The organism is uncultured Pseudomonas sp., from assembly GCF_913777995.1.
In the GTDB taxonomy this organism is placed as follows: Bacteria; Pseudomonadota; Gammaproteobacteria; order Pseudomonadales; family Pseudomonadaceae; genus Aquipseudomonas.
Genome location: NZ_CAJYVE010000008.1, coordinates 55256 through 102725, shown reverse-complemented (window position 1 = coordinate 102725; position 47470 = coordinate 55256). Strand labels below are relative to the sequence as shown.

46 protein-coding genes (1 of these 46 only partly in view) are annotated in these 47470 nt (G+C 65.9%); 24 read left to right on the top strand and 22 right to left on the bottom strand.

Translation table 11 applies throughout. The features are described 5' to 3' along the window. The first annotated feature begins 365 nt into the window (after positions 1-365). The 3 genes from QZ497_RS02395 (at position 366) to QZ497_RS02385 (ending at position 2774) form a co-directional block, all read left to right on the top strand. Positions 366-1028 carry a TetR/AcrR family transcriptional regulator gene (locus tag QZ497_RS02395; RefSeq protein WP_295470716.1) on the top strand — a complete coding sequence of 221 codons (663 nt, stop codon included), beginning with the start codon at positions 366-368 and terminating at the stop codon, positions 1026-1028. A gap of 33 nt (positions 1029-1061) precedes the next feature. Further along, a complete protein-coding gene (locus tag QZ497_RS02390) occupies positions 1062-1658 on the top strand; it encodes a YigZ family protein (protein ID WP_295470714.1) in 597 nt (198 codons plus the stop codon). 429 nt (positions 1659-2087) lie between these two features. After that, the gene (locus tag QZ497_RS02385; protein ID WP_295470713.1) at positions 2088-2774 is read left to right on the top strand and encodes an SDR family oxidoreductase; all 687 of its coding nucleotides are present in this window, start codon (positions 2088-2090) and stop codon (positions 2772-2774) included. 33 nt (positions 2775-2807) lie between these two features. Here the strand turns inward: QZ497_RS02385 and QZ497_RS02380 are convergent, their stop codons facing one another. After that, positions 2808-3899: a calcium:proton antiporter gene (locus tag QZ497_RS02380; protein WP_295470711.1), complete on the bottom strand. Its 1092-nt coding sequence runs from the start codon at positions 3897-3899 to the stop codon at positions 2808-2810. 166 nt (positions 3900-4065) lie between these two features. Here QZ497_RS02380 and QZ497_RS02375 point away from each other — a divergent pair, with 166 nt between their 5' ends. Then, on the top strand, positions 4066-5019 hold the full coding sequence (locus QZ497_RS02375) for an adenosine deaminase (protein WP_295470709.1): 954 nt from the start codon (positions 4066-4068) through the stop codon (positions 5017-5019). Between the two features lie 21 nt (positions 5020-5040). Here the strand turns inward: QZ497_RS02375 and QZ497_RS02370 are convergent, their stop codons facing one another. Together QZ497_RS02370 and QZ497_RS02365 are read right to left on the bottom strand one after the other, a co-directional pair. Then, positions 5041-5733 carry a winged helix-turn-helix domain-containing protein gene (locus QZ497_RS02370; protein ID WP_295470708.1) on the bottom strand — a complete coding sequence of 231 codons (693 nt, stop codon included), beginning with the start codon at positions 5731-5733 and terminating at the stop codon, positions 5041-5043. A gap of 220 nt (positions 5734-5953) precedes the next feature. Beyond that, positions 5954-6889 (bottom strand): LysR family transcriptional regulator, encoded by a 936-nt coding sequence (locus tag QZ497_RS02365; RefSeq protein ID WP_295470718.1) that lies wholly within the window; start codon positions 6887-6889, stop codon positions 5954-5956. Between the two features lie 112 nt (positions 6890-7001). Between QZ497_RS02365 and QZ497_RS02360 the strand changes: the two genes are divergently transcribed. Then, positions 7002-8012: a zinc-binding alcohol dehydrogenase family protein gene (locus QZ497_RS02360; RefSeq protein WP_295470706.1), complete on the top strand. Its 1011-nt coding sequence runs from the start codon at positions 7002-7004 to the stop codon at positions 8010-8012. A gap of 183 nt (positions 8013-8195) precedes the next feature. Here the strand turns inward: QZ497_RS02360 and QZ497_RS02355 are convergent, their stop codons facing one another. Together QZ497_RS02355 and QZ497_RS02350 are read right to left on the bottom strand one after the other, a co-directional pair. Further along, positions 8196-9380 carry a multidrug effflux MFS transporter gene (locus QZ497_RS02355; protein ID WP_295470705.1) on the bottom strand — a complete coding sequence of 395 codons (1185 nt, stop codon included), beginning with the start codon at positions 9378-9380 and terminating at the stop codon, positions 8196-8198. Between the two features lie 73 nt (positions 9381-9453). Further along, complete coding sequence (locus QZ497_RS02350; protein WP_295470703.1) at positions 9454-9654, bottom strand: heavy-metal-associated domain-containing protein; 201 nt, start codon at positions 9652-9654, stop codon at positions 9454-9456. 146 nt (positions 9655-9800) lie between these two features. On the opposite strand from QZ497_RS02350, the gene QZ497_RS02345 reads away from it, so the two are divergent. The 3 genes from QZ497_RS02345 to cueR all read left to right on the top strand — a co-directional run bounded on the left by QZ497_RS02345 (position 9801) and on the right by cueR (position 12832). Further along, a complete protein-coding gene (locus QZ497_RS02345; RefSeq protein WP_295470702.1) occupies positions 9801-10178 on the top strand; it encodes a hypothetical protein in 378 nt (125 codons plus the stop codon). A gap of 69 nt (positions 10179-10247) precedes the next feature. Further along, positions 10248-12437 (top strand): cation-translocating P-type ATPase, encoded by a 2190-nt coding sequence (locus QZ497_RS02340; protein ID WP_295470700.1) that lies wholly within the window; start codon positions 10248-10250, stop codon positions 12435-12437. Further along, positions 12434-12832 (top strand): Cu(I)-responsive transcriptional regulator, encoded by a 399-nt coding sequence (gene cueR / locus QZ497_RS02335; protein ID WP_295470699.1) that lies wholly within the window; start codon positions 12434-12436, stop codon positions 12830-12832. Before QZ497_RS02340 ends, cueR begins: the two co-directional genes overlap by 4 nt. A 42-nt stretch (positions 12833-12874) precedes the next feature. On the opposite strand, the gene QZ497_RS02330 is transcribed toward cueR, so the two are convergent. From QZ497_RS02330 to QZ497_RS02315, 4 genes are all read right to left on the bottom strand, one after another. Further along, entirely contained in the window at positions 12875-13771 is an 897-nt protein-coding gene (locus QZ497_RS02330; RefSeq protein ID WP_295470698.1) for a PA4780 family RIO1-like protein kinase, read from the bottom strand. Positions 13772-13931: 160 nt separating this feature from the next. Beyond that, positions 13932-15368: a DUF726 domain-containing protein gene (locus tag QZ497_RS02325; RefSeq protein WP_295470696.1), complete on the bottom strand. Its 1437-nt coding sequence runs from the start codon at positions 15366-15368 to the stop codon at positions 13932-13934. A gap of 48 nt (positions 15369-15416) precedes the next feature. Next, entirely contained in the window at positions 15417-15695 is a 279-nt protein-coding gene (locus QZ497_RS02320; protein WP_295470695.1) for a hypothetical protein, read from the bottom strand. A 70-nt stretch (positions 15696-15765) separates the two neighbouring features. Next, positions 15766-17043: an acetyl-CoA C-acetyltransferase gene (locus QZ497_RS02315; RefSeq protein ID WP_295470693.1), complete on the bottom strand. Its 1278-nt coding sequence runs from the start codon at positions 17041-17043 to the stop codon at positions 15766-15768. 136 nt (positions 17044-17179) lie between these two features. Between QZ497_RS02315 and QZ497_RS02310 the strand changes: the two genes are divergently transcribed. The 7 genes from QZ497_RS02310 (at position 17180) to QZ497_RS02280 (ending at position 22537) form a co-directional block, all read left to right on the top strand. Further along, the gene (locus QZ497_RS02310) at positions 17180-18535 is read left to right on the top strand and encodes a 3-oxoacyl-ACP reductase (RefSeq protein ID WP_295470692.1); all 1356 of its coding nucleotides are present in this window, start codon (positions 17180-17182) and stop codon (positions 18533-18535) included. A gap of 34 nt (positions 18536-18569) precedes the next feature. Further along, the gene (locus tag QZ497_RS02305) at positions 18570-19424 is read left to right on the top strand and encodes a MaoC/PaaZ C-terminal domain-containing protein (RefSeq protein WP_295470690.1); all 855 of its coding nucleotides are present in this window, start codon (positions 18570-18572) and stop codon (positions 19422-19424) included. A gap of 56 nt (positions 19425-19480) precedes the next feature. Further along, positions 19481-19786, top strand: a complete 306-nt coding sequence (locus tag QZ497_RS02300) for a MazG-like family protein (protein WP_295470688.1) — start codon at positions 19481-19483, stop codon at positions 19784-19786. Beyond that, positions 19783-20550, top strand: a complete 768-nt coding sequence (locus QZ497_RS02295; RefSeq protein ID WP_295470687.1) for a methyltransferase domain-containing protein — start codon at positions 19783-19785, stop codon at positions 20548-20550. The genes QZ497_RS02300 and QZ497_RS02295 overlap by 4 nt, the downstream gene beginning before the upstream one ends. A gap of 18 nt (positions 20551-20568) precedes the next feature. Then, on the top strand, positions 20569-21180 hold the full coding sequence (locus tag QZ497_RS02290) for a DUF4136 domain-containing protein (RefSeq protein WP_295470685.1): 612 nt from the start codon (positions 20569-20571) through the stop codon (positions 21178-21180). Positions 21181-21220: 40 nt separating this feature from the next. Further along, positions 21221-21778 carry a DUF4136 domain-containing protein gene (locus QZ497_RS02285; RefSeq protein ID WP_295470684.1) on the top strand — a complete coding sequence of 186 codons (558 nt, stop codon included), beginning with the start codon at positions 21221-21223 and terminating at the stop codon, positions 21776-21778. A gap of 198 nt (positions 21779-21976) precedes the next feature. Further along, positions 21977-22537, top strand: coding sequence for a TadG family pilus assembly protein (locus tag QZ497_RS02280; RefSeq protein WP_295470683.1), 561 nt, complete (start codon positions 21977-21979; stop codon positions 22535-22537). Here the strand turns inward: QZ497_RS02280 and pbpC are convergent. After that, positions 22534-24882, bottom strand: coding sequence for a peptidoglycan glycosyltransferase PbpC (gene pbpC / locus QZ497_RS02275; RefSeq protein ID WP_295470682.1), 2349 nt, complete (start codon positions 24880-24882; stop codon positions 22534-22536). The genes QZ497_RS02280 and pbpC overlap by 4 nt on opposite strands. 84 nt (positions 24883-24966) lie before the next feature. Between pbpC and QZ497_RS02270 the strand changes: the two genes are divergently transcribed. Then, complete coding sequence (locus QZ497_RS02270; protein WP_295470681.1) at positions 24967-25260, top strand: hypothetical protein; 294 nt, start codon at positions 24967-24969, stop codon at positions 25258-25260. 75 nt (positions 25261-25335) lie between these two features. Here QZ497_RS02270 and QZ497_RS02265 read toward each other — a convergent pair whose 3' ends face one another. Beyond that, a complete protein-coding gene (locus QZ497_RS02265; protein WP_295470680.1) occupies positions 25336-30294 on the bottom strand; it encodes an alpha-2-macroglobulin in 4959 nt (1652 codons plus the stop codon). 169 nt (positions 30295-30463) lie between these two features. On the opposite strand from QZ497_RS02265, the gene QZ497_RS02260 reads away from it, so the two are divergent. Continuing rightward, the gene (locus tag QZ497_RS02260; RefSeq protein ID WP_295470678.1) at positions 30464-31804 is read left to right on the top strand and encodes an MATE family efflux transporter; all 1341 of its coding nucleotides are present in this window, start codon (positions 30464-30466) and stop codon (positions 31802-31804) included. Here QZ497_RS02260 and QZ497_RS02255 read toward each other — a convergent pair. Continuing rightward, entirely contained in the window at positions 31706-33115 is a 1410-nt protein-coding gene (locus QZ497_RS02255; protein ID WP_295470676.1) for a type VI secretion system Vgr family protein, read from the bottom strand. The genes QZ497_RS02260 and QZ497_RS02255 overlap by 99 nt on opposite strands. Positions 33116-33296: 181 nt before the next feature. On the opposite strand from QZ497_RS02255, the gene metC reads away from it, so the two are divergent. The 4 genes from metC to dxs all read left to right on the top strand — a co-directional run bounded on the left by metC (position 33297) and on the right by dxs (position 37711). Continuing rightward, positions 33297-34472, top strand: a complete 1176-nt coding sequence (metC, locus tag QZ497_RS02250) for a cystathionine beta-lyase (protein WP_295470675.1) — start codon at positions 33297-33299, stop codon at positions 34470-34472. A 72-nt stretch (positions 34473-34544) separates the two neighbouring features. Continuing rightward, positions 34545-34787 carry an exodeoxyribonuclease VII small subunit gene (locus QZ497_RS02245; RefSeq protein ID WP_295470673.1) on the top strand — a complete coding sequence of 81 codons (243 nt, stop codon included), beginning with the start codon at positions 34545-34547 and terminating at the stop codon, positions 34785-34787. Further along, on the top strand, positions 34784-35671 hold the full coding sequence (gene ispA / locus QZ497_RS02240; RefSeq protein WP_295470672.1) for a (2E,6E)-farnesyl diphosphate synthase: 888 nt from the start codon (positions 34784-34786) through the stop codon (positions 35669-35671). Before QZ497_RS02245 ends, ispA begins: the two co-directional genes overlap by 4 nt. A gap of 144 nt (positions 35672-35815) precedes the next feature. Next, positions 35816-37711, top strand: a complete 1896-nt coding sequence (gene dxs / locus QZ497_RS02235; RefSeq protein ID WP_295470670.1) for a 1-deoxy-D-xylulose-5-phosphate synthase — start codon at positions 35816-35818, stop codon at positions 37709-37711. A 279-nt stretch (positions 37712-37990) separates the two neighbouring features. On the opposite strand, the gene QZ497_RS02230 is transcribed toward dxs, so the two are convergent. From QZ497_RS02230 to nrdR, 10 genes are all read right to left on the bottom strand, one after another. Then, positions 37991-38419: an MFS transporter gene (locus QZ497_RS02230; RefSeq protein ID WP_295470668.1), complete on the bottom strand. Its 429-nt coding sequence runs from the start codon at positions 38417-38419 to the stop codon at positions 37991-37993. Next, positions 38416-39033: a GTP cyclohydrolase II gene (gene ribA, locus QZ497_RS02225; protein ID WP_295470666.1), complete on the bottom strand. Its 618-nt coding sequence runs from the start codon at positions 39031-39033 to the stop codon at positions 38416-38418. The genes QZ497_RS02230 and ribA overlap by 4 nt, the downstream gene beginning before the upstream one ends. 131 nt (positions 39034-39164) lie before the next feature. Then, positions 39165-39674 carry a phosphatidylglycerophosphatase A gene (locus QZ497_RS02220; RefSeq protein ID WP_295470665.1) on the bottom strand — a complete coding sequence of 170 codons (510 nt, stop codon included), beginning with the start codon at positions 39672-39674 and terminating at the stop codon, positions 39165-39167. Continuing rightward, positions 39671-40636, bottom strand: coding sequence for a thiamine-phosphate kinase (thiL, locus tag QZ497_RS02215; RefSeq protein ID WP_295470664.1), 966 nt, complete (start codon positions 40634-40636; stop codon positions 39671-39673). Before thiL ends, QZ497_RS02220 begins: the two co-directional genes overlap by 4 nt. A gap of 90 nt (positions 40637-40726) precedes the next feature. Then, complete coding sequence (gene nusB, locus QZ497_RS02210) at positions 40727-41224, bottom strand: transcription antitermination factor NusB (protein WP_295470663.1); 498 nt, start codon at positions 41222-41224, stop codon at positions 40727-40729. After that, the gene (ribE, locus tag QZ497_RS02205; protein WP_295470662.1) at positions 41221-41697 is read right to left on the bottom strand and encodes a 6,7-dimethyl-8-ribityllumazine synthase; all 477 of its coding nucleotides are present in this window, start codon (positions 41695-41697) and stop codon (positions 41221-41223) included. The genes nusB and ribE overlap by 4 nt, the downstream gene beginning before the upstream one ends. Positions 41698-41824: 127 nt before the next feature. Further along, positions 41825-42916, bottom strand: a complete 1092-nt coding sequence (ribBA, locus tag QZ497_RS02200; protein ID WP_295470661.1) for a bifunctional 3,4-dihydroxy-2-butanone-4-phosphate synthase/GTP cyclohydrolase II — start codon at positions 42914-42916, stop codon at positions 41825-41827. Between the two features lie 16 nt (positions 42917-42932). Then, positions 42933-43595, bottom strand: a complete 663-nt coding sequence (locus QZ497_RS02195; RefSeq protein ID WP_295470660.1) for a riboflavin synthase — start codon at positions 43593-43595, stop codon at positions 42933-42935. 51 nt (positions 43596-43646) lie between these two features. Next, positions 43647-44783, bottom strand: a complete 1137-nt coding sequence (ribD, locus tag QZ497_RS02190) for a bifunctional diaminohydroxyphosphoribosylaminopyrimidine deaminase/5-amino-6-(5-phosphoribosylamino)uracil reductase RibD (RefSeq protein WP_295470659.1) — start codon at positions 44781-44783, stop codon at positions 43647-43649. Then, on the bottom strand, positions 44780-45244 hold the full coding sequence (nrdR, locus tag QZ497_RS02185; RefSeq protein ID WP_295470658.1) for a transcriptional regulator NrdR: 465 nt from the start codon (positions 45242-45244) through the stop codon (positions 44780-44782). The genes ribD and nrdR overlap by 4 nt, the downstream gene beginning before the upstream one ends. Before the next feature lie 169 nt (positions 45245-45413). Between nrdR and QZ497_RS02180 the strand changes: the two genes are divergently transcribed. The 3 genes from QZ497_RS02180 to trxA form a co-directional block, all read left to right on the top strand. Beyond that, on the top strand, positions 45414-45857 hold the full coding sequence (locus QZ497_RS02180; RefSeq protein WP_295470657.1) for a YbaY family lipoprotein: 444 nt from the start codon (positions 45414-45416) through the stop codon (positions 45855-45857). Next, positions 45854-46504, top strand: coding sequence for a methyltransferase (locus tag QZ497_RS02175; RefSeq protein WP_295470656.1), 651 nt, complete (start codon positions 45854-45856; stop codon positions 46502-46504). Before QZ497_RS02180 ends, QZ497_RS02175 begins: the two co-directional genes overlap by 4 nt. Positions 46505-46615: 111 nt before the next feature. Then, positions 46616-47470, top strand: partial view of a thioredoxin gene (gene trxA / locus QZ497_RS02170; protein WP_295470655.1) — the 5' portion only. 21 nt of this gene lie beyond the right edge of the window; only the first 855 of its 876 coding nucleotides appear in the window; its start codon is at positions 46616-46618; the stop codon falls past the right edge of the window.

The following is a 47470-nucleotide window of genomic DNA, read 5'->3' as shown; positions in this document are numbered from 1 at the left end:
CCGCCGGAATCCGAAGATTCGCACCACTTCTTTCGCCTCACCTTAACTCGTTGATTCTCAAGGAGTTTTCGGTGCATTCCGCGTTGGAAGTGGTGCGCATTATAAGGACATCTGAAAGGCCGTCAACTGTTAATTTCAAAAAACTGAAATTAATGGCCTCGCCAGGGAATACACCGTGCTTTCTATATAGAGAAGGCGCGTTAGTACGCACTACCGCGCTTCATAAGCCGAAACAGGGAAGCCGCAGGCGCATCTCAGGATTGTCCGACAATAACTCCCTTTTTTCCTTGTGGGAAAAGCCCAGTTGAGTTATCTGTGCAGTGCACACCTTCATATAAGTAGAACAGAACCGCGGAGTCGCCCACATGCCCCCTGACGCCGTCGTGTACCGCAGTGCCCCAGTCAAACCCGCCAGCCGGATTCGCCGGAAGAACCAGCAGATCATCCTGAAAGCCGCAGAAGACGAATTTGCCCGACACGGCTACAAGGGCACCAGCATGAACGCCATTGCGCAGCGGGCCGGCCTGCCCAAGGCCAACCTGCACTACTACTTCAGTAACAAGCAGAGCCTGTATATCGCCCTGCTGGGCAGCATCATCGACCAGTGGGAAGACGCCTTCAGCCAATTGCAGGTCGACGACGACCCTGCCAGCGCACTGGCCGCCTACATACGCACCAAGATGGCCTTCTCGCGCAGCCACCCCCAGGCCTCGCGGATATTCGCCATGGAGATCATCAGCGGTGGGGAATACATGAGCCAGCATTTCAACCAGGACTACCGCCAATGGTTCCAGGGCCGTACGGCGGTGTTCCAGGCCTGGGTCGATGCCGGCAAGATGGACCCGATCGACCCGGCTCACCTGATCTTCATGCTGTGGAGCAGCACCCAGCATTACGCCGACTTCGCCAGCCACATCTGCCAGCTCACCGGACGCAGCCAGTTGAGCCGCCAGGACATGGAGCTGGCCGGCGACAATCTGGTCAGCATCATCCTCAAGGGTTGCGGGTTGAGGCCGCCGGGTCTGTAATAGGCGCCTTACGTTATCCGCCGGACACCGTGCATGCCTTCTACCCTCACCGGCTTCTGTGAATTTCGCGAAGAAATTCGCAAAAGCCGCTTCATCACCCTGGCAGGTCCCATCGCCAGCCCGGCCGATGCGCAAGCCTTCATCGAACAGCACAGCGACCTGAACGCCACACATAACTGCTGGGCATGGAAGCTGGGCAGCCAGTATCGCAGCAACGACGACGGCGAACCCGGCGGCACCGCAGGTCGGCCGATCCTCGCGGCCATCGAAGCCCAGGATTTCGATCAGGTGGTGGTACTGGTGATCCGCTGGTACGGCGGCATCCAGCTGGGCACCGGTGGGCTGGCCCGCGCCTATGGCGGTGGTGCCAATAAATGCCTGCAGCAGGCCCCGCGCCTGCCACTGGTGAACCGCCAGCCCTTCAGGCTGGAGTGCAGCTTCAGTGAACTGGCTCTGGTCAAGCTGCGAATCTCAGAAGCACAGGGCCTGGTCGAACATGAAGACTTCACCGCCAATGGCGTGCAGATGTCCATTGCCGTGGTGCCTGAGCAAGTCGAGGCACTGCAGCGTCAGCTGGCCGACCTCAGTCGCGGTCGCATCATTCTGGAAGAGGCGACGCAGCAGGCGTGACCCTGCAGTTGCTCACATCTATTGTGGGCCGGGTTGTGGATAAGCTGAGCACACCGGGCTGCAAGCCTTGCCTGCCGGGCTCTGCGCGCCAGTGATCATGTTTTGACCAACCGCCTGGCAAAGACAGAAAAACAGGCTGAAAACAAGCGCTTGGGCAATCACGACGAGGCACTGGAGAGAGAGCCAGTGCCATTCGCCCTACGCCAGCGGTTGCTCACAATATTTGTGGAGCAGCCTGTGGATAACAGGTGAACGCCTTGCGCCACCCCGCATAACTGCCGCCTTCCCCGACGATTGATCATTTACTGACCAGCGCAATCGGACTGCACTCCTGGGACGCCCCGTGTTCAGAACAAAGTATCCACAGACCCAAGCCTGGAGTAGGCTGCGGGCCCTGATGTCATCGCCACCCAAGAAAAGGAGTTTTCCATGTCTGCCGAAAAAACCGCGCTGATCATCGGCGCTTCTCGCGGGCTCGGCCTGGGATTGGTCCAGCGCCTGACTGAACAGCACTGGAAAGTCACCGCCACGGTTCGCGATCCGCTCAAGGCCGACGCTTTGAAGGCGATCGAAGGCGTGCGTATCGAAACCCTGGATATCGACGACAATGCCTCGCTGCAGGTGTTGGTCCAGAAGCTCAAAGGCGAAACCTTCGACGTGCTGTTCGTCAATGCCGGCGTCATCGGCCCGCAGCACCAGAGCGCCGCCCAGTCCACCGCCGCCGAGCTGGGCCAGTTGTTCCTCACCAATGCCGTCGCGCCGATTCGCCTGGCTGAACACCTGGTGCACCAGGTTCGCCCCGGCACCGGTGTGATCGCCTTCATGAGTTCCGTATTGGGCAGCGTGGCCTGCCCCGACGGCGACACGCTGGCCCTGTACAAGGCCAGCAAGGCTGCCCTGAACTCGATGACCAACACCTTCGTCGGCCAGCTGCCCGAGCCACGCCCGACCGTTCTGTCGCTGCACCCGGGCTGGGTGAAGACCGACATGGGTGGCGAAAATGCCGAGATCGACGTACTGACTAGCACCACCGGGTTGTTCGAGCAGTTGCAAGCCTACGCCGGCAAGGGCGGCCATCACTTCATCGACTACAAAGGCGCGTCCATTCCTTGGTAACCCTCACGTAGCGGCGCGCTCTCAAGGCCGCCGCTACAGCCCCATGCACGACAGCATGATGAAGGTGGCAAACAGCACGAAATGCGTCATACCCTCGATGGCGTTGGTCTGTCCGTCGTTGAGGTTGATCGCACACACCAGCAGGGTGATGAACACCATCACCGTCTGCACCGGAGTCATGGCCATCTGGAACGGTTGACCGCTGTACAGCGCCATGGCTTCCATCACCGGCACCGTGAGAATCACCGTAGACAGCGACGCCCCCAGAGCGATGTTGACCACCGCCTGCATGCGATTGGCCAGCGCCGCGCGCAAGGCGGTGAGGATCTCCGGCGAAGCCGAGATGGCCGCCACCAGAATCGCGGTCATCACCGGCGGCGCACCACTGCCCTCCAGCCCCAGGTCCAGGCTCTTGGACATCACCTCGGCCAATGCCCCGATGACCACCACGCCCAGCACCAGAATGCCGATGGACATCCCCAGGCTGCCGGACTCGTGACTGGCCTCCGGGCCGTGCCGTTGCTTCTTCTTTTCCGGGTAGTTGTAACTGAAGAAATAGCTGTGCGGCCCCACCTGCATGCGCAGGAACAGGGTGTAGAGCACCACCATCGCGCCGATGGTGAACGCCGAATAGAGTTTCCAGTCACCCTCGGGGATGAACTCGGGTACAACCATCGACACGCCCATGGCGGTGAGGATCATCACGCTGTAGGTGCGTGCGGAACTGTCGTTGTAGACCTGCTCGCCATGCTTGAGTCCGCCCATCAGCGCGGCCAGGCCGAGAATGCCGTTGATGTCGAGCATCACCGCGGCATAGATGGTGTCGCGTACCAGGGTCGGCGATGGCTCGTTGCTCATCATGATCGCCAGGATGACCACCTCCACCAGCACTGCCGACAGGGTAAGGATCATCGTTCCGTAAGGGTCGCCGACCTTCTCGGCCAGCACCTCGGCATGATGCGCCACGCGCAGCGACGCGCAGACGATGAATGCCACCAGGGCCAGGCCGGCGATCAGCGCCACCGTGCGGCCATGGCCAAGCAACTGATGCTCCAGCGGATAAGCGGCAATCGCCGCGAGAATCGCCAGAAGCAGAAATTTTTCCTGTTTGATGACCGAGCCCATGTGCCTGTCCATTGCCGTGATGCGGAAAGATTGCAGTGTTGAGAGCCCGGCATGTGTCAAAAGGTTTCAAGATGTCGACATATGCGGACCGTCCGTGCTGCGGCGGTCCCGCGCAGCGGGCCGGCCCTGTAGAATGCCCGGCCATTGCACCTGATGAGAGATGACCATGTACGACTGGCTGAACGCCCTGCCCAAGGCAGAATTGCACCTGCACCTGGAGGGCTCGCTGGAGCCAGAACTGCTCTTCGCCCTCGCCGACCGCAACGGCATCGCCCTGCCCTGGCAGGACGTCGAGGCCCTGCGCCAGGCCTACGCCTTCAACAACCTGCAGGAATTCCTCGACCTCTACTACCAGGGCGCCGACGTGCTGCGCACCGAGCAGGACTTCTACGACCTTACCTGGGCCTACCTGCAACGCTGCAAGGCGCAGAACGTAATCCACACCGAACCCTTCTTCGATCCGCAGACCCACACCGACCGCGGCATCCCCTTCGAAGTGGTGCTGGCCGGTATTACCCAGGCCCTCAAGGATGGTCGTCAGCAACTGGGCGTCAGCAGCGGCCTGATCCTCAGCTTCCTGCGCCACCTGAGTGAAGAGCAGGCGCAGCAGACCCTCGACCAGGCGCTGCCGTTCCGTGATGCCTTCGTCGCCGTGGGCCTGGACAGCTCGGAAATGGGCCACCCGCCGAGCAAGTTCCAGCGCGTTTTCGAGCGTGCCCGTGCCGAAGGCTTCCTGACCGTGGCACACGCCGGTGAAGAAGGCCCGCCCGAGTACATCTGGGAAGCCCTCGACCTGCTGAAGATCGAACGCATCGACCATGGCGTGCGGGCCATCGAGGACGAGCGCCTGATGCAACGGATCATCGACGAGCAGATCCCGCTCACCGTCTGCCCGCTGTCCAACACCAAGCTCTGTGTGTTCGACCACATGAGCCAGCACAACATCCTCGACATGCTCGAGCGCGGCGTGAAGGTCACGGTCAACTCCGACGACCCGGCCTACTTCGGTGGCTACGTGACCGAGAACTTCCATGCCCTGCATACCCACCTGGGCATGACCCAGGACCAGGCTCGCCGTCTGGCGCAGAACAGCCTCGACGCACGCCTGGTCAAGCACTGACCCGCAACGCCTCGGCCGCCATCACGCGGCCGAGGCGATCTTGCTGATCTCCCGTTGCCCGCTGGATGACACCTGCAAGGTGTTGGACTCTTCGGTGGTGCACAGCCAGCCCATCTGAATGAACAACTGCAACAGCCCGGCACCCAGCGCACCGCCCAGGTGCGGGGTGTGCTCGTGGCGGTCGGGGCAGGCACATACCGTATCGCGCTCGCGCTGCGCCAGGGCCGGCACATAGATGCCCTGCTCGGCGAACTTGGCCAGCCCCTTGCTGGTGACCTCGACGCGCTGCTCCAGCTGTTCGATCCAGCCGTCGATCAGCAGGCGCTGATAGAGTTCGGCGGCCAGCTCGCCGCCCAGATGGTCGCAACACACCCGCGCCCGACGCAGCGGCAAGGACGGCAGCAGCGGCGCCTGGTGCTGGCTGACCCGCTCGGCACTGATCTGCGAGGCGCTGGCCAGGGCCTGCACAGCGGTGCCGATTTCGGGCGCGGCGAGGCGGAAAAAGCGCTTGCGGCCGCGGGTCTCCTGCTTCAGCAAGCCACCTGCGGCCAGGCGTGCCAGGTGCGCGCCCGCCGAAGCGGTGGACAATCCCGCCTGCAGGGCCAGTTCATCGGCTGGCCGGGCAGCACCATCCAGCAAGGCCCAGAGCATCGCACTGCGCTTGGGGTCGGCCAGCAAGGCCGCCATCTGGCTGATGCAAGGTGTGTATTCCATGTAAAAACTCCCTGTCGAAACATTCATCCATCACACCTGCGGCCAGCCTCGCCAAGACGGCCAGGCCACGGTGCGAACCCTCCCAGGGGCCGGGATTATAGGCGCGGCCCGCCCCTCCCAGGCACCGGGAAAACGGCCATCGTCGACGAGGTGCCTGCCAGCACCGAGGGCCACCATATCCATGTTGGCACCTCTGCACAGCCAGCAGTATTTGCCGATGCTATTTTCCGAAATCTCTGTAGGTCGTTTCCCCAAACAAGCGCTGCAAGCTCTCACATCGCTCACGCAGCATGGCCAGCAGCAAATGGATGGGCCGGTTCAATTGCGCGCGGTGGGTGCACAACAGGTTCAAGGGCGTCGGCTGGCCCTGCAGGCTAGGCAGCAGCACCTTGAGCCGGCCAGCCCGAACATCGTGCGCCACATCCAGCCATGACTTGTAGGCCACGCCCTGTCCGGCCACGGCCCATCGGCGCACCACATCAGCGTCGTCACTGAAACGGTCGCCACGCACCGTCAGGGTGATCTCGCGCTTGCCGTCATGAAACCGCCAGCGGTCATGCACCCGCTCCCCAAGCATATAGAGCAGGCAGTTATGCTGGCTCAACTGCTCGATCTGCTGTGGCTCACCGTGCCGAGCCAGATAGTCCGGTGCAGCGCACAGCACCCGGCGGTTATGCGGCGCCACCGGCAGGGCGACCAGACTGGAGTCTTCCGGCTCGCCATAGCGCAGTGCGACATCCACCGGCTGGCGGAACAGGTCGGCGATACGGTCGCCCAGCAACAGGCGTACGCTCAGGCGCGGGTGCAGATGCTGGAACTCGTCCAGCCACGGCAGTAGCAGGTTGCGGCCCAGGTCCGAAGGCGCGGAAAGCTGCAACACGCCGCTGCACTCATCATCACGCCCGGCCAGCAGACGCTGCCCTTCTTCCAGGCTGGCCAGCGCCGTACGGGCGTAGTCGAGAAAACCCTCGCCTTCGGCGGTCAGACGCAGGCTGCGGGTGGAGCGGGCCAGCAGCCGTGCACCGAGCTGCTGTTCCAGGCGCTTGAGCGCCGCACTGGCCACCGCGGCCGACAAGTCCATCGCCCGTGCCGCAGCCGAGAGGCTGCCCAGCTCGGCAGCTCGAACGAACAGTTCCAGGTCATCGAAACGCACTATGAAAGCCCTTTTTCAAATAAATATTGAAAGAGACTGCCGTTTTAGCCGGTTTTATCGTCCCAGCAAATAGTCAATGATCCGCTCCAGTCCCATTCATTCCGGAGAGCGCTACATGAAAGCCGTCGCCTATTACCAGTCACAGCCCGTCGAAAACCCGCAATCGCTTCAGGACATCGACCTGCCGGAGCCGGTTGCCGGCCCACGCGACCTGCTGGTCGAAGTCAAGGCCATCTCGGTCAACCCGGTGGACACCAAGATCCGCCGCAACGTGCAGCCTGCCGAAGGTGCCGCCAAGGTACTGGGCTGGGACGTGGCCGGTGTGGTCAAGGCCGTGGGCCGTGACGTGACCCTGTTCAAGCCGGGCGACAAGGTGTTCTACGCGGGCGACTTGACCCGCCCCGGCGGCAATACCGAACTGCACGTGGTCGATGAGCGCATCGTCGGCCCCATGCCGAAATCGCTGAGCTTCGCCCACGCTGCCGCGCTGCCGCTGACCGCAATCACCGCCTGGGAATTGCTCTTCGAACGTCTGCAGGTCACCGAAGGCCAGGGTGAAGGCCAGAGCCTGCTGATCGTGGGCGCCGCAGGGGGTGTGGGTTCGATCCTCACCCAACTGGCTCGCCAACTGACCTCGATGACCGTCATCGGCAGCGCTTCGCGGCCACAGACCGCCGAGTGGGTACGCGACCTGGGCGCCCATGAGGTCATCGATCACAGCAAGCCGCTGGCCGAAGAACTGCGCCGCATCGGCCTGCCGGAGGTGACCCATGTGGCAAGCCTGACCAACACCGACGACCACCTGGCGCAACTGGTCGAAGCATTGCGCCCCCAGGGCAAGCTGGCGCTGATCGACGACCCGGCCGAACTGGACGTCAAGCAGCTCAAGCGCAAGAGCCTGTCGCTGCACTGGGAGTTCATGTACACCCGCTCGATGTTCCAGACCGACGACATGATCGAACAGCACCGGCTCCTGGCACGAGTGGCGCAACTGATCGACGACGGCACGCTGAAAACCACGTTCGGCGAGCACTTCGGCACCATCAACGCCGAAAACCTGCGCCGTGCCCACGCCCTGCTGGAAAGCGGCAAGGCCAAGGGCAAAATCGTCCTGGAAGGTTTCTAAACCCAATACTGGTCAGTTAGGGACGAACTGACTTTTGTTGGAGCGAGCTTGCTCGCGAAGAGGCCGGTAAACCTCATGCATCTGCTGTGAACGTGACGCAGCCATCGCGAGCAAGCTCGCTCCAACGGTCTAACTGACCCGTATTGCGGCTGAAGCTCTTACGCGTCCCATGCCAAACGCAAGTCAGGCCTGGGCGCGCCTGGCCACCAGGCGGCGGGTCATGATCGACATGCCCACGGCCAGCGCACCACACAGGCTGATGACCAGCGCCATGGGCGTGGCCGTGCCGTCGTGCAGCACGCCAACCAGGCTGGCGGCACCGGCGGCGACGCTGAACTGCATGCAGCCGAGCAAGGCCGAGGCGCTGCCGGCGCGCTGCCCCTGGCCGTTCATGGCGCAGGCCGACGCATTGGGAATGATGCAGCCCAGACTGGCCAGGCAGACGAACAATGGCACCAGCAGCGGCCACAGCTGCTCGGTGCGCAACAGGCTGACACCCAGCACGGTCAGCCCCGCGCCCAGGTACACCCAGATCATCCGCGACAGCAACCACGCCGGGCCGAAGCGCCGCAGCAGCCGGGCGTTGAGCTGCGCCACCAGAATGAAACCGGCGGCATTGGTGCCGAACAGCCAGCCGTAATGCTCGGCTGGCACACCGTACAACTTGATGAACACGAAGGGCGAGCCGGCGATGTAGGAGAACATGCCGGCGATGGCGATGCCGCCGGTGAGGGCGTAGCCGATGAAGATACGGTCGGTGAGCAGGCTCAGGTAACGGCCCAGTGCGCCGCGCAAGGGCGCGCGCGGGTGGTCGGGGCGCATGCTTTCCGGCAGCGAGGTGGCCACGGCGGCCAGGCAGGCAGCACTGAACAGGGTCAGGGCCAGGAAGATCGACTGCCAGCCGAAGCCATTGACCAGCACCCCGCCCAGCAAAGGCGCGAGGATGGGTGCCAGGCCCATGACCAGCATCAGTTGCGAAAAGACTTTGGCAGCGCCCACCGCATCGCATTTGTCACTGACGATGGCACGGGAGATCACCATGCCTGCACACCCGCCCAGCGCCTGCAGGAAGCGCGCGGCAATCAGCCATTCGAGGGTAGGCGCCATGGCGCAGAGCAGCGAGGCCAGGCTGAACAAGGCTACGCCCACCAGCAGTGGCTTGCGCCGACCAAAGCGGTCCGCCACCGGGCCATAGGCCAACTGGCCGATCGACAGGCCCAGAAAGTAGGCCGCCAGGGTCAATTGCACGTGTTGCTCGTCGGTGCCGAACGCCTTCGCCATGGCCGGGAAGCCTGGCAGATAGAAGTCGATGGCCAACGGTCCGAAGGCGCTCAAGGCGCCCAGAATGAGGATGATTCGAAGGTTCATGAGTAACCGTAAGCAAGCTAAGCAGTTCGTTAGTCTACCCGGCTTGTCAGAAGATAACCCGTGAACTCGGAAATTATTCCAAGGCCCGGGCCTGATAGCCTTCCTCGCCGATCAGCTCGACGATGCGCTGCGCCACCAGCGAACTATCGACTTTCGCCTGCCGCGCCGGCAGGTCGATTTCGACCCTGGCCTGCGGGTCAGCGTCCTGGATGGCACGGGTCACCGCTCGCACGCAGTGGCCACAGGTCATGCCTTGTACGTCGAATACTTGCATCTCGCTTACCTCCATGGGATGGGTTGCCGGCATTCTCGACCTTGCCCTCATGGCAAGGTCAAGTTTCTCGTTCTCCTGCCGGGCTGGCATTCCCGCCGGGCCTGAGCCAAGCTTGCTCATCATCGTTTTGCACAGGAGTATCAGCGATGCGCTGGCCCGCACTGCGCCTCATCGGCTTTCTCGGCATCCTGGCCGCGGCTCCCGCCGTTCAGGCAGAGGACTACGGCATCCTGATCATCTCCCGCGAACGCCTGGAAGTCGGCAGTGCCTGCGAGATCGGCGTGTACATCCAGGATCAACTCGCCGGCCGGGTCTTCCAGGAAGAGTCGGTGTCGTTCAACCTGCCGCCCGGCGAGGTGAACGTGCGCCTCACCCGCCTGCCAGGCAACGTGGTGGGCTGCGCGCCCGGCATGGAGGCCCAGCAGGTCAACCGCATCACCGTGCGTGCCGGTGACATTCTCAAGTACCGCATCGCCGCCAACATGAACGGCCTGTACCTGAAGAAGGCCGACCTGAATTATTGAATTGCCTTGACCTTGCCCTTGGGTCAAGGTTGATCCTTGCAGGTACCCAACCTTCAGGGAGCGAACACAATGCAAGAGTCCGTCGCCTTCGACCTGCCGATCAGCGGCATGACCTGCGCCAATTGCGCGGGCCGGGTCGAACGGGCCTTGGCCAAGGTGCCCGGAGTCGCCAGCGTCACCGTCAACCTGGCCAACGAACATGCCTATGTACAGGCCAACCCGGATACCGACCCGCAAAACCTCATCGACGCGGTCAGCCGCGCCGGCTACACCGCCAGCCTGACGCCACGCGCGACCGGACAAAGCCAGCGGCAGGAACAGCTGCAGCGCTGGTCCGTATTGGCCGCCCTGGCCCTTGCCCTGCCGCTGGTGCTGCCCATGCTTCTGGCGCCCCTGGGCATCCACGCCATGCTGCCGCCCTGGGTGCAATTCGCGCTCGCTACCCCCGTGCAGTTCATCCTCGGTGCGCGCTTCTACGTCGCTGCCTGGAAAGCCGTGCGCGTCGGCAGCGGCAACATGGACCTGCTGGTCGCCCTGGGCACCAGTGCCGGTTATGGCCTGAGTGTCTACGGCTGGGCCAGCGCCGCAACCGGCAGCACACCGCACCTGTATTTCGAAGCCTCGGCGATGGTCATTGCCCTGGTATTGCTGGGCAAGCACCTGGAAAGCCGCGCCAAACGTCAGACCGCCAGTGCCTTGCGCGCCCTGGAAGCCCTGCGCCCCGAACGCGCCTGGCAGTGGGTCGATGGCCAGGAACAGGAAGTGGCCATCGCCGCGTTGCGCATCGACGACCTGGTGGTGGTGCGCCCCGGGGAACGCTTCCCGGTAGATGGCCAGATCATGGAAGGCCAGAGCCACGCCGACGAAGCGCTGATCAGCGGCGAAAGCCTGCCGGTGGCCAAGCACCCTGGCGACCCGGTGGTCGGCGGAGCGATCAACGGTGAAGGCCGCCTGCTGGTGCGTACCACCGCTCTGGGCGCGGAAACCGTGCTGGCGCGCATCATCCGCCTGGTCGAGGATGCCCAGGCCGGCAAGGCCCCGATCCAGCGCCTGGTCGACAAGGTCAGCCAGGTGTTCGTACCCAGCGTACTGTTCATCGCCCTGCTGACCCTGGCCGGCTGGATGCTCAACGGCGCCTCGCTGGAGGTCGCGCTGCTCAACGCCGTGGCTGTGCTGGTCATCGCCTGCCCTTGTGCCCTGGGGCTGGCCACGCCGACCGCAATCATGGCCGGTACCGGCGTGGCGGCCCGCCACGGCATCCTGATCAAGGACGCCGAAGCCCTGGAACGCGCCCATGCGGTCGACACGGTGGTCTTCGACAAGACCGGCACGCTGACCTCGGGCACCCCGCGCATCACCAACATGGGCGCGGTGCAGGCCAATGAAGAACACCTGCTGCAACTGGCCGGCACCCTGCAGCGCGGCAGCGAACACCCGTTGGCCAAGGCCGTACTGGAGGTCTGCCAGCAGTGGCAACTGCAACTGGCGCTGCCGGAACACAGCCGCGTGCTGCCTGGCCGCGGCATCGCGGCGACCGTACAGGGCCGCGAACTGGCGCTGGGCAACCGTCGTCTGCTGGAGGAAAACGGCCTGCCGATGGGCGAGCTGGCCGACTCCGCAAACGCCTGGGAGGCCGAAGGCCGCACCGTGTCCTGGCTGATCGAGCTGGCGCCGCAAGCGAAGGTCATCGGCCTGTTCGCCTTCGGCGACACCCTCAAACCCGGTGCCGAAGCCGGCATCCGCCAGTTGAATGAACGCGGCATTACCTCGCACCTGCTGACCGGAGACAACCAGGGCAGTGCCCAGGCCGTGGCCAAGGCGCTGGGCATCGTCGAAGTGCACGCCCAGGTGCTACCGGCCGACAAGGCCGCCATCGTCAATGGCCTGAAGAGCACCAAGGTGGTAGCGATGGTCGGCGACGGCCTCAACGACGCCCCGGCACTGGCCGCCGCCGACGTGGGCATCGCCATGGGTGGCGGCACAGACGTGGCCATGCATGCCGCCGGTATCACCCTGATGCGCGACGACCCGCGCCTGGTGCCGGCCGCCCTGGAGATCTGCCGCAAGACCTACGCGAAAATCCGTCAGAACCTGTTCTGGGCCTTCGTCTATAACCTGATCGGCCTGCCCCTGGCCGCGCTGGGCTACCTCAACCCGGTACTGGCCGGTGCGGCCATGGCGCTGTCCAGCGTCAGCGTGGTCAGCAATGCCTTGCTGTTGAAGACCTGGAAACCCAGTCAGCCGGAGGAAACGCCATGAACATCGGGCAAGCGGCCAAACGCAGCGGGCTGAGCGCGAAGATGATCCGCTACTACGAATCCATCAGCCTGCTCGCCCCCGCGCAACGCAGCGACAGCGGTTACCGCCGCTACAGCGAGCAAGACCTGCACACTCTGGCGTTCATCAAGCGCTCGCGGGACCTGGGCTTTTCACTGGAAGAAGTCGGCCGACTGCTGACCCTCTGGCAGGACCGCCAGCGCGCCAGCGCCGACGTCAAGGCACTGGCCCAGCGGCACGTGGATGAATTGCAGCGGCGCATCGAGGAAATGGCCAGCCTGCGCGACACCCTGGTGGAGCTGATCGACCATTGCCAGGGCGATCATCGCCCCGATTGCCCGATCCTCAAGGACCTGGCCTGCGGCTGCCAGCCCTGAGGCAAACGAGCTGCAGGCAGTCCTACAGGCTGGGTGAAAAGCTCAGCGCATCCACGGCGGGGTCGGCTCTTCATCGCGCTGGCCTGGCGGTGCCTCGGCAGCGGCCAGGGCGGCCTGGCGACGGGCTTCATCGCGCTTGGCCGCTTCGATCTCGCGCATCACCCCGTACACATCGGCCTGCTGGGTCGAGTCTTCGAACTGGCCGGTGAGTTCGGTTTCAGGGGTCAGGGTACCGGCCTGGTAGTGCGCCCACATTTCCTTGGCATAGCGGGTCTGCTTCAGCTCCGGGGCGAAGCGCCCGAAGTACGCCGCCATGTTGCCCACGTCACGCTCCAGCATGCTGAACGCATGATTGTTGCCGGCAGCATCCACGGCCTGCGGCAGGTCGATGATCACCGGCCCCTGCGGGTCGAGCAGCACGTTGAACTCGGAAAGGTCGCCATGCACCAGACCGGCGCACAGCATGAGCACGATCTGGCGAATCAGGTAGGCGTGGTATTCGCGGGCCTGGTCAGGCTCCAGCTCGACATCGTTGAGGCGTGGCGCGGCATCACCATACTCGTCGGCGATCATCTCCATCAGCAGTACGCCTTCGAGGAAGTCATAGGGCTTGGGTACCCGCACCCCGGCACCGGCCAGCTTGAACAGTGCCGCCACTTCGGCGCTCTGCCAGGCGTCCTCGGCCTCCTTGCGCCCGAACTTGGAACCCTTGGCCATCGCCCGCGCCTGGCGGCTGTTGCGCACCTTGCGACCTTCCTGGTATTCCGCCGCCTGACGAAAACTACGCTTGTTAGCCTCCTTATAAACCTTGGCACAGCGCAGTTCCCTGCCACAGCGCACTACATACACCGCTGCTTCCTTGCCGCTCATCAGCGGACGCAGCACCTCGTCGACCAGACCGTCTTCGATCAGGGGTTCAATGCGTTTGGGAGTTTTCATCGGCTTTCAGCAGGGGTCCTTTGCCAGATACGCTTCAGTCGTCGTTATACGGCAATCCGCAACCAGCGAGTAGTGGCATGCCGTTCTCAGGCATGGACAGCAAACCGGTGCCGATTACGCCTGAGCGCTCAGGACCTTGCACCATTCGCGCCAGCAGCGCCTACATCAGCGTCTCGTCATCCAGCGCGACCCGCGCGTAGAAAACGATCGCCACCGCCGGAATCAACGCCGAATAGCCGGGCTTGAGCGCCAGGCTTACATCGTTGAAAAGGCGTTGCACCGGCACCCGGCGGATCGCCCCGAGCAGCGACTTCAAGGTGCTGCGCGGCGGGCTGACCACCAGGCTGGTGGTGGCCGACGCTTCCACCGTCGGGGCCGCGGCCGTTCTGAACGAGCGGGCCAGGGTCAGGCGCTCGGCCAACTGGTCGACGTACCCGGCATAGACCGCCCACGGCATACTGCGGACGCTGGCTGGCGAGGCCAGGGCCAATGGATGCCCCTCGATGAACGCCTGACGAAAGAAGGTGCGCAGCAGCAGCGCCTCGACCTCCACCACCGTGGCGCAGTGGTGCAGCGCTTGCCCCAGGCCGTACTGGCGAGCCAGCATGCCCAGCACGCGGGTATAGGGCACCCCGCGTCGCCGCGCGGCATTGAGCAGGAAATGCCCGCCCACCCGTTGGAACTCGCGGGCGAAGGCATACACACGGTCGGTTTCTTCATCGCTGATCCGTGTCCAGCGGCTGCTGCACAGGTGCTTGATGGCTTCGTCGAGCCAGGGGCCGGGTGAACGCTGCAGCACGGCATGCAGGTAAGTGTCCTGCAGCACCGGGTCGTCGTTGACCACCAGCAGGGTCTGCGGGTCATCCTGTTGGCCGGCGAAACCGCTGAACCCGCTGGCCACCAGCACCTCACGCAGGCGCTTCCAGTAATGATGGTGGCGATAACCGACCATGCGCACGTTGTCGAAGTGCTCCACCGCCATGCGCCCCAGGCTGCGCTCGCCCAGGTTGAGCAACAGCACCGGGTCTTCGCTGGACCAGGCATTGATCAGCCGACCGGAGATGGATGCACGCAGTTGCTCGGCTTCCTGAGCCTCGACACGCACTGCCGCCGCCATCAGCAGCACGTCGCCGATGGCCAGGCCTGGCGCGCTGTCCGCCGTCAGGTGGCGCAACATGCTGACCAGCACGCGCCCGCCGAGGGAATGACCGATGAAATTGACCTGCGTGACCTGCGGATGGTGCAGCGCCAGGTACTGCGCCAGCTGCTCCAGCAGCACCCGGCCCATACCCTCGGCACGGCTGCGGATCTGCGCGAAGTGCCAGGCCCGGTCACCGGCCAGCGCCGCAGCGCCGGCCAGCGGATGCAGGCGTACCGCTGCCACCAGCAGGCCCCGGGAGCGGTTGTCCATCTGCATGAAATGACTCGACGGCCAGAAGGCCAACACGTTGACGCTCTGGCGCAACTCTTCGGGAATGCTGCCGGCCAGCAGGCGGCGGTCGTCCAGGTCGTGGCCAGCCGAGTAGCCGTGGATGAAGATGTTGGCGACGCTGCCCGTGGCCTTGGGCAGGGTCAGAAACTTGAAACGCGTATCCACTGTGTCGTGTCTCGCCTGCCGGGCAACAGCCTTTGCGACAGGCCTGGTTCAATTGCGGAAGATGAAGCGCTTGGCGACGCGCTTGATCAGGCGCAGGCCTAGCAGGATACCGGCCACGGCGATCACCAGCTTGGCCGCCAGCATCAACCAGCTTTCGGCCTCGACCGAGATCAGCCCGGCCAGCCAGGCCATGCCGGCGAGCAACAGGCCAATCAGCAACAGGCCGATGTGCGGCTGCAGCCAGCGGGTTCTGGCGCCTTTGTCGAACAGATAAAGGGCAAGCCCCACCAGGGTGAGAAACACCAGCACCGCCAAGATCAGTCCCATGCCTACCTGCCCACCCAATGCACCGCGTCGATTATGCCCACGGCCCGTGGCGAATGCCACGCGTCACTGATCAGCGCTCCAGAATCGCCGTCACGCCCTGGCCGCCGGCGGCACAGATGGAAATCAGCCCGCGCCCCTGCCCGGCCACTTCCAGCAACTTGGCCAGGTTGGCGACGATACGTCCACCGGTGGCGGCGAACGGGTGCCCGGCGGCCAGGGAACTGCCCTTCACGTTCAGGCGCGTCATGTCGATGCTGCCCAGCGGCGCATCCAGGCCCAGGCGAGTGCGGCAGTAGTCCGGGTCTTCCCAGGCCTTGAGGGTACACAGCACCTGGGCGGCGAACGCCTCGTGCAATTCGTAATAGTCGAAATCCTGCAGCGTCAGGCCATTGCGCGCCAGCAGGCGCGGCACGGCATACACCGGCGCCATCAGCAGCCCCTCTTCGCCACGCACGAAATCCACGGCGGCGGTTTCACCGTCGCGCCACCAGGCGAGAATCGGCAGGTCGTGCTCGCGGGCCCAGTCTTCGCTGGCCAGCAACACCACCGATGCCCCGTCGGTGAGCGGTGTGGAGTTACCGGCGGTCAGCGTGCCCTTGGCGCCGCGTTCGAACGACGGCTTGAGGCTGGCGAGCTTGTCCAGGCTCAGTTCCGGGCGCAGGTTGTTGTCACGGTTCAGCCCGCGATACGGGGTCAGCAGATCGTCCTGCCAGCCTTCGGCATAGGCGGCGGCCAGTTTCAGATGGCTGTCCAGCGCCAGCCGGTCCTGGTCTTCCCGGGCGATGCCCCAGCGCTGCGCCATCAGCTCACAGTGCTGCCCCATCGACAGGCCGGTGCGCGGCTCACCATTGCGCGGCAGCTCCGGCTTGAGATGACCGGGGCGCAGTTGCAGCAGGGCCTTGAGCTTGTCGGCGGGCGACTTGCCACGGTTGGCCTTGAGCAGCACCTGGCGCAAACCCTCGTTGACGCCGATGGGCGCATCGGAGGTGGTGTCCACGCCACCGGCGATGCCGCATTCGATCTGCCCCAAGGCGACCTTGTTGGCCACCAGCAGCGCCGCCTCCAGGCCCGTGCCACAGGCCTGCTGCAGGTCATAGGCCGGGGTCTGCGCCGAAAGCCGCGAGCCGAGCACGCACTCACGGGCCAGGTTGAAATCACGGGAGTGCTTGAGCACCGCCCCGGCGACCACTTCGCCCAGGCGCAGGCCGTGCAGGTTGAAGCGTTCGATCAGGCCTTCCAGCGCCGCCGTGAGCATTTCCTGATTGCTGGCCGTCGCATAGGCACCGTTGGAACGGGCGAAGGGAATACGGTTGCCGCCGACGATGGCGACACGGCGTGGCTGGTTCATGGAAAAACTCCGTTTTTTCAAGGGCAAGGATCATTCAGGCGCGCAGCGCGCTGGATCAACAGTACAGCGCAAGGAAGAACAAATGTCGCACGACTGTGGTCCACTGCTTTGAACCCCGCCTCAAGGAGAGTGTTCCATGTCGTCTGATCGCTACGTCAATTTCGCCAATTCCGACATGGGCAGGCGTTTGGTGAAAGCCGTGGGCCTGCCCACGCCGACACGTCTGGAACGTTGGCAGGCAGGACGCCTGCGCCCCATCGAGGGCACCCTGCTGATCAGCGCCGGGCCATTGGCCGACCAGGTGCGGCTGTTCGCCCAGCGCCTGACCGATGCCCTGTACAGCTTCGGCAGTGAAATACCCGGCGCCAGCCAGTGGGTGGCCGAACAAGACCCGCGCCTCAAGGCCGTGGTATTCGATGCCAGCCCCCTGCAAGACACCGCGCACCTGGTGCAATTGCGCGACTTTTTCAAACCGCTGCTGCGCAACCTGGAGCGCTGCGCCCGCGTGGTGATCCTCGCCCGCGCCCCCGGGACCCTGGACGACCCCATCGCCGCCAGCGCCCAGCAGGCCGTGGAAGGCTTCAGCCGCTCGTTGGCCAAGGAGCTGCGCGACGGTAGCACCCTGCAGCTGCTGCAGGTCGAGGCCGACGCCGAAGACCAGCTCGAAGGCGCGTTGCGCTTCTTTCTTTCGCCCAAGAGCGCGTTCGTTTCCGGACAGGTGCTGCGCCTGTCGGCCGGCGGCGCCCCGGTGCCGGACTGGAGCCGCCCGCTGGCCGGGCGCCGTGCCCTGGTGACCGGTAGCGCCCGCGGCATCGGTGCGGCCATCGCCGAGACCCTGGCCCGCGATGGCGCCCAGGTGGTGCTGCTCGATGTGCCGCAGGCACGCGCCGACCTCGAAGCCCTGGCCTCACGCCTGGGCGGCCAGGCCCTGACCCTGGACATCAGCGCCACAGACGCCGCCGACCAACTGCGCGAGCACCTGCCCGATGGCCTGGACATTCTGGTGCACAACGCCGGCATCACCCGCGACAAGACCCTGGCCAACATGACCCCGGACCTCTGGGACGCCGTGCTGGACATCAATCTCGATGCGCCGCAGCGTCTGACCCAGGCGCTGCTGGACAGCGGCACCCTGCATGACCAGGCGCGCATCGTGCTGATGGCGTCGATCAGCGGTCTGGCCGGCAACCGTGGGCAGACCAACTACACCACCAGCAAGGCCGGGCTGATCGGCTATGCACGGGCCATGGCCCCGCGCCTGCAGTCGCGGGGCATGAGCATCAACGCCGTGGCGCCGGGCTTCATCGAGACGCGCATGACCGAACAGATGCCCTTCGCCCTGCGTGAAGCCGGGCGACGCATGAGTTCGCTGGGCCAGGGTGGCCTGCCACAGGATGTCGCCGAGGCCGTCGCCTGGCTCAGCCAGCCAGGTAGCGGCGCGGTCAGCGGGCAGGTGCTGCGGGTTTGCGGGCAAAGCGTGATCGGGGCCTGAGGCCCCGCTGAGCACATTAAGGAGGATCAGCAAGATGACTGCACATTGGCGCTATGTGGACAGCCTGCCCCCCTTGCCCAGCCTGTTCTTGCAGGCAGCCCTGCGGCGCAAGCCCAGCGGCACGCAATTGCCGGACCTGGGGCTGCGCAGCTGGATGACCGTGGACGCCGACAAACTGGCCGCCTACCGCGCAGTTTGCGGCTTCCCAGACAGCAGCCTGCTGCCGCCGACCTATCCCCACGTCCTGGCCTTCGCGCTGCAGATGCAGCTGATGACCTCGGAGGAGTTCCCCTTCCCCTTGCTGGGCATGGTGCACCTGGCCAACCGTGTGCGTCTGCATCGCCCGCTGGGCGGGGTCAGCAAGCTGTACGTGAGCGTGCACGCGCAGAACCTGCAACCCCATGAGAAAGGCGCCACTTTCAGCCTGGTCACCCAGATCGACGACCAGCTGGGCCTGCTCTGGGAAGAGGAAAGCACCCTGCTGTGCAAGGGTGTGAAGGTCGATGGCCTGGTCAAGGCGCAGGACACTCCGGCACCGCTGCCGGTCAGCGAAGTGGCGCGCTGGGACACGCCCGCCGCCATTGGCCGCCAGTACGCCAAGGTCTCCGGCGACTACAACCCCATCCACCTGAGCGCCCCCAGCGCGCGACTGTTCGGTTTTCCCAAGGCCATCGCCCACGGCATGTGGCTCAAGGCGCGCACCCTGGCGTCGCTGGACGACCACCTGCCAGACGCCAACGTGGAGATCGCCGTGCAGTTCCGCAAACCGGTGCGCCTGCCCGGCAGCGTGGTCCTGGCGGCCAGCGCCGCCGGCTCCCACGGCCAATTCCGGGTCACCGGCCAGGACGCGGCCCTCGAGCACCTGAACGGCAGCTGGCGCCCCTTGTAGCGGAACTTGCCTGGCGTGACATTCAGCCTGATGCTATGCCACATCAGGAGACCACGATGAACCTCGAAGAACTCACGCAACGCCTGCACCGCATCCGCGACACCAACGACTGGAAGCGTTTCCACAGCCCCAAGAACCTGGCCATGGCCGCCAGCGTGGAAATGGCCGAGCTGGTGGAAATCTTCCAGTGGCTGAGCGAAGACCAGTCGCGCCAGCTGCCGGCCGACCAGTTGGCCCATGCCGGCCAGGAAGTCGGTGACATCGTGCTGTACCTGTTGTTGCTGTGCAGCGAACTGGGCCTGGACATGGAACAGGTCGTACGCAGCAAGCTGGCCGACAGCGAGCGCAGGTTCGCCCGATGAACGCGCCAGTGAAAGCGGCCGATCGGCACTTCGACGAACTGGCCACGCGCTTCGCCGAGAAGATCTACGGCGGAGCCAAAGGCGCCATCCGCCTGGCGGTCCTTCAGGCCGACCTGACTGAAACGCTGCCTGAGCGCCCCTTGCGGGTCTTGGATATCGGCGGTGGCCTGGGCCACATGTCGCTGTGGCTGGCCAGCCAGGGCCATGCGGTGACCTTCAGCGAACCGGCCGCGCCCATGCTTGACGGCGCGCGCCAGCGTTTCGACGAGGCCGGTCTGTCGGCACAGTTCATCCACGCCCCCTGGCAGGCGCTGCCCGAGCATCTGCACGAGCCCTTCGACCTGGTGATCTGCCACGCCGTGCTGGAATGGCTGGCCGAGCCGCATGCCATCCTGCCGTTGCTGCACCGCCTGACCGCGCCAGGCGGCTGGCTGTCGCTGGCGTTCTACAACCGCGATGCGCTGGTCTATCGCAACCTGCTCAAGGGCCATTTCCGCAAGCTGCGCAGCAACGAACTGGCCGGCGAGAAACAGAGCCTCACGCCCCAGGAACCGCTCGACCCGCGGGAGCTGGCAGCGCAACTTGCCGGCCAGTGGCGAATCGAAACCCAGAGCGGCGTGCGCGTCTTCCACGACTACATGCCCACCGACTTCCAGAAACGCGCCAGCCTGGAAGAGCTGCTGGAAATGGAGCTGGCGCACCGCCGTCACCCGGCCTTCGCCGGCCTGGGCCGTTATCTGCACTGGATCTGCCGGCCGGTGTGACGCACAACGGAGACCGCCATGAACGCTCGTGTTGCCTTGATCGCCATCACGCTTGGGCTCAGCGCCTGCCAGAGCGACAACCCCTATCGAGCCCAGACCCTGCCGCTGCCGGCTGCACCACCGCAGGCCGCGCAGGTGCTGGACATGAGCGCCTACCCGGCCGCCCCTCGCGATTACGCCCGCTACCGCAGCTGGGCGTGGCAGTACGACCGAGGCCCGGCCGGCTCGGCCTGGGTGGATGGCGCACAGGTCGCCGAAACGGTCAGCGAAGGCCTTGACCAACGCGGCCTGCGTCCGGCGCGCAACGCCCCGCCAGACCTGCGGGTCAGCGCCGACAGCCGCCTGGAAACCCGCCTGCGCCAAGTGCGCGAAGACTACGCCAACCCGTACTACGGTGGCTGGGGCTATGACGGCTACCGGCATGGCTACGGCGGCTACGCCCGGGTGCCAGTGGTGCGCACCTATCAGGAACAGGTGCTGGTGGTGAGCATCCGCCTGTTCGATGCCCGTACCGGCCAGCCGGTGTGGAGTGCCAGCGCCGAAACCCGCAGCGGCGGGGATGAGTCTTCACGCAATCAGGCCCTGCGCCAGGCTGTGCAAAAGGCCTTGGCGGCGTATCCTCCCGCCTGATACCGACCCTTTTCGGAATCGACCTTAGCGAGCCACTGCCATGTCCCTACGTCTAGCCCTGCTGTCTTGCTGCCTGTTGCTCGCTGCCTGCCAGAGCAACACCATCAACCGCGACTTCGATGCCCAGCGCGACTTCGGTGCCTATCGCAGCTGGAGCTGGAAAGAGCCGGCGGTGCAGTACCAGCCGGCAGACCCACGGGTGCAGAGCGACCTGACCGACCGGCGCATCCGCGATGCCATCGGCGAGCAGCTCGACCAGCGCGGCCTGCGCCCGGCCGCTGGCGCGGCGGCGGACCTCAAGGTCCAGGCCTGGCTGATCGTCGAAGACCGCCAGCAACTGGTCAGCACCCAATACGGCGGTGGCTGGGGCCCGTGGGGCGGCTATGGTTACTGGGGCGCGCCAATGGCCACCGAGACCCGTAGCGTCGACTACAAGGTCTCGACCCTGCAGATCGACCTGTTCGACGGCAAGGACGGCAAGCTGGTCTGGCGCGGCAGTACCGAGCGCATCCAGGACAACCCGGCGGACCCGGCGGCCAGGGATGCGGCGATACGCAAGACAGTGGCGAAGATCCTTGAGCAATACCCGCCGCACTGAGCGCCTGTCGCTCCGATACAGCGTGCTGGCGCGGGCTTCGCGAAAGGCTGCATGACCTTCGCGACAAGGCATTTTCGCGAGCAGGCTCGCGCCCAGCAAAGCTAGAAACAGCCCGCGATAATGGCGATCAGCCAGCGCCGCTATCCAACCTTTACTACACTCAATGCCCAACGGGTGGTTGAGCCAAAGGAGGGCTGGATGTCGCCCCTGCGCAGAACTTTTTCGCCGCCTGGCCGGCAGCGTGGCGCCATTGCGGCACTCGCCGCGCTGACGCTGGGCATCGCTCTGCTGCTCTGCGTGACCCTGCTCGACAGCCTGCGCCTGTATCTGGAAATGCGCGCCCTGCAGCGCATCGCCGACATCGCTGCCCAGGAAGCGGCCAGCCGCCAGGGGCGTTGCGGCAGCACGGCCAGCGCCGCGCGGTATGCGACGCAAAGCGCCACCCGCAACGGTTTCATTCCCGACACCGATGAGCGCCGCCTGGAAACGCGCTGCGGCACGCTGGTTGTCAACCCCGACGACGGCAGCAGCACCTTCGTGGTCAACGCCGCCAGCACCGAAGCCATTCAGGTGGTCGCCAGCCATACGGTGCCACGCAGCATCGCGTCCGGCATTGCCTCGCTGTTCGACAGTTCTTCGCAGCCGACCACCATACAGCTACGGGCTACCGCAGTGGCTGTGGTGCCGGTACCTGCGGCACGCCTGAACCGCCCCAGCACCATCAACGCACTGGAAGGTGTCGAACGATCCGGGAGCTAATCCAGCACATTGAACTGCACTTGAGCGGTCTGCCCGCTCTCGTCCAGTACGCTCAACTGGTAGTGCCCGGAGCGTTTCAGGGTGGTGTTGAATTCTTCCTGGTTGGCTGTATCGGCAGCCGGGCTGCCGTCGATGAACCACCAGCGCCGGCCATTGCCGCCCAGGGCCGAGAGTTTCAAATGCAGGGCCTGGCGGCTGCCGGCCGGCAGGCGCAGGTTGTCGCCTTCGCGCACGCCGACGATGCTCAACGGCGTGGCCAGGCTCAGAGCCTGCGGCGGGCATGCCGGGTCGATGGCGGGCAGCCGCGCCTCACGACGTTCGCTGCGGGGCAGCCAGGGTTCCAGCGGGGCCGGCCACAAGGCGATGTCGCGGGCGACCGCACCGGGGCAACCGGCGTCGACACGCACCCCCTCGGCATTGACCCAGACCTTCTCCAGTAGCCCCAGACCCAGCGGCTGATCACCCGCCTGCAGGGTCGGCGGCGTGGTGCCGTCCAGGGTCCAGGCGAACCGCTGGCGTCGACAGTTCGGGTCGTTCTTGCCGAGCGGCTGGCCCAGCGGCCAGCAGATCGCGGCCACCCCCACGTTGAAGGGCACCGGCGGCACCGGTGTGCTGATACCGCGCTGGCTGTCACGGTTGGCCAGCACGTCATGCACCTGCAGCATCAGCGGCGCCGCCGAGGCCAAGCCGAACTGGCCCGGCACCGGCGTACCGTCCGGGCGGCCTATCCACACCCCGACGAGAAAGCGCGGCCCTACACCAATGGCCCAGGCATCGCGGAAGCCGTAGCTGGTGCCGGTCTTCCAGGCCAGTTGCGGACGCTGCACCAGCTCGGCATGCGGGTCCAGGTCGGGCCGCGACTGGCCGCTGAGAATGCGCCGGATGATCCACGCTGCGCCCGGCGACAGCATGCGCCGTTCACGCAGCGGGTCCTGGGGTTGCAGGCGCACGTCGGCACTGACCCCGCCACGGGCGAAGGCGCTGTAGCCGGTGACCAGGTCCTGCAGGCGCGTGCCGGCGCCACCGAGGATCAGCGCCAGATTCGGCTCGGCCAGCGGCGGTAGGACCAGCGGGATACCGCCGTTGCGCAGCTCGGCCGCAAAGCGCTTCGGCCCGTAGGCCTCCAGCAACTGCACGGCGGGCAGGTTGAGCGACATGGACAACGCCGAACTGGCCGCCACTGGCCCGCCGAAGCCGGCAGAGAAATTGCCTGGTCGGTAGTCGCCATAGCGGCGCGGCACGTCCTGCAGCAGCGATTCGGAATGAATCAGCCCGTCGTCCATGGCCATGCCGTAGAGAAACGGCTTGAGCGTCGAGCCGGGCGAGCGGATCGCACTGATCATGTCCACATGGCCAAAGCGCTTGGCGTCGTTGATGTCCACCGAGCCGACATAGGCGCGCACCGCCATGCTCTCGGCCTCGACGATGAGGATGGCAGCCGAGGTGCGCTCGGGCAGGCGTGCGCGCCAGCCCATGATCAGGTCTTCCATGCGCCGTTGCAGGCCGGCATCCAGGGTGGTGCGGATCAGCGGCGGGCTGCCGGGACGGTTCAGGCGCCGGGCCAGCAACGGTGCCAGGCTCGGTTCCTGGCGCGGCGCGAGCAACAGCGGCTCCTGCAAGGCTTCCTCGACACTGGCCTGGGGCCAGACGCCGAACTCGGCCAGGCGTCGCAGGACCTTGTCACGCGCCTGCTGGGCACGCTCCGGGTGACGATCGGGGCGCAAGCGGCTGGGCGCCTGGGGCAGTACCGCCAGCATCGCGGCCTCGGAGCGGGTCATCTGCTGCGGCGACTTGCCCAGGTACGCCCAACTGGCCGCCGCCACGCCTTGCAGGGTGCCGCCAAACGGCGCGCGGTTGAGGTACAGCTCGAGGATTTGCGGCTTCGACAGATGCCACTCCAGCTGCACGGTACGCCACAGCTGGCGCAGCTTGCCGGGCAAGGTCCGTGAATGCGGATCGAGCAAGCGCGCCACCTGCATCGACAGGGTGCTGCCACCGGACACCACCCGCGCGCCCGTGAGGTTCTGCCAGGTTGCCCGCGCCAGGGCCAGCGGGTTGACCCCGGGGTGGCTGTAGAACCAGCGGTCCTCGTAGGTCAGCAGCGCCTCCAGGTAATAGGGTGACACCTGCTCACGGGTGATCGGGTAACGCCATACCCCGTCGGCGTCGGCGAAGCGCCACAGTGGCGTACCGTCCTCGGCCAGAACCACTCGCGCCAGGTCGTCTTGCGGCAACGGCAGCGGCCAGATACGGTCGGCCAGCCACAGCAGCAGCGGCGGCACCAACAGCACCAGCAGGCCACGGCGCAACCAGCGGCGCCGGCCTTCGGGGTTCCAGACTTTCATGCCGATACGCCCCCCGCAGGGAACCAGCCGTACTGGCTGATAGCCAAAGCTCTTAGACACTTCCTTTCACTCAGGACATTTTCCATGCAAGTAGAAGGCTTCTTCGAATGGCTGGGCCAGGCAATCGGTGCGGTGATCCGCTTCGTGGTCGATGGGTTGGCGTGGTTCTTCAATCTGTTCGCTCATGCCGGCGGCAATTTCGTCGACGGGTTGTCCCGTGCCTTGGGCATGGACACTTCACTGGTCAGCATCCTGGCGCTGATCGTCGGCCTGCTGTTTCTCTACTCGGCCATCCGCGCCTTCATGCGCGCGTCGATCATCCTCGGCTTCATCTGGCTGGCCTTGGGGTTGTGGCTGCTGAGCTGGATCATTCGCTGATCCACACGGCCCGGCAAGATCCCGGGCCAGCGGGGATGACAGTGGGAGCGGCCCTGCTCCCACCGTCAGGGGCCATCACTTGCCCCGCACCACCATCTGCGCGGGGGTCTCGCCCAGGGCCTGCCAGTTAGGCCGGTACATCGACTCGACCTGCGGTGGCGGAACCCGGTAGATGCCCGGTGTTACCGCACGGGCCAGGTACAGCAGGTGGACCGGCTGGCTGGCACTGATATCCAGGGCCGCGACGTAGCGGTCGCCACGATATTCCTGGTGCTTGAGACCGGCATTTTCCATCGACTCACGGAAGTCCTTGATCGACTCGCTGGCGTCTTCCAGGCTGGCCGCACTCTGCGCCAGGTTCTGGTTCTCCAGCTCCAGGCCGGCGGGCAGCAGGTCGACGACCAGGGCATCCGGCACACGCTGGCGTGCCGAGACCTGCAGGTGCACCAGCACCAGTTGGCCAGTCTTCAGGGCTTCAACGTTGAGCGGCTGGCCCTTGAGGCTCAGGTACTCACGGCTGATGCTCAGGTTCTCGCCACCGGCCACCGGCGCCTGGGTCGGGTAACCCGAGACGGTCAGTTGCTGGTAGAGGGTCGCGGCACTGGCGTTATGCACGGTCATCGGCGCGGCCAGCACGGGACCTGCGAGTTTCTGGCCAGGCTGACGGTTGCTCAGCTCCAGGCTCTGGCCACCGGACGACAACGCCGCGCTCCAGTCTTTCTCCGGTTTGCTCAGCAGGTGGCGGCCGGCAAGGAACAGCGAGTTGCTCTCCTGGGTCGACAGGTAGCGGCTGGCGGCCAGCTGGTCGGCGAGGTCGAAGAGCTTCTGGTTGCGCGCTTCGCCGCCCAGATCGTTCTCTTCCAACAGGGCCAGGATCAGCGCCTGGTCACGCAGCGGGCTGCCGTAGTCGGCCAGCCATTCGTTGGACTTGCGGGTCACGGCCAGGCCGGCCTGCAAGGCCTGCTCGGCGCGCGGCTTGTCGCCCATCTTGTCCAGGGCGATGGCCAGCTGCACCAGCGGCAGGCCGGAACGCGCATCGCTGCGGCGTTCGAACAAGGTCCGCAGTGCGCCCAACGGTGCCTGTTGGCTGCGCGCCAGCACCAGGCCGGCGTAGGCCTGGACGGCGAAGCGAGTGTGCTCGGCGTTCTGGCTGTAGTTGACCTGCACCTGGCCACGGTCCTGCAGGTAGCGCATCAGGCGCTCGCTGGCTTTCTTGAGGGCCTCGGCGGGCACCGCGTAACCCTGGTCACGGGCGCGCAGCAGGAAGTCGGTGACGTAGGCGGTCAGCCAGTACTCTTCCTCGCCATCGGAACCCCACAGGCCGAAGCTGCCGTTGTAACGCTGCATGCCCAGCAGGCGCTCGATACCGATTTCCACCTTGCGCTTGCGCTCGGCATCCGGCTCGCCGGTCAGGCCCAGGCGCTTGAGCGTTGCGGCATCGGCGTACAGCGAGGGGTACAGGCCGCTGGCGGTCTGCTCCAGGCAACCGTAGGGGTAGGCCTTGAGGGCACGGATCTGCTCGCCGAGGTTCAGCGGGGGACGGCTCGACAGCGACAGCAGCGCCTCGCGACCGGCCGGTTCGAAGGCTTGCAGCGCGCCTTCCGGCAGGTTCCAGTCCTGGCCCTGCTCCAGCACCGCACGGTAGTGACGCAGCATCGCCGGGTAGGCCGGGCGCACGCCGACGGTCCATTCGCGGGACATCGGCGGCAGTTGCTCACCCGGCAGGTCGAGGCCGTCGACCTGCACACGCAGCTTGCCCTGGCCAAGGCCACCCTGGGCCTGCACCGGGAACTTCAGCGTGGTGCGCTGGCCTTCCTTGAGCTGCACGGTCTTGAGCTGGTCACCACCCGGGATGCTCAGCTGGCCGTCGGCGAACAGATGCACATCGAGCTTCTGCGCCTTGCCGGAGAGGTTGGCCAGGTCCAGCGCCACGCTGGTCTGGTCACCACCGGCGAGGAAGCGCGGCGTCGAGAGTTCGGCAATCAGTGGCGCAGCGATCACCGTCTTGGCTTCGGCCATGCCGTAGCGCTCGTCGGTCCAGGCCTGGGCCATGATGCGCAGTTCGCCGTTGAAGTCGGGGATGTCGACGCTGACTTCACCCTCGCCCTTTTCGTTGAGGGTCACCGGCGCGCTTTGCAGGGCGACGATGGTCACGCTGGTGTCGGGACGCTTGCCGCCCTTGGCCAGGGCGTCACCGCCGAAGGCCATGCTGGCCAGGCGGCCCTGACCGGCTTCGATCAGTTGCCCGTACACGTCGAGCTGGTCGGCGCCGTACTCCTTGCGGCCGAACAGACTGGCGAACGGATCGGGCGTGGCGTAGCGGGTGATGTTGAGGATGCCGACATCCACCGCCGACACCAGTACCTGCACCTGCTTGGGCACGCTGCCGTCGGCGTTCTTCGCCGCGACCTTGAGTTTGAGCGGCTGTTTGGGGCGCATCTTCTCAGGCGCGCTGATGGTCAGGCCCAGCTTGCGCTGCGAACGATCCAGCGGCAGGTGCAGCACACCCACGGCGCGCTTGGGCGTGACATTGGCCTTGCGCTCGCCCGGCCGCACTACCAGGGCACTGACGTACAGGTCATGACGCGCCCACTGTTTGTCCAGCGGCACCTCGAAGGTCTTGCCTTCGGCCGGCACGTCGATCTCCTGCCACCACAGCGGGCCCTCGCTGGACTCCACCAGCAGGTAGCCCTTGCCAGCGGCCGGCGGGGTCACGGTGACTTTCGCGGTGTCGCCATCGCCATAGGCCGGCTTGTCCAGCGCCAGCTTGACCTGATCGGGACGTACCGCACCGCCTTCGGCGTTGTCCTGCCAGCGGTAGCCCGCCCAGAAACGCAGGCTGCTGACCAGGCCAGTGGCCGGGTCTTCGACTTCCACACGGTACGGGCCCCACTCCACCGGGAAGGTGACCTTGGCGGTGCCGTCTTTCTTGATGTTGACGGTTTCCTCGTTGAGGTTGAGGAATTTCTCGTTGTAGTTGTAGCTCCAGCCGTCGCTGTTGGAGTAGGTCCAGTAATAGTCGCGACGCTCGCGCACCAGGCGCACCTTGACGTCGTTGGCGGCCAGCTTGTGGCCGGCGGCGTCGGCCACCAGGATCTCGAACTCGGCCGGGCCGTCGCCGTCGGTCTGCGCTTCGCCACGGGCGGCGCCGTAACCGTAGTCGTCGTCATCGCCGGCGCTGGTGCCGAACAGCGGGCGCAGGCCCGGCAGACGTTCGGCCGGCCATACCGGCTGCACCACGCGGCGGGTGATCGGCCGGCCACCGGACTCCTGCAGGCTGGCCTGGAGGATGACATTGAGCGGCGAACGCGCCTTGGCCCATTCGGTCTGCACGTCCAGCAGCGCTTCACCGTTGGCATCCAGGGTGATGGCGTCCAGCTCGCGGTCCTGCTTGAGGTCTTCTTCGGTGATGGAACCGAACTGGTAACCCGGCAGTTTTTCCACCGCCTCACGCAGCGGCCGCACGTAGAGCTGGCCAGTGAGGCTGTTGCCCGAAGCCGGGGCGCCGTAGAGGTAGCGACCGGTCACTTCGAACTGCGGGTTGTCCTCTGGGGAAATCGGCTGCTCGCTGCCCTTGAGGTCCAGCGCCAGGCGCTCGGGCAGGAAGTCTTCGACATTGAATTCATAGAGCTGCGGCTTGCCGTCGCCCAGATCATAGACCAGTTGCCAGCGACCGGTGGGCGCCTCGTCGGCCAGTTGCAGCTGGTACTGGTACAGGCCGTTGGCGTCCGGCTCCCAGACGAACTTGCGGCTGACCTGTTCGTCGGGGCGGCGCACTTCGACGTTGATCGGCTGGGCCTTCACGCCCTTGCCGTCCTGGTCACGCAGCAGGCCGTTGAGCAGTACGGTTTCGCCAGGGCGATAGAGGTCGCGCGGGCCGAAGATGAAGAACTGCAGCGGATGGGCCTGCGGGCCGGTAATGTCGAATTCGGCGAGGTCCAGCGCCGGGCTGTTGAGGCGCAGCAGGCTGCTCTGCTCGTCCTTGTGGGCAAGGATCAGCGCGGCCTTGTTGGGCAGCGGCAACTGGGCGTGGCCCTTGCCGTCGGTCTTGGCCTGGCCGACCACCTTGCCGTCCTGGTCGTAGACATCGACATTCACATCGCTCAGTGCCTTGCCGCCCTCCAGCGCCTGGGTGAAGACGTCCATGCGCTGGCTGTAGCGATGCACCGACAGGCCGATGTCGCTCAGGGTGAACAGGGTCGCCGGCAGGCTGTAGCTGTAGGTGCCCGAGGCGCGCATCACCGCCAGGTAAACGCCCGGCTGCTGCAGGGGCTTGATGCCGGAGATCGGCAGCAGCAGGGTCTCCCGGGTGTTGCGCGCCGGCTTCAGGTCGAAGCGCCCGCCATACACCAGGTCGGCCATGGGCAGCAGCTCTTCGGAGCGATACGACGACATCGAAGAAGAGCCTTCCCACTCAGCGAGAAAGGCGGGCAGTTGGTCGGGCTTGATGCGGAAGAACTCCACATCGACCTTGTCGACGTTCAGGGCGATCACCGGCAGGCCTTCGGCCAGGCGGGTCGGCAGCAGACTGCCACGGCTGGCGAAGCCCACCGTGGCCTGCAGGTCACGGGTCTCCAGGCGCGCGCTGAATTCGCTGGCCAACCTGGCCTTGTTCACGCCTTCCAGGCCGGCGTCGACGGTGAGCACCAGCTTGCGCTGCGGCTCCAGGTGACGCAGGCGCAACTCCATGAGGTTGTCCGACAGCTCCCAGGCACCGTCGACCTTGCCGCTCTTGCTGTCGACCAGGTGCAGTTTCTCGGCGAATTTCTGCTGCGGATCCAGCGGTACCGAGAAGCTCACCGACAGGGTGCTGGCGCCGTCCACCTGAATCTCGGAGACGTCCACCACGCTCAGTTCGCGCCCTTCGTAACGCTTGGCCAGGGCCGGCAGGTCGAGTGCCGGTCGGGGCTTGGCGGGCGTGCTCGCCGGCGCCTGGGCCTGCGCCGGGGGCGCCGCGGGTTTGTCGGAAGAAGAGGAATCGCAGGCACTGAGCAGCGCAAGCGCGCAAGCCAGGAACAATCCTTTGTTGAGCATGGGGCACTCGTAGGGGGGCAGGTTGAAAAAGCGTGACTATAAAGCAGCCACTGTCGGGTGCGGAGCTGGTTGCGCGAATAGACAGCGGCTTTGTGACTTCGTTCTCGGTACATGGCCACTGCGTATCATCGGCCCTACCGGTACAATGGCCGCCTGCTCAGGAGTCCACATGTCCAGCCTTGTCAGCGACTGGCGTCACCGCCCTACCCACCGAAGGGTCTGGGGCCTGGCGACGCCGATGATCTTGTCCAATATTTCCGTTCCCCTGGTGGCGCTGGTCGACAGCACGGTCATCGGCCACCTGCCGCATGCCCACCAACTGGGCGCCGTGGCCGTGGGCTCGACCCTGTATGGTTTCCTCGCCTCCGGGCTGGTGTGCCTGCGCATGGGCGCCACCGGCTTCGCCGCCCAGGCCGCCGGGCGCGACGATGGTGCAGCGCTGCGGCGCATTCTGCTGCAGGGCTTGCTGCTGGCGTTTTTCATGGCCCTCGGCCTGGCCGTCCTGGCATTGCCCTTCAGCCAGGTGGCCATGCATGTGATGCAGCCTTCCGAACAGCTGCATCAGCTGACCCTGGATTTCTTCCAGGCGCGCTTGTATGGCCTGCCGGCGACCCTGGCCAGCTTTGCGCTGGTCGGCTGGTTCCTTGGCGCACAGAACGCCCGCGCGCCGCTGGCGATCCTGCTGACCACCAACCTGGCCAACATCGTCTTCAACCTGTGGTTCGTCCTGGGCCTGGACTGGGGCGTGCTGGGCTCGGCACGGGCCTCGGTGCTCGCCGAGTGGCTCGGCGTACTGCTGGGCCTGGCGCTGACCCGTGGCACGCTGCGCACCTGGCCTGGGCAGATCGTCTGGCGCGCCTTGGCGCACTGGCACAACTGGAGCCCGTTGCTGGGGGTCAACCGGGACATTTTCCTGCGCACCCTGGCGCTGCAGTCGGTGATGTTCCTCATCACCGCCCAGGGCGCCCGCCTGGGCGATGCCACGGTGGCCGCCAACGCCCTGCTGCTCAACGGCCTGCTGCTGGCGGCCCAGGCCCTGGATGGCCTGGCCCATGCCGTGGAAGCGCTGTGCGGCCACGCCATCGGCGCCCGCGACCGGCTCACCCTGCGCCGCAGCCTGGTGGTGGCCGGCGGCTGGTCATTGATCGCCAGCCTGCTGTTCGCCGCTGGCTTTCTGCTCTTCGGCCACTGGTTCGTGTTCATGCAGACCGACATCCCGGAGATCCGTGAGACCGCCGTCATCTACCTGCCCTACCTGGCCGTCACGCCGTTGCTGGGGGTGTGGAGCTACCTGCTCGACGGACTGTTCATCGGCGCCACCCGAGCCAGAGAAATGCGCAACGCCATGCTGCTCAGCGTCGCCGTACTGGCACCATTTGCCGCGCTGGCGTCCACCCAAGGCAATCACGCGCTATGGCTGACCTTCCTGCTCTTCATGTTGCTGCGCGCCCTGACCCTGGGTTGCATCGCCTGGCGCCTGCAGCGCAGCGATGGCTGGTTCGCCCACTGAGTGAGTGAAGTTCAGCGCCGCGGCACTCAGTGCCAGGCTCTGGGCGTCGAGCCGCACGCGGCTGGCGCCCACTTCCAGGGTCAGCTCGGCGCCCTCGTGCAGCTCGATGAGCGGCCCATCGCGCAGCTGCAAGGTGCGCCGCTCACCCATCAGCCAAGCTGCGGACACGCATGCCTGCAAAGGCTCCTGCCCCTCTTGCGGCGGCTCTGCCGACAAGCTTGCCTTGCTCAGGCAGGCAATGATCTGCGGCGGCTGGTCGGCTTGTCGCGAAGGACTGGCGAGCACCGGCATGCCGCCCAGCAACGGGCTGCGCACCTGGCGCTGTACCGGCAGCCAGCAATCGGCGAAACGCGCCCCGGCGCCCTGCATGATCCAATCGAACTGCACCCGCACCCGTCCGTTCGCGTCACGGTCGGCGGGCTCGCCGGCCGCTCCCATGACCCACGCCCGCATCACCACGGGCAACGCCTGGGCAGGCGGCGCGGCGATGGGCACGCGGGCATCCCAAGGCTGCACCACGAAGCGGTTGCCATACCGTTGCTGCCCCGCGTGCTCGACGTGCAACACGCGCCAAAGGCCGTTCCACGCCTCGCACGCATGACCACTCATAGCGAACAGTCGACCACTGTTGATAAAGCTCAGGGTACTGTCGCCCTCGGCACGCCGCCCGGCCTGCGGGTCTTCATTGGGCACCATCGCAAAGCGCGTTACTGCCGGACCCTCGGTGGTTGCATGCCAGGGGGCGGGCGGGCTGCGTCTGGCACCGTACAGGCCACTGGCGAAGATCAGCCGATGCCCCTGGCGCGAATGGGCGAAGTGGTAATGAATGCCTTCCTCGGCACACAGGCGCTGGACGAACTGCAGGTCGTTCTCCTGGTACTGGGCACAGAAAGCCCGTGGCCTGCACGGCACCTTGAGGTGAAAAGCGTGCGCCTCGCCACGCAGGCCATGCTCGCTCAGCACCTGGGCGATGATCTGCCTGGCGCTCAGGCCCTGGAACACCCGGACATTGCAGCGTTGCGCCAGGCAGGCCAGTCGCGGGCCGAGGACCAGCCGGTAGCGCGTCTCGCTGCCTGGATGCGGCTGATGCTCCACGCCCTGGATCTGGCCATGAAAGCCCGTGTCCTGTTCATCCACGGCCAGGAACGCCGAGCGATACATCAACTGCGCCGGCGCTACCTGCGCAGGCTCGCACACCACCTGCAGGGTAAAGACGTAGGGCTGGCTGATGGCTTCGGTGCCGTGAAAGCCGGTCACGGCCAGTGGCTGCTTCAAGCCACTGACTTCCAGGCGAAACGGGGAGTCGGACATGACGGGTTCTCCAGGTCGCAAGGTGAGTCGCGATTCTGGGCGAGAAGCCCGGCGCGGTAGAGAGCCCGAAGCAGAACAAGACACCACCTACACAGCGAGAGGCCTTTTCTTACGCATACCCTCAGCAGGCATCCGCTGCTGTACCATGCCCGCTTCCCCTTGCAGTCCTCCGGAGCCGGCCATGTCTTCAGCCAACGACCTTCAAGCCCGAACCACGCTGACCCAGTCCGGTCGCACGGCGGACAGCGGCCCAGGGCTGTCGGTCAATCCACCGGTGGTGCGCATGAGCACCGTGCTGTTCGACAGCCTGGCCGACTTGCGCGAAGCCGAAGCCCGCCGCGCGCAGAGCGAACGCTCGCTGACCTATGCGGCCAACGGCAACCCCACCGCCTTCGCCCTGGAAGACCTGATCAACGACCTGGAAGGTGCCCATGGCACTTGCCTGTTCCCCACCGGCCTGAATGCCGTGGGGCTGATGTTCCAGGCCTTCCTGCGCCCCGGCCAGCACGTCCTGATCACCGACGCGGTGTACCCACCGGTGCGGCGCCTGGCGCGCACCCTGCTGGCGGCCTTCGATATCGAGGTCGACTACTATCCCGCCGACGCCAGCGGCATCGAGGCACTCATCAAGCCCAACACGCGGATGATCTACGCCGAGGTGCCCGGCTCGCAGACCTTCGCGATGTGCGACCTGCCGGCCTTGTCGCAGCTGTGCAAGGCGCGCGGCCTGCTGCTGGCGGTGGATAACTCCTGGGGTTCGGGTGTGCTCTATCGCCCGCTGGAGCTGGGCGCGGACATTTCCCTGATGGCCCTGACCAAGTACGTCGGCGGCCATTCGGACGTGATGATGGGCAGCGTCAGCACCACCGAGGCGCATTTCGCCACGCTCAAAACCATGCAGATCGCCATGGGCTCGACGGTCAGCCCGGACGACGCCTACCTGGCCCTGCGCGGCGCCCGCTCGCTGGCCGCGCGCCTGGCCATGCACGAACGCAACGCCCTGCAGGTCGCGCAGTGGCTGCAGGCCCAGCCGCAGGTCATCCGGGTGATGTACCCGGCGCTGCCGGAACATCCCGGCCATGCCATCTGGAAGCGCGACTTCCACGGTTGCAACGGCCTGCTCAGCTTCGAGTTCGACAGCCCGCAGCCAGACGCCTGCGACCGCTTCGTCGACGCCCTGCGCCTGTTCGGCATCGGTTACTCCTGGGGCGGCTTCGAGAGCCTGGTGACTCAGATCCAGGCTCAGGGTGACAGCGGCCCACGGCAGATCCTGCGTTTGCAGATCGGCCTGGAGAACCCGGACGACCTGATCGCCGACCTGCAGGCCGGCTTCACCGCCCTCGCCCAGTCGGCCTGAGCCCGGCCATTTGCCCCGATGGCGCGGCTCTGCTAGTGTCGCGCCGGTTCAACCGCTAACCGGAATAGCCCCATGGCCCGCAAGAAAGCTGCACTGGATTTCGAACAGTCCCTCGCCGAGCTGCAGACGCTGGTCGAGCGCCTGGAGAATGGCGAGCTGTCGCTGGAAGACTCGCTGACCGCCTTCGAACAGGGTGTGCGCCTGACCCGTGAATGCCAGGGCGCCCTGGCCCAGGCCGAGCAGAAAGTGCAGATGCTGCTCGAACGTGACGGCGAACTGGCCGAGATGCCCTTCGACGCGGAACAGCCCGAATGATCGCGACCTATCAGGCCCAGTGCCAGACCCGCGTGAACGCTGCCCTGGAACCGCTGTTCAAGGCGCCGGCCGCCGAACTCGACCGGGTCTACGCCGCGATGCGCTACAGCGTCATGAACGGCGGCAAGCGCGTGCGTCCGCTGCTGGTCTACGCGGCCTGCCAGGCTCTGGGCGGTGCGCCCGAAGACGCCAATGGCGCGGCCTGTGCCGTGGAACTGATCCACGCCTACTCGCTGGTCCACGACGACCTGCCGGCGATGGACGACGATGACCTGCGCCGGGGCCAGCCGACCACCCACAAGGCTTTCGACGAAGCCTGCGCGATCCTTGCCGGGGACGGCCTGCAGAGCCTGGCCTTCAGCGCCCTCGCCGACCCGCGCCTGAACAACCGTGACGCCGAGACCCGCCTGCAGATGGTCGACGCCCTGGCCCGCGCCGCCGGCCCTGCCGGCATGGTCGGCGGCCAGGCCATCGACCTCGGCTCGGTGGGCCTGAAGCTCGACCAGGCGGCGCTGGAGAACATGCACCGGCACAAGACCGGCGCGCTGATCGAAGCCAGCGTGCGCCTCGGCGCCCTGGCCAGCGGCCACGCCGATGCCGCACGCCTGGATGCGTTGCAGCTGTATGCCCGTGCGATCGGCCTGGCCTTCCAGGTTCAGGACGACATTCTCGACGTGGAAAGCGATACCGCCACGCTGGGCAAACGCCAGGGCGCCGACATCGCCCGTGACAAACCGACCTATCCCGCCCTGCTGGGCCTGGAGGCGGCCAAGGCCTATGCCCTGGAACTGCGCGATCAGGCCCTGGAGGCACTGCGCGGCTTCGACGACGCTGCCGAACCGCTGCGCGAGCTGGCCCGCTACATCGTCGAACGACGCAGCTGAGCCGCACCGCACGTCGCCCGTGGCGAATCAATATGGATTCGCCACGTCAAAGCCTGCAGCGGTATCCATCCACGACGCACTTCATGGGCAGCCTGCGACTCATAGGGTAAACTGCCGCGTCCTCTACTTATAACGATTCGCCTGATGCCCAAGACGTTCAAAGAGATCCCCCGCGAGCGCCCCGCCACTCCGTTGCTCGACCAGGTCGAGAAACCGGACGACCTGCGCCGCCTCGGTGAAGCCGAGCTGGAAACCCTCGCCGATGAACTGCGCCAGGAACTGTTGTATAGCGTAGGCCAGACCGGCGGCCACTTCGGTGCCGGGCTGGGTGTCATCGAGCTGACCATCGCCCTGCACTACGTGTTCGACACCCCGGACGACCGCCTGGTGTGGGACGTCGGCCATCAGGCCTATCCGCACAAGATCCTTACCGGTCGCCGCCAGCGCATGACCACCCTGCGCCAGAAAGACGGCCTGGCCGCCTTTCCGCGCCGCTGCGAGAGCGAGTACGACACCTTCGGCGTCGGCCACTCCAGCACCTCGATCAGCGCCGCCCTGGGCATGGCCGTGGCCGCTCGCCTGCAGGGCTCGCCACGCAAGTCCATCGCGGTGATCGGCGACGGCGCGCTGACCGCCGGCATGGCCTTCGAGGCGCTGAACCACGCGCCGGAAGTGGGCGCCGACATGCTGGTGATCCTCAACGACAACGACATGTCGATCTCGCGCAACGTCGGCGGGCTGTCGAACTACCTGGCCAAGATTCTCTCCAGCCGCACCTACACCAGCATGCGCGAAGGCAGCAAGAAAGTGCTGTCGCGCCTGCCCGGTGCCTGGGAAATCGCCCGCCGCACCGAAGAGTACGCCAAGGGCATGCTGGTGCCCGGCACGCTGTTCGAGGAGCTGGGCTGGAACTACATCGGCCCCATCGACGGCCACGACCTGCCGACCCTGGTCGCCACCCTGCGCAACATGCGCGACCTCAAGGGCCCGCAATTCCTGCACGTGGTGACCAAGAAAGGCAAAGGCTTCGCCCCCGCCGAGGTCGACCCCATCGGCTATCACGCCATCACCAAGCTCGACCCGCTGGACGCCCCGGCCAAGGCGCCTAAGCCTGCTAGCGGGCCGAAATATTCCGGCGTGTTCGGGCAATGGCTGTGCGACATGGCCGCCCACGACCCGCGCCTGGTCGGCATCACCCCGGCCATGAAGGAAGGCTCGGACCTGGTGGCGTTCAGCGAGCGCTTCCCACAGCGCTACTTCGACGTGGCCATCGCCGAGCAGCACGCCGTGACCCTGGCCGCCGGCATGGCCTGCGAAGGCAGCAAGCCGGTGGTGGCGATCTATTCCACCTTCCTGCAACGCGGCTATGACCAGCTGGTGCACGACGTCGCGGTGCAAAACCTCGACGTACTGTTCGCCATTGACCGCGCGGGGCTGGTGGGCGAAGACGGCCCCACCCACGCGGGCAGCTTCGACCTCTCTTACCTGCGCTGCATCCCGGGCATGCTGATCATGACCCCGAGCGACGAGAACGAACTGCGCAAGATGCTCACCACCGGCTACCTGCACCAGGGCCCGGCCGCGGTGCGCTACCCGCGTGGTAGCGGCCCGAACGCGGTCATCGAGCCAGAGCTGACGCCCATCGAGATCGGCAAGGGCGTGGTACGCCGCCAGGGCCGGCGCGTGGCCATCCTGGCGTTCGGCGTGCAATTGAACGACGCCCTGCAAGTTGCTGAGAACATCGACGCCAGCGTGGCCGACATGCGCTTCGTCAAGCCGCTGGATGAAGCACTGGTGCAGCAACTGGCCGCCAGCCATGACCTGCTGGTGACCGTTGAAGAAAACGCAGTGATGGGCGGCGCCGGCTCGGCGGTCAGCGAATACCTGGCGCGGGCCGGCATCCTCAAGCCCGTGCTGCACCTGGGCCTGCCGGACAGCTACGTGGAACATGCCAAACCGGCACAGATGCTCGCCGAATGCGGTCTGGATGCCAAAGGTATCGCGGCGGCCATCGAAGCGCGGTTGACGCAGCTGGGCTGAATCCTGAACGACCCTTCGCGGTTGAAGCCGCTCCGACCGGATAAGCAAGCCCGGCGGGAGCGGCTTCAGCCGCGAAGCGACCGCCTGTTCACAGCAGATGCAGTGAATTTCCTCGCGCTTTCGCGGCTAAAGCCAATACTGTTCGGTTAGGCCGGGTAGGAGCGGCTTCAGCCGCGAAGCGATCGCCTGTTCACAGCAGATGCAGTGAATTTCCAGGCGCTTTCGCGGCTAAAGCCGCTCCTACCACGCCACATAACGACTCACTGAACAGTATCGGATTCAGGCCTGGTGCTGCACCGGCACCAGCCGTGGAATGCGGTACAGGCACAGCAGGCCCAGGCTGGCCAGGCCCAGCAGGAACACCAGCATGGCATGCAGGCTGAACAGCACACCGATCGCGGCGAACCAGGCTGGCAGGCTGGCGGCCAGGAAGGCCGTACGGCGGATGGCCGCCAGGCGCAGCCAGGCGGCAGGTTCCTCGGGCGTGTCGAGGCTGTTGCGGGTCATTTCCAGCGCCGCCTTGTAAGTGGCGTAGGTCTTGAGGCTGATGAACAGCGAGGCAGCGCCAGCCACGAACAGCAGCAGCGCCATGACCCCAGGCTCCGAAGCCTTGAAGAACACCAACGCCACCACCAGCGGTGCCAGGGCCAGGCCCAGTTGCCGCCACCAGGCCAGTTCAAGGCGCTGATACACCTCGCCCCGGGTCACGCCGGATCGACCTCGCCTTGATGCTCGTTGCCCATCATGTGGCCCAGCTTGCCGGCCTTGGTGGCCAGGTACAGCTTGTTGTGCGGGTTCTGCCCGGTATGCAGTGGCACCCGCTCAGCCACCTTGATGCCCATGTCGGTCAGCGCCTTGACCTTGCGCGGATTATTGGTCATCAGGCGTAGCGAACCGACCCCCAGGTGTTCGAGCATCGGCAGGCAGATGCCGTACTCGCGCATGTCGGCGGCGAAGCCAAGGCGCTCGTTGGCCTCGACGGTGTCGGCTCCGCCATCTTGCAGCTCATAGGCACGGATCTTGTTCATCAGGCCAATGCCACGGCCTTCCTGGCGCAGGTACAGCAGCACACCGCGGCCTTCGGTGGCAATCGCGCGCAGGGCGGCTTCCAGTTGCGAACCGCAATCGCAGCGCTGGCTGAACAGCGCATCACCGGTCAGGCACTCCGAATGCACCCGGCCCAGCACCGGTTCGCCATCGGCGATGTCACCCAGGCTCAGGACGACGTGTTCGCGCCCGGTGGCCGACTCGAGAAAGCCATGCATGGTGAATTGCGCGAAAGGCGTGGGCAATTTGGAAGCGGCGACAAAAACGACGGGCACCGTTTGCTCCTAACTATGAAAGCTGAAAAGGCAACGCCGGTGCGGCACTGCCTTGGATCGGGAAAGCCGCATTGTAACAGCAGGTTCCAGCCGACGCTTATGCCGAATATTCGCTGGTTGCTATCGGAAAGCTAGATGAAATTCAGGGCCCATACCAGGCCCTGAAGCGACAACCACGCCATGGCACCGGCCAGCACATCGTCGAGCATGATCCCGGTACCGCCCTGTACATGGCGGTCGCACCAGCCGATGGGCCAGGGTTTGAGGATGTCGAAGAAGCGGAACAACACGAATCCGGCCAGCAGCCAGGCCCAGCCCGGCGGCACCAGCCACAGGGTGATCCACATGCCGACGATCTCGTCCCAGACGATGCCTTCGTGGTCATGTACGCCCAGGTCGTCGGCGACCTTGCCGCACAGCCAGCAGCCGAACAGCGCACTGGCGACCAGCATCGCGGCGTACCCCCAGAATGGCAGCAGTTGCAACAGAGGGATGAACGGGATGGCAATCAACGAGCCCCAGGTGCCCGGTGCCTTTGGCAGGGTGCCGGTACCAAAACCGAACGCCATGAAATGCCAGGGGTTGGTCCATACCGAAGGCGGGACGAACTCGGCGGAAATCTTCTCGGGGTTGTTGTTCACGAATCCACTCGGAAATGTTGGTAGCCCCGCACAGTGGGGGTGATGTCCTGGCCACGGGCGTCGAGCAGGGTGACGCCCTCGCCGGCCACGGCACGGCCAATGACCGTCACCGGCCAACCGGCCGCCTGCAGTCCAGCCAGGTGCTCGGCCGGCAGGGTGAAGGCCAGCAGATAGTCGTCGCCGCCACTCAGGGCGGCCTGCAGCGCCGCGTCGTCACCCAGCAGGGCACGCAGCGCGGTACCGATCGGCAGGCGTTCACGCTCGACCAGCAGACGCAGTCCGGAAGCCTTGGCGATATGCCCGCAATCGGCCAACAGGCCATCGGAGATGTCCAGTGCCGCCGTCGCCTTGCCCCGCAGTGCCTGGCCCAGCGCCAGTTGTGGCTGCGGCGCCCAGTAGCGGGCCAGCAAGGCCTCGGCCAGCGCCGGTTCGGCCGAGCGCTGGCCCAGCACCAACGGCAAGGCGCCGGCACCCTCACCCAGTTCGCCGCCCACGCACAGCAGGTCGCCCGGCCGGGCACCCCGGCGCGTCAGCGCCTGGCCTGCGGGTACGGCGCCAAAAACGGTCAGGGTCAGGGACAGCGGGCCACGGGTGGTGTCGCCGCCGATCAGCCGCAGTGCGCAGCCTTCGGCCATGCGATTGAGGCCTTCGGCGAAGGCTTGCAGCCAGCCGGCCTCGAAACTCGGCAGGGTCAGGGCCAGGGTGAAACCGAGGGGCCGCGCGCCCATGGCGGCCAGGTCACTGGCCGAGACACCCAAGGCGCGCTGGCCGAGCAGCAGCGGGTCGCAGCCCTCGGGGAAATGCACACCGGCCACCAGGGTGTCGGTGGATACTGCCAGTTGCTCGCCAGGCGCCAGGTCCAGCAGCGCACAGTCGTCGCCGATCCCCAAAGCAACGCCATCGCCGCCCTGCGCACAGGGCGCGGCGGCGAAGTAATGACGGATAAGCTCGAACTCACCCATGCAGCCCCCTGAAAACGGCCGGCGCTGCCATCGCGGCCTGTTCGTGCCCCGCGCTGGCGGCCCCGGCGACGTTTTCAGAGGCGCCCGTCATCAGCGTTTATGGGCTTTGACTTCAGCGGCGCGCAGGGTCGGGGCCAGTTTGTCGAGCACACCGTTGACGAACTTGTGGCCATCGGTAGAACCGTAGACCTTGGCCAGTTCGATGGCTTCGTTGATGACCACACGGTACGGCACGTCGATGCGGCGCAGCAGCTCGAAGGTGGACAGGCGCAGCACGGCCAGTTCGACCGGGTCCAGTTCGTCGATGCTCAGGTCCAGGCACGGCTTGAGGGCGCCGTCGATTTCACCCTTGTGGGTGGCCACGCCGTGCAGCAGCTCGCGGAAGTAGCCGCCATCGACGGTGCTGAAGTCGTTGTCGACGCGGAACTGCGCCTCGATTTCGTTCAACGAATGGCCAGCCATCTGCCACTGGTACAGCGCCTGGGTCGCCAGTTGGCGGGCTTCGCGGCGCTTGACAGTCTTGCTCTTGGCGGCTTCCGGCGATTTGGGCTCGCGCGGGTTGAACTTGTCGCTGTCGTCGGAAATCACTTGGCCTCCAACTGCGCAAGCAGACTGACCATTTCCAGGGCCGACAGGGCGGCTTCAGCGCCCTTGTTGCCCGCCTTGGTGCCAGAACGCTCGATGGCCTGCTCGATGGTGTCGACGGTCAGCACGCCGAACGCGACCGGTACGCCGAACTCCATGGAGACCTGGGACAGGCCCTTCACGCATTCACCAGCCACGTATTCGAAGTGCGGGGTGCCGCCACGGATCACCGCGCCGAGGGCGACGATGGCCGCGAACTCGCCACGCTGGGCGACCTTCTGCACCACCAGCGGAATTTCGAAGGCGCCAGGCGCGCGGATGATGGTGATGTCGCTTTCCTTGATGCCGTGGCGTACCAGGGCATCGACCGCGCCGCTCACCAGGCTTTCCACGACGAAGCTGTTGAAACGGCCAACCACCAGGGCGTAGCGGCCTTGCGGGGCGATGAAGGTACCTTCGATGGTCTTCAGGGTCATTCGCTTGGGTCTCGTATTAAAGAGCAAGTCCGCCCAGCGGCGGACTTTGAGAATGTTAGGTCATGAATCACGATGCACATGAGACAGCCGGCAAAAAGCAGTTTTTTGCCGGCTGCGGGGGGTGTCGTCATTCCGATGGCACGTATTCTACAACTTCCAGGTCGAAACCGGATATCGCGTTGAACTTCATCGGCGAACTCATCAGGCGCATCTTGCGCACGCCAAGGTCGCGCAGGATCTGCGAACCGGCGCCTACGGTGCTGTAGGTGCTCGGCAGCTTGATCGGCTGCTGACCGGCGGTCTCACGGATGTGCGCGAGCAGCACGTCCCCATCGAGCGGGTGACCGAGCAGCAGCACCACACCGCTGCCGGCCTCGGCCACGGCGGCCATGGCCGCACGCAGGCTCCAGCGACCAGGCTGTTTGATCAGCAGCAGGTCGCGCAGCGGGTCCATGTTGTGGACCCGTACCAGAGTGGGCTCGTCGGCGCTGATGGTGCCCAGGGTCAGGGCCAGGTGCACTTCGCCTTCCACCGAGTCGCGGTAGGTCACCAGGTTGAAGTGCCCCACTTCGCTGTCCACCGGCTGCTCGGCGACGCGCTGGATGGTGCGTTCGTGGGTCATCCGGTAGTGGATCAGGTCGGCGATGGTGCCGATCTTGATGTCGTGCTCCAGGGCGAAGGCTTCCAGCTCGGCGCGACGCGACATGGTGCCGTCGTCGTTCATGATCTCGCAGATCACCCCGGAAGGTTCGAAACCGGCCATGCGCGCCAGGTCGCAGGCCGCCTCGGTGTGCCCGGCGCGCACCAGGGTGCCGCCCGGCTGGGCCATCAGCGGGAAGATGTGCCCAGGGCTGACGATGTCTTCAGCCTTGGCGTCGCGGGCCGCGGCGGCCTGCACGGTACGCGCACGGTCGGCGGCGGAGATGCCGGTGGTCACGCCCTCGGCGGCCTCGATGGACACCGTGAACTTGGTGCCGAAGCCCGAACCGTTGCGCGGCGCCATCAGCGGCAGCTTGAGCGTTTCGCAGCGCTCGCGGGTCATCGGCATGCAGATCAGACCGCGCGCATAACGGGCCATGAAGTTGATGTGTTCAGCCTTGACGCATTCGGCGGCCATGATCAGGTCGCCTTCGTTTTCGCGGTCTTCGTCATCCATGAGGATGACCATCTTGCCCTGACGAATGTCTTCGATCAGGTCTTCAATCGTGTTGAGCGCCACTCGGCACCCCCTTGGGTCAGGATTTCAGGTAGCCGTTGGCGGCCAGGAAGCTTTCGGTGATGCCGCCCTGGGCCGGCTCGGCGGCCTTGTCACCGAGCAGCAGGCGCTCGAGGTAACGGGCCAGCAGGTCGACCTCCAGGTTGACCTTACGACCCGGCCGGTAGTCGGCCATGATGGTCTCGGCCAGGGTGTGCGGCACGATGGTCAGCTCGAACTCCGCGCCATGCACGGCGTTGACGGTCAGGCTGGTGCCGTCGACGGTGATCGAACCCTTGTGGGCGATGTATTTGGCCAGCTCGCGCGGGGCGCGTACGCGGAACTGGATGGCGCGGGCATTTTCCTCGCGCGAGACGATTTCGCCCACGCCGTCGACATGGCCGCTGACTAGGTGGCCGCCGAGGCGCGAGCTGGGGGTCAGGGCCTTTTCCAGGTTGACCCGGCTGCCGACCTTGAGGTCGACGAACGCCGTTACGTCGAGGGTCTCGCGGCTGACGTCGGCCCAGAAACCGTCGCCAGGCAGCTCGACGGCGGTCAGGCACACGCCGTTTACCGCGATGCTGTCGCCAAGCTTGACGTCGCCCAGGTCGAGCTTGCCGGTTTCCACGTAGACGCGGACGTCGCCGCCTTTGGGGGTCAGGGCCCGGATGCTGCCGATGGATTCGATGATGCCGGTAAACATGAGGTCCTCCGCTGGGACTGGCTGCCCGGAAGGTTCGGGCAAAGCCGGGAATTATACGCCTGGCGTGGGCACAGGCAGAGCGATGACGTGCCAGTCGTTGCCGATGGCGCGCATTTTCACGATTTTCAGCGCCAGCGCTTCGCTCATTCGCGACAGCGGCAGGTCCAGCAGCGGCCGCGCTTCGGAGCCGAGGAACTTGGCGGCGATGAAAATCTGGAATTCGTCGACCAGGCCCAATCGAGTGAAGGCGCCAGCCAGGCGCGGGCCGGCCTCGACCAGCACGTCGTTGACGCCAATGGCCCCCAGCGCATCGAGCAGCGCAGGCAGGTCGACGTGGCCGTCGCTGCCGGGCAGGTTCACCAGCTCATGCCCCTGCGCCTGGTAGCGGGCGTCGGCGTCTTCGCCTGCGCAGGTCACTACCATGGCAGGGCCGGCCTGGAAGAATGGCTGGTCCAGCGGCACCCGCAGGCGCCCGTCGATCAGTACCCGCAGCGGCGGCCGGGCGGCGGCCAAGGCGGTGAGTTCGGCGTCCAGGCCCAGCTCGGCGGAGCGCACGGTGAGACGCGCCGCGTCAGCGAGTACCGTATCGGCGCCACTGAGCACCACGCTGGACTGCGCGCGCAGGCGCTGCACTTCGGCGCGCGCCTGGGGACCGGTGATCCACTGGCTTTCGCCGCTGGCCATGGCGGTGCGACCGTCCAGGCTCATGGCCAGCTTGACCCGTACATAGGGCCGGCCGCTTTCCATGCGCTTGATGAAACCACTGTTCAGCGCCCGGGCCTCGTCCTCCAGCACGCCGCTGTCGACCGCGATACCGGCCTCGCGCAGGCGCTGCAGGCCACGCCCGGCAACCTGCGGGTTGGGGTCCTGCATCGCCGCGACCACGCGCCCCAGGCCGGCGGCGACCAGCGCTTCGGCGCAGGGCGGGGTACGCCCGTGGTGACTGCAGGGCTCCAGGGTGACGTAGGCGGTGGCGCCACGAGCCCGCTCACCGGCCTGACGCAGAGCATGAACTTCAGCATGCGGCTCACCGGCACGCACGTGCCAGCCCTCGCCTACCACCTGGCCGTCGCGCACGATCACGCAGCCGACCCGTGGGTTGGGATGCGTGGAATACAGCCCCTGGCGCGCCAGCTCCAGGGCGCGCGCCATGTAGTGGGCGTCGAGGACGCGTTGTTCGCTGCTCATTCCTTCCCCGGCTCGCGCGCCAGGCGCTCGATCTCTTCGCGGAATTCGTTGAGGTCCTGAAAGCGCCGGTACACCGAGGCGAAACGGATGTAGGCAACTTCATCGAGTTTCTGCAGCTCGCCCATGACCAGTTCGCCGACCACCAGCGACTTGACCTCACGCTCGCCGGTGGCGCGCAGTTTGTGCTTGATGTGCGCCAGCGCCGCTTCCAGGCGCTCGACACTGACCGGGCGCTTTTCCAGGGCACGCTGCATGCCGGCACGCAGCTTGTCTTCATCGAATGGCTGGCGTCGGCCGTCCTGCTTGATCAGCCGTGGCATGACCAGTTCGGCGGTTTCGAAGGTGGTGAAGCGTTCGCCGCAGGCCAGGCATTCGCGACGGCGACGTACCTGCTCGCCTTCGGCAACCAGGCGCGAATCGATGACCTTGGTGTCGTTGGCAGCGCAGAAGGGACAGTGCATGGGGTGGCAAGCCACTGGAAAAAGGGGAGCGCCATGGTAGCGCATCTCATCGGCATGACAAGACTCAGGCGGCGCTGGACAGGCGGGCACGGCGATATGAAACTGCCGCTATTGATTCACACCGATGCGGGAGCCCCTCAGGTGCTCCTGCTGCCTCGCCGGAGTCCGCATGTCACCGAAACACATCGTCGCCCTCGCCCTGGCCGCCTTGCTGGCCGCCTGCAGCAGCACCGAACCGCCGCCCGCGCCGCGACCGGCCGCACCGGTCGCCAAGGTTCCCGAAGGCCCCGGCCCACTGCTGCCTTATCAACGCGAAGTGAGCGGCCAGTTGCTGGGAGCGCCCGCCGGTGCCGAGGTCGAGATGGCCATGCTGGTGGTCGACGAACGGGGCCGGCCGCAGAAGCTGCTGACCAGCAGCAAGCTGCAGAGCACCGGCCAGTCACTGCCCTTCCAGCTGCGTTTCAACCCCGAGGCGTTCCCGGCCGGGGCGCGGGTCGAGCTGCGTGCCCGGGCCATCCAGTCCGGGCAATTGGTCATGCACCTGCCGTCGATGCGCATCGAGCAACCCGTGACCCAGGCCCTTGGCCCCCTGCAGCTCGTCAAGGCGCCGTGAAGGCGCTACAGGAGGCGCTGGGCGAGCTGCTGGGTGATGCCCGGCTGGTCGTGACGCCGCTGCCGGACACCGACCTGAGCCTGTGGCTGATCGACCCGGCCAACATGGACCGCGCCTTCTGCGCCGAGGAAACCCGGCGCATTCTCGAAGAACCGCCGTACTGGAGTTTCTGCTGGGCCAGCGGCCTGGCCATGGCGCGCTTTCTCGCCGAGCAGCCGCATTGGGTGGCTGGCAAACGGGTGCTGGACTTCGGCGCCGGCTCGGGCGTGGCGGCCATCGCGGCCGCACGGGCCGGCGCGCTGGAAGTGGTGGCCTGCGATCTCGACCCGCTGGCGCTGGCCGCCTGCCGTGCCAACGCCGTGCTCAACCAGGTCACGCTGGGCTATTCGGCGGACTTCTTCAATGAGGCCGACCGCTACGACCTGATCCTGGTCGCCGACGTGCTCTACGACCGCGCCAACCTGCCGCTGCTCGACCAGTTCCTCAGCCGTGGCCGTGAGGTATTGGTGGCCGACTCGCGGGTACGCGACTTCCAGCACCCCGCCTACCGCCCGTTGGGCAAGCTCCAGGCGCTGACACTGCCCGACCTGGCCGAGCCCTGGGAATTTCGCCAGGTCAGCCTGTACCACGCGGCACGCCAGGGCTGAACCACACTCATCGCACCTTGACGCCAGCCGGCGGTCCTACGCGCAGCACGGCTTTCGGCAATGTGCCGTGGGCTTTATAGTTGGCAACATTCTGATATGCCGAGACGCGCAATGAGCCAGGACACGCCTTACATCTACGACGTCACCGTCAACACCTTCGATCAGCAGGTCATCGAGAAGTCGTTCCAGCAGCCGGTGCTGGTGGACTTCTGGGCCGAGTGGTGCGCGCCCTGCAAGGTCCTGATGCCACTGCTGGCGCAGATTACCGAGAGCTACCAGGGCAACCTGGCGCTGGCCAAGGTCAACTGCGACATCGAACAGGAAATCGTCGGCCGCTTCGGCATTCGCAGCCTGCCCACCGTCGTGCTGTTCAAGGATGGCCAGCCGGTGGACGGCTTTGCCGGCGCCCAGCCGGAGTCGGAAATCCGCAAGCTGCTCGAAGCCCATGTGCAGATGCCCGCGCCCCGCGCCGCCGACCCGCTGCAACTGGCCCAGGAACTGTTCGCCGAGAGCCGCTTCGCGGAAGCCGAGGCGCAGTTGAAGGTGCTGCTCAGCGAAGACAACAGCAACGCGCGCGGGCTGATCCTCTATGCTCGCTGCCTGGCCGAGCGCGGTGAGCTGAGTGAAGCCCGCACCGTTCTCGACGCGGTGAAGAGCGACGATGCGCACAAGGCCGAACTGGCCGGTGCCAAGGCGCAGCTGACCTTCCTCGCCCAGGCCGCGCAACTGCCGGACGGCGCCGAACTGAAAAGCCGCCTGGCGCAGAACCCGCAGGACGATCAGGCGGCCTATCAATTGGCGATCCAGCAGCTGTCGCGTCAGCAATACGAAGCAGCGCTGGACGGCCTGCTCAAGCTGTTCATCCGCAATCGCAGCTATGACGAGGGTCTGCCGCACAAGACCCTGCTGCAGGTGTTCGATCTGCTGGGCAACGATCACCCGCTGGTCACCACTTATCGCCGCAAG

What these genes read in the sequence shown, in the direction of transcription:
- QZ497_RS02395 (WP_295470716.1), top strand. Translation starts at nt 366, where the DNA reads ATGCCCCCTGACGCCGTCGTGTACCGCAGTGCCCCAGTCAAACCCGCC.
- QZ497_RS02390 (WP_295470714.1), top strand. Translation starts at nt 1,062, where the DNA reads ATGCCTTCTACCCTCACCGGCTTCTGTGAATTTCGCGAAGAAATTCGC.
- QZ497_RS02385 (WP_295470713.1), top strand. Translation starts at nt 2,088, where the DNA reads ATGTCTGCCGAAAAAACCGCGCTGATCATCGGCGCTTCTCGCGGGCTC.
- QZ497_RS02380 (WP_295470711.1), bottom strand. Translation starts at nt 3,899, where the DNA reads ATGGGCTCGGTCATCAAACAGGAAAAATTTCTGCTTCTGGCGATTCTC.
- QZ497_RS02375 (WP_295470709.1), top strand. Translation starts at nt 4,066, where the DNA reads ATGTACGACTGGCTGAACGCCCTGCCCAAGGCAGAATTGCACCTGCAC.
- QZ497_RS02370 (WP_295470708.1), bottom strand. Translation starts at nt 5,733, where the DNA reads ATGGAATACACACCTTGCATCAGCCAGATGGCGGCCTTGCTGGCCGAC.
- QZ497_RS02360 (WP_295470706.1), top strand. Translation starts at nt 7,002, where the DNA reads ATGAAAGCCGTCGCCTATTACCAGTCACAGCCCGTCGAAAACCCGCAA.
- QZ497_RS02355 (WP_295470705.1), bottom strand. Translation starts at nt 9,380, where the DNA reads ATGAACCTTCGAATCATCCTCATTCTGGGCGCCTTGAGCGCCTTCGGA.
- QZ497_RS02350 (WP_295470703.1), bottom strand. Translation starts at nt 9,654, where the DNA reads ATGCAAGTATTCGACGTACAAGGCATGACCTGTGGCCACTGCGTGCGA.
- QZ497_RS02345 (WP_295470702.1), top strand. Translation starts at nt 9,801, where the DNA reads ATGCGCTGGCCCGCACTGCGCCTCATCGGCTTTCTCGGCATCCTGGCC.
- QZ497_RS02340 (WP_295470700.1), top strand. Translation starts at nt 10,248, where the DNA reads ATGCAAGAGTCCGTCGCCTTCGACCTGCCGATCAGCGGCATGACCTGC.
- cueR (WP_295470699.1), top strand. Translation starts at nt 12,434, where the DNA reads ATGAACATCGGGCAAGCGGCCAAACGCAGCGGGCTGAGCGCGAAGATG.
- QZ497_RS02330 (WP_295470698.1), bottom strand. Translation starts at nt 13,771, where the DNA reads ATGAAAACTCCCAAACGCATTGAACCCCTGATCGAAGACGGTCTGGTC.
- QZ497_RS02320 (WP_295470695.1), bottom strand. Translation starts at nt 15,695, where the DNA reads ATGGGACTGATCTTGGCGGTGCTGGTGTTTCTCACCCTGGTGGGGCTT.
- QZ497_RS02315 (WP_295470693.1), bottom strand. Translation starts at nt 17,043, where the DNA reads ATGAACCAGCCACGCCGTGTCGCCATCGTCGGCGGCAACCGTATTCCC.
- QZ497_RS02310 (WP_295470692.1), top strand. Translation starts at nt 17,180, where the DNA reads ATGTCGTCTGATCGCTACGTCAATTTCGCCAATTCCGACATGGGCAGG.
- QZ497_RS02305 (WP_295470690.1), top strand. Translation starts at nt 18,570, where the DNA reads ATGACTGCACATTGGCGCTATGTGGACAGCCTGCCCCCCTTGCCCAGC.
- QZ497_RS02300 (WP_295470688.1), top strand. Translation starts at nt 19,481, where the DNA reads ATGAACCTCGAAGAACTCACGCAACGCCTGCACCGCATCCGCGACACC.
- QZ497_RS02295 (WP_295470687.1), top strand. Translation starts at nt 19,783, where the DNA reads ATGAACGCGCCAGTGAAAGCGGCCGATCGGCACTTCGACGAACTGGCC.
- QZ497_RS02290 (WP_295470685.1), top strand. Translation starts at nt 20,569, where the DNA reads ATGAACGCTCGTGTTGCCTTGATCGCCATCACGCTTGGGCTCAGCGCC.
- QZ497_RS02285 (WP_295470684.1), top strand. Translation starts at nt 21,221, where the DNA reads ATGTCCCTACGTCTAGCCCTGCTGTCTTGCTGCCTGTTGCTCGCTGCC.
- QZ497_RS02280 (WP_295470683.1), top strand. Translation starts at nt 21,977, where the DNA reads ATGTCGCCCCTGCGCAGAACTTTTTCGCCGCCTGGCCGGCAGCGTGGC.
- pbpC (WP_295470682.1), bottom strand. Translation starts at nt 24,882, where the DNA reads ATGAAAGTCTGGAACCCCGAAGGCCGGCGCCGCTGGTTGCGCCGTGGC.
- QZ497_RS02270 (WP_295470681.1), top strand. Translation starts at nt 24,967, where the DNA reads ATGCAAGTAGAAGGCTTCTTCGAATGGCTGGGCCAGGCAATCGGTGCG.
- QZ497_RS02265 (WP_295470680.1), bottom strand. Translation starts at nt 30,294, where the DNA reads ATGCTCAACAAAGGATTGTTCCTGGCTTGCGCGCTTGCGCTGCTCAGT.
- QZ497_RS02260 (WP_295470678.1), top strand. Translation starts at nt 30,464, where the DNA reads ATGTCCAGCCTTGTCAGCGACTGGCGTCACCGCCCTACCCACCGAAGG.
- QZ497_RS02255 (WP_295470676.1), bottom strand. Translation starts at nt 33,115, where the DNA reads ATGTCCGACTCCCCGTTTCGCCTGGAAGTCAGTGGCTTGAAGCAGCCA.
- metC (WP_295470675.1), top strand. Translation starts at nt 33,297, where the DNA reads ATGTCTTCAGCCAACGACCTTCAAGCCCGAACCACGCTGACCCAGTCC.
- QZ497_RS02245 (WP_295470673.1), top strand. Translation starts at nt 34,545, where the DNA reads ATGGCCCGCAAGAAAGCTGCACTGGATTTCGAACAGTCCCTCGCCGAG.
- ispA (WP_295470672.1), top strand. Translation starts at nt 34,784, where the DNA reads ATGATCGCGACCTATCAGGCCCAGTGCCAGACCCGCGTGAACGCTGCC.
- dxs (WP_295470670.1), top strand. Translation starts at nt 35,816, where the DNA reads ATGCCCAAGACGTTCAAAGAGATCCCCCGCGAGCGCCCCGCCACTCCG.
- thiL (WP_295470664.1), bottom strand. Translation starts at nt 40,636, where the DNA reads ATGGGTGAGTTCGAGCTTATCCGTCATTACTTCGCCGCCGCGCCCTGT.
- ribE (WP_295470662.1), bottom strand. Translation starts at nt 41,697, where the DNA reads ATGACCCTGAAGACCATCGAAGGTACCTTCATCGCCCCGCAAGGCCGC.
- QZ497_RS02195 (WP_295470660.1), bottom strand. Translation starts at nt 43,595, where the DNA reads ATGTTTACCGGCATCATCGAATCCATCGGCAGCATCCGGGCCCTGACC.
- ribD (WP_295470659.1), bottom strand. Translation starts at nt 44,783, where the DNA reads ATGAGCAGCGAACAACGCGTCCTCGACGCCCACTACATGGCGCGCGCC.
- nrdR (WP_295470658.1), bottom strand. Translation starts at nt 45,244, where the DNA reads ATGCACTGTCCCTTCTGCGCTGCCAACGACACCAAGGTCATCGATTCG.
- QZ497_RS02180 (WP_295470657.1), top strand. Translation starts at nt 45,414, where the DNA reads ATGTCACCGAAACACATCGTCGCCCTCGCCCTGGCCGCCTTGCTGGCC.